The organism is Microbispora sp. ZYX-F-249 (genome assembly GCF_039649665.1).
GTDB classification, from domain to species: domain Bacteria; phylum Actinomycetota; class Actinomycetes; order Streptosporangiales; family Streptosporangiaceae; genus Microbispora; species Microbispora maris.
Genome location: NZ_JBDJAW010000015.1, coordinates 115,344 through 171,767 on the forward strand (window position 1 = coordinate 115,344; position 56,424 = coordinate 171,767).

Genomic DNA, 56,424 nt, shown 5'->3' on the forward strand with positions numbered 1-56,424 from the left:
CGTACCAAATCTAGGCGGTCACCGCCCGCGTCCACCCTGCCCGGGACGGATATGCGCATCCTCCCCGCGGATGAGTCCGCTCACAGCTCGTCGCTGGCCGACCTTCTGCTGACGCGGGCGGACAGCCCGGGCTCGCGGTCGGGCACGGGCGGCGGGGTGCCGCCGAACTCCGGGCACAGCGCCTGGTGGTCGCACCAGTCGCACAGGCGCGAGCGGCGGGCGCGCCACTCCTTGGTGCGCACGGCGCGCTCGATGGCCGCCCACAGCGCCTCGACCTTGCGCTCGGTCGCCCGCAGGTCCGCCTCGTCCGGGACGTAGCGGACGATCTCGCCGTTCCCCAGGTACATGAGCTGGAGCATCCGGGGGACCTGGCCGCTGCGCCGCCACAGCGCGAGCGCGTAGAACTTCATCTGGAACAGCGCCTTGGCCTCCCACTCGCGCCCCGGCGCCGTTCCCGTCTTGTAGTCCACGACCCGCACCTCGCCGGTCGGGGCCACGTCGAGACGGTCGATGTAGCCGCGCAGCAGCAGCCCGCTCTCGAGCACGACCTCGACGTACATCTCACGCTCGGCGGGCTCCAGCCGCTGGGGATCCTCCAGCGTGAAGTAGCGCTCGACCATGCCGCGCGCCTGCGTCAGCCAGGCGTCCCGCTCACCGTCGTCCTCGAACAGCCCCGCGTAGTCGGGCTCCTCGGAGAGCAGCCGCCGCCACTGGGGCTCGAGCAGATCCTGCGCGGCGGCGACCGTGCGCGCCTCCGCGGGCAGGTCGTAGAGCCGCTCCAGCACCGCGTGAACGAGCGTGCCCCTGACCGCGGCGGCCGAGGGCCGCTCGGGGAGCTGGTCGATCACCCTGAACCGGTAGAGCAGGGGGCAGGTCATGAAGTCACCGGCCCGGGAGGGGGAAAGCGCCCCGATGACGGCGCGCTCTTCGGCGAGGGTCATGCCCGAACTGTAGGACACCGGGCCGACAGAACGCGCCCGCTCGCCCCCGCTCGCCCCGGGTGGCCGATCGCACGGTGCGCGACGGGCGGGCGAGCTCTTAGGCTGATCTCACGCTCCGGCACGTAGCATCGAGGGGCGCGGGAGGGGAAGGCGGCCACATGAGCACACCTGTCAAGGAGTCCAGCGGACTGCGGATGGGACGGCCGTTCGGCATCCCCGTCTACGTCTCGCCCACCTGGCTCATCGTGGCGGCGTTCATCACGATCAGCTTCCAGCCGCAGTTCGCCGACATGCTGCCGGGCTTCAGCGAGACCGCGGCGTACGCCGTCGCGCTGGCCTTCGCCGTCCTGCTGTACGTCTCCGTGCTGCTGCACGAGCTGGCGCACTGCGTCGTGGCCAAGCACTACGGCCTGCCGGTGCGCCGGATCACCCTCTACATGCTCGGCGGCGTCTCGGAGATCGAGCGCGAGCCCGAGACGGCGGGCCGCGAGTTCGCCGTCGCCTTCGCCGGGCCGCTGCTGTCGCTGGGGCTGGCCGGGATCGGGGCGCTGGCGGAGGCGTTCGTCGTGCCGCCGGGCGGCCTGGCGCAGGTGCTCGTCTGGCAGCTGTGGCTGTCCAACCTGATCGTCGGCCTGTTCAACCTGCTGCCGGGGCTGCCGCTCGACGGCGGCCGGATGCTGCGGGCCGCCGTGTGGAAGGTCAGGCGCGACTCGGGCACGGGCACGCTGGTCGCCGCGTGGGTCGGCCGGGGCGTGGCGGTGGCGGTGGTCGTGGTGCCGCTCCTGATGAACCTGATGGCCGGGCAGGAGCCCGGTATCGGCAGCATGCTCTGGACCGTGGTGCTGGCGTCGTTCATCTGGTTCGGCGCGTCCCAGTCGCTGCGGGTGGCCCGCGTGCGGGCCAGGCTGCCACAGCTGCGGGCCCGGGCGCTGGCCCGCCGGGCGATCCCGGTCACCGCCGAGGTGCCGCTGTCGGAGGGCCTGCGCCGGGCCCAGGAGGCCGGGGCCGGGGCCATGGTGGTGGTCGGACACGACGGGCGTCCTGTCGGCATCGTCAACGAGGCCGCGGTCAACGCCACTCCCGAGCACCGCAGGCCGTGGGTGAACGTGGGCGCCCTGTCGCGCGCCCTGGAGCCCTCGCTCGTGCTCGGCGCCGACCTGGAGGGGGAGTCCCTGCTCGACGCCATGCGGGACACCCCGGCGCCGGAGTACCTGCTCGTCGAGAGGGGCGGGGAGATATACGGCGTGCTCGCCACCGCCGACGTCAACCGCATGTTCACCGGTGTGTGAGCGCGGCCCGGGGAACGGCCTCCCCGCCGGAGACTGGGTGCTGATCGAAGCCGGGGCCGGGCGCCGTCCGGTCGCCCGTCGCGCGCTCCCGCAGGCCGGTTCGCCGTTCTTTTTTGCTACTTTCTGGGGTGATCGATCCGGCACATGGCGTGCCGGCGATGGTGCCGGTCATCCGGTGGCGTTTCCGGAGGGAGAACTTCTGTGACGGAACAGGGCGTGGGGGTGGTCCGCCCGCTGCCGGGGGAGGGCGTGGTCGCCCATCTGAACGGTTTGCTGCTCGTGTGCGCCACCGGCGGCGACCAGCCGGTCGAGGACCTGATCGGCGCGCTGAGCGAGACCGCCACGACGGGCGGCGACGGCCGGGCGCTGGCCCGCCGGGTGGCCCAGATCCTGGCGCGCGCCATGGACAGGTCGATCGGCGGGGAGCCGGTGGCCTGCGCGGTCGCCGGACCCGCTGGGGGCGGGGTGGCCGTGCTGGTCAGCGGGGCCGCGTACGCCACCGTGTCGGGGCCCGACGGCGAGGTCCGCCTCGCCGGGCACGACGCGCTGACCTGGACCGACCGTCTCGTCAACGGCCCGGTGTCCCGGGTCGAGCTGCGCCTGCCCGGAGCGGGCCCGTCGAGCCCGTACGCCCGGCTGGACGGCGGTGTGGTGACCGGAGCCGGGCTGGAGTGCGACTTCGCCCGGCAGGGCGATCTCGCCTTCCCGCCGCTGCCCCCGCGGCCGCCGCAGCACCAGGGACAGCAGCCCGGCGTGCAGGCGCCGCCCGTCGCGGCTCCCGAGCCGATCGCCCCGCGCGGACCCGTGGTGCCGTCGTCGGTGCCGTCGTCCGTGCCGCCGCCGCCCGCGTCGCCGTTCCCGTCCGGCCCGCTGCCCGGCGGGGGGCCGTCGGCCGAGGCGCCGCCGGGAGCGTCCCAGCCGCTCGCGCCGCCGCCCGTCCAGCCGCCGTCCCACGTCTCCCAGCCGCTGCCGCCGTTGCCGCCCCCCCTCCCCGATCCCGGGCCCGCGCATCAGTCCGGGCCGCAGCCGCTGCCCCCGCTGCCCGAGCCCGCCGAGGACCGGGGCGGGCCGCACGACCTGGGAGCGTCCCACGATCCGGGCGGGCCGCACGACTTCGGCGGGCCGCATGACTTCGGCGGGCCGGACGGCGCGCCGAGCGGGCCGTTCGAGCCGGCGCCGCACGCGTCCGCCGACGAGGACCAGGGCGAGCCCACCCAGATGGACTCGACGCCCGAGCCGGAGCCGCGGCCGATGGTCTACGGCGTCGACTGCAAGAACGACCACTTCAACGACCCGCGTGCGCCGTACTGCGCGGTCTGCGGCATCCCCATCGACCAGCGGGCGGTGGTGCCGTACAAGGGGCCCCGGCCGCAGCTCGGGGTGCTGCTGCTCGACGACGGCATGGCGCTGCCGCTGGAGGCCGACTACCTGCTGGGCCGCGACCCCGAGCGCGCGCCGGAGGTGCAGTCGGGCGAGGCCAGGCCGGCCAGGGTCACCAGCCCCGACGGCTCGGTGTCGCGCCGTCACCTGCGGGTCTTCCTGGACAGCTGGGACGTCAACCTGCTCGACCTGGGCTCGGTGAACGGCACCCAGATCCAGCCGCCCGGCGACCCCAACTTCTACGACATCCCGCCGAACGAGCCGGTGCCGATCCTGCCCGGCACGACCGTGCGGGTCGGCGTCTCGCGCACGATGCGGTACGAGGCCCACCGCAACGCCTGACCCGTGCGACCCGCCGGGGGCCTGGCCGGCTCCCGGCGGAGGTCAGGCGCGCAGGCGCTCGATCTCGCCCATGATGAGCCGTTCCAGCCGCTCACCGGTGACATGCGACGGATAGAGCAGCCGGTGCACGCTCAGCCCGTCCACCAGCGCGAGCAGCCGCTCCGCGACGTCCTCCAGGTCCTCGTCCGTGCGGATCTCACCGGCCTCGGCGGCGGACCTGAGCAGGCTCGTCACCAGATAGCGGAGCTCGGCGGCCTCCCGCCGCTGGACCTCGAGCAGCGCGGGGCTGGTCAGGCTGCGCCCCCAGAAGCCCACCTCCAGGCCGGTCTCCCCGGCCCGCTCCTCGTCCAGCGGCACGTTGTCGAGCAGCAGCTCCCGCAGCGCCGCCAGGCCGGTGCGGCCCGGCAGCTTCTCCCGCAGCCGGTCGGCGATCCGGCGATGGGACGCCTCCAGGGCCGACAGCAGGATCTCGTCCTTGTCGGCGAAGTAGTGCGTGAGCACCCCGTTGGAGTAGCCGGCCTCCTTGGCGATGGCCCGCGTGGTCGCGGCCTCGATGCCCTCGCGCAGGATGATCCGGCGGGCCGCCGCGACGACCTCGCCCCTGCGCTCCTCGTGATTGACGATCTTCGGCATGGTGCACCACCTCGGTTGACATTTTAGTCGGGCGCCCGTCTATTATCCGCTCATGACGGTAGTGACGGTCGGCGTGCATATCGTCGACGTCCTGGCCCGCCCGGTCGAGTCCATCCCGGCCGGTCAGGACACCCACCTGCTGGAGCAGATCCGCATCACCGCGGCAGGCGCCGCCGCGGGCACGGCCGTGGCCCTGGCGAAGATCGGCGTGCCGGTCGCCTCCATGGGCGCCGTCGGCGACGACGAGCTCGGCGACTTCCTCCTGATGATCATGGCGCGGCACGGCGTCGACGTGGACGGCGTGGTGCGCAGGGCGGGGGAGCAGACGGCGGCCTCGATCCTGCCCATCCGGCCCGACGGCGGCCGGCCCTCGTTCCACGTGCCCGGGGCCAACCTCGGGCTGGCGACCGCCGACCTCGACGCCGATCGTCTGACCGGCGCGAAGGTGGTGCACCTCGGCGGCATGGACGTCACCTGGGGCCTGCACGACCCCGCCTTCCACGCGCTGCTCGACAAGGCCCGCGAGGGCGGCACGACCGTCACGCTGGACCTGCTGTCGAACATGCCCGACCTCATGCCCGGCGTCCGCGCGTTCCTGCCCCACGTCGACTACCTCCTGCCGAACGAGGAGCAGGCGCTCATGCTCAGCGGGGCGCCGACGCCGGAGGAGGCCGCGGCCGCGCTGCTCGCCGAGGGCCCGAAGGGCGTGATCGTCACCCTGGGGGCCGCGGGCAGCCTCGTCGCCACCGCCGGCGGAGTCACCCGCGTGCCCGCCCTGGACGTGCCGGTGGTCGACACCACGGGCTGCGGCGACGCGTACTGCGCCGGCTTCGCCGCCGGACTGCTGCGCGGCGAGGACGTCCTCGGCGCCGCCCGCCTCGGCACGGCCGTCGCCGCACGGGTCGCCGGCGGGCTCGGCTCCGACGCTGGCCTGGACGGCTTCGTCCCCGGCGACCCCGCTCCCGGCGCCTGACCCCGGCTCGACCTCTCCCGATTCCCCGATCTCAGGAGTGCCGCCCATGTCCGTCGACGCATCCCTGCGGGCCCGTGCCGCCAAGGTCATCCCCGGCGGCATGTACGGCCACCTCAACGCGGCCCTGCACGGGGACCGCTACCCCCAGTTCTTCGTCCGCGCCGAAGGCGCCCGTCAGTGGGACGCCGACGGCCGTGAGTACGTCGACCTCATGTGCAGCTGGGGCCCGATGATCGTCGGCCACCGCAACCCGAGGGTGGAGGCCGCCGCCGCGGCCCAGCAGGCGGGCGGCGACTGCCTGAACGGCCCCGGCCCGGTCATGGTGGAGCTCGCCGAGCTCCTGGTGGACCTCATCCCCTCCGCCGACTGGGCCATGTTCTCCAAGAACGGCACCGACGCCACCACCCAGGCCCTGATGGTGGCCAGGGCGGCGACGGGCAGGACCAAGGCGCTGGTCGCCCACGGCGCCTACCACGGCGCCGACCCCTGGTGCACGCCCGGCCTGTCGGGGGTCACCCCCAACCAGCGGGCGGACACGATCGAGTTCACCTACAACGACCTCGCGAGCGCCGAGGCCGCCGCGGCACAGGCGGACGGCGACGTCGCCGCCATCCTGGTCACGCCGTTCAAGCACGACTCGTTCGAGGACCAGGAGCCCGCCGACGCCGAGTTCGCCCGGGGCGTGCGGGCACTGGCCGACCGTCTCGGCGCCGCCCTGGTCATCGACGACGTACGCGCCGGGTGGCGGCTGGACCTGCGCGGCTCGTGGGAGCCGTTCGGCGTGCGCCCCGACCTGACGGCCTGGAGCAAGGCGATGGCCAACGGCTTCCCCATCGCGGCGGTCACCGGGACCGACGCGCTGCGCGGGGCGGCCCAGACGCTGTACTCGACCGGCTCCTTCTGGTTCTCCGCGACGGCCATGGCCGCCGCCAAGGCGACGATCGAGATCCTGCGTGAGATCGACGGCCCCGCGCTCATGCACCGGGCCGGGACCCGGCTGCGCGAGGGGCTCGCCGCCCAGGCGGCCGCACACGGCTTCGTGGTCCGCCAGACCGGCCCGGTGCAGGTGCCGTGGCTGTCCTTCGACGGCGACGACACGCTGGAGAAGGGCATCGCCTGGGCCGGTGCCTGCCTGGAGGAGGGGGTCTACCTCCATCCCTGGCACAACTGGTTCCTTTCGGCCGCGCACACGGACGAGGAGATCGACCGGGCCCTCCAGGGGACCGACGCCGCCTTCGCCAAGCTGAGGGCGGCGTACGGAGCCGACTGAGAGGGCGGCCGGCGCCGGCGTGGCCGGAACGCCCACCAGGGCGTGCCGTGCCGCGGACGGCCCGCGCTCGGGCACCGGGTTCCGGGCGGTGCCCGAGCGCGGCAGGTCCGTTCCGCCCAGAAACCTCAGGGGCGTGTCCTGGCCCACTGGACGTCGTCCAGGCGGGTGTCTCCCGGTCCGGGCAGCAGCCCCTTCACCAAGTGCTCCCTGGTGAATCCCGCCCGTTCGAGCACCCGGTGCGAGGCCGTGTTGCCCGGCGTGGTCCCGGCGACGATCCGGCGCAGGGGCGTGTGCGCGAACGCCCACTCCGCCAGCAGGTTCACCGCCCGCGTCACCATGCCCCTGCCGCGGTACTCCGGACGGAGGCTGTAGCCGAGCATCGCCTGGCCGAGCGGCGGGACGATGCCGGTGAGCTGGACGTCGCCGGCGAACTCGCCGGTGCGGGCGTCCCTGATGGCGATGTCGGCCCGCTGGCCGGTCAGCCACAGGTGCCCGGCGTACCGGCAGACGGCCTCGCTGCCGGCGTACGACGGCTCCACCGGCGGCACGTGCGAGTCCCGCACGTCGGGCACGCACGCCAGCGCGAAGTAGTCGGCGGCGTCGGCGGCGGTCAGCGGCGTGAGCCGGACGACCCCGTCGGTGAGCGAGCCGCCGGGGAACCCCCCTGGAAAGAACGGGAGGAAGGGCGTGATCGGGTCGCCCGGGTCGGAGGCGAGCCGCCCGAACACCGCCAGATCCGTGCGGGCCTCCCCGCGGACCGAGCCGGCCGCGCGCAGCACGCCCTCGTGGGAGAACCCGCACCGTTGGGCGACCTGCTGGCTCGGGATGTTGTCGACCTCGGCGATCAGCCCGATGCGGGGAACACCCCGGGCGAAGGCCCGCTCGGCGAGCGCCCGCACGGCGGCGGTGGCGACGCCGCGGCCCCGCGCCCACGGGGCGAGCCAGTAGCCCACCTCGGTCACGCCGAACCGGTCCGGCGGCTTCAGCCCGGCCGTCCCGAGGACCTCGCCGGTCGCGGCGTCGGCGACGAGGAAGTCGGCTCCGCCGTTCTCCCAGGCGGCCGGGACGGCCTTGGTGATCCAGGCCAGTGCGTCGTCACGGGTGTACGGCGACGGGACGAAGGGGATGAAGCGCGCGATGTCGGGGTCGGAGCAGGCACGGGCGATCTGGTCGGCGTCCCCCTCGACCGGCAGGCGCAGAACGGCCGGTCCAGCGAGGATCGCCTCTTGGGGCAACATGTCCCATTGTTAGCAGCAGCGACGCCGCGGCGGCCAGTGTTTTCCCGCCCGGCGCCCCCTCCCGGCGGGCCGAAGGCCGGTGTGATGGGCACTAGCCTTTGCGCATGGGTTTTCGCAGGCACGGCCCGTTCCAGGCCGGAGATCAGGTCCAGCTCACCGACCCCAAGAACAAGCGGCACACGGTGACGCTGAAAGAGGGCGGCGTCTTCCACACGCACAAGGGGTCGATCCCGCACGACGACCTGATCGGGCAGCCCGAGGGGTCCGTGGTGCGGTCCTCGGGCGGCACGGCGTACCTGGCGTTCCGGCACCTGCTCGCCGACTACGCGGTCTCGATGCCGCGCGGCGCCGCGGTGGTCTACCCGAAGGACGCGGCCCAGATCGTCGCCATGGCCGACATCTTCCCCGGCGCCCGGGTGGTGGAGGCCGGCGTGGGGTCCGGCGCGCTCACCTGCTTCCTGCTGCGCGCGGTCGGCACGGAGGGGAAGGTGACCTCCTACGAGCGGCGCGCGGACTTCGCCGAGGTCGCCACGAAGAACGTGGAGAAGTTCTTCGGCGGCCCCGTGGGGCAGTGGCGCCTCGTGGTCGGAGACTTCGTCGACGCGCTCGACGAGGCTGACGTGGATCGCGTCATCCTGGACATGCTCGCTCCTTGGGAGTGCGTTGACGCGGCGGCGAAGTCCCTTACTCCCGGGGGAGTTATTTGCTGCTATGTTGCGACAACGACCCAATTGTCCAGAACGGTGGAAACCCTGCGGGAGCACGGGAGTTTCACCGAGCCTCACGCGTGGGAGACCCTGGTTCGCGACTGGCATGTCGAGGGCCTCGCGGTACGGCCCGATCACCGGATGGTCGGCCACACGGGGTTCCTCGTCACGGCCCGGCGCATGGCGGACGGCGTCACGCCCCCGCCGCGGCGCAGGCGCCCCGCCAAGGGGGCGTACGGAGAGGGGATCGAACAAGGGTGACGATTCGGCCACAACCCGGCAAAGCCACGTGACACGGGAACATTTGGGTGTGTTCCTAATGGTGACCCGAACAATCGGTCCATAAGGTATCAAACGCCGAACACCCAACGTAACTACACGAACACTGCCCGGCCAGGTTACGTACAGCGCCAAGATAGGTAGGGTCTTGAGTAGTCGTTCTCGACGGGGAAGGAGGTGACGGGGCGTGGCAGCTCGCGACGACGCTGAGGCTCGGGCCGCGCAGCGCGAACGGGAGGTCGCCGATCTCACAACACAGGTCTCCTTCCTGCAGGAGGAGATAACCGCGTTGCGCCGGAAGCTGGCCGAGTCTCCCCGGCAGGCCAGGGTCATCGAGGAGCGTCTCCACGAGGCGCAGGCACAGGTGGCCGCCCTCACAGGCCAGAACGAGCGTCTGGTCGCCACCCTCAAGGAGGCCAGAGACCAGATCGTCGCCCTCAAGGAGGAGGTCGACCGGCTGGCGCAGCCGCCGTCCGGATTCGGTGTCTTCCTCGAGGCGAGGGAAGACGGCACGATCGAGGTGTTCACCGGCGGGCGCAAGCTCCGGGTCAACGTCAGTCCGGCCGTGGACGTCGACTCGCTCAAGCGTGGCCAGGAGGTCATGCTCAACGAGGCGCTCAACGTCGTCGAGGCCCTCGGCTACGAGGACGTCGGCGAGATCGTGATGCTCAAGGAGTTGCTGGAGGAGGGCGAGCGCGCCCTCGTCATCTCGCACGCGGACGAGGAGCGGGTCGTCAAGCTCGCCCACTCGCTGCTGGACCAGCCGCTGCGGGCCGGCGACTCCCTCCTGCTCGAACCCCGCTCCAACTACGTCTACGAACGCATCCCCAAGTCCGAGGTCGAGGAGCTCGTCCTCGAAGAGGTCCCCGACATCTCCTACGAGGAGATCGGCGGCCTCAGCAGGCAGATCGAGCAGATCAGGGACGCCATCGAGCTGCCCTACCTGCACGCCGACCTGTTCCGCGAGCACAAGCTGCGCCCGCCGAAGGGCGTGCTGCTGTACGGCCCGCCCGGCTGCGGCAAGACGCTGATCGCGAAGGCCGTCGCCAACTCCCTGGCCAAGCAGGTCGCGGAGAAGACCGGCCAGTCCGGCAAGAGCTTCTTCCTCAACATCAAGGGTCCCGAGCTTCTCAACAAGTACGTCGGCGAGACCGAGCGGCACATCCGCCTGGTCTTCCAGCGGGCCCGTGAGAAGGCCTCCGAGGGCACCCCGGTGATCGTCTTCTTCGACGAGATGGACTCGATCTTCCGGACCCGCGGCTCGGGCGTCTCCTCCGACGTCGAGAACACCATCGTCCCCCAGCTCCTGTCGGAGATCGACGGTGTCGAGGGCCTGGAGAACGTCATCGTCATCGGCGCCTCCAACCGCGAGGACATGATCGACCCGGCGATCCTGCGGCCCGGCCGCCTGGACGTCAAGATCAAGATCGAGCGGCCGGACGCCGAGGCGGCCAAGGACATCTTCTCGAAGTACATCGTCAACGACCTGCCGCTGCACCCGGACGACCTCACCGAGCACGGTGACAGCCGCGAGGGCACGATCGCCGCGATGATCCAGCGGGTGGTCGAGCGGATGTACGCCGAGAGCGAGGAGAACCGCTTCCTCGAGGTCACCTACGCCAACGGCGACAAGGAAGTCCTGTACTTCAAGGACTTCAACTCCGGCGCCATGATCCAGAACATCGTGGACCGCGGCAAGAAGATGGCCATCAAGGAGTTCCTCGACACCGGGCAGAAGGGCCTGCGGATCTCGCACCTGCTGGCTGCCTGCGTGGACGAGTTCTCCGAGAACGAGGACCTGCCCAACACCACCAACCCCGACGACTGGGCCCGCATCTCCGGCAAGAAGGGCGAGCGGATCGTCTACATCCGCACGCTCGTCCAGGGCAAGCAGGGCACCGAGGCCGGACGGTCGATCGACACGGTCGCCAACACCGGTCAGTACCTGTAGCACCCCGGCACCCGGCCGGGCCGGTGCCATCCGAGGAGCGGCGCGATCCGATCGCGCCGCTCCTCCGGCTTTCCGGAAAGGCCGGTCGTCTCCGGTGACGATCGTGACCCGAGGGAACCGAAGCCGGGAGTGATCACGTCAAAGATGGCATGATCTTCCTTGGCTCGCGCGGGTGACTTCCGTGAGACAGTCCGTCAGGCAGCCCGTGCGGAGCGGCGCTCCGGTCCCGGCCGCGGTCCCGGCGCCGCGAGCGGCCGCACCGGCCGGGAGCCGCCGCCTGGTCGAGCTCGACGTCCTGCGCTTCGTGGCCGCCTTCGCCGTCATGGCCTTCCACTTCATGGCGGCCAGCAGGTCGCTGTGGGACGAGTTCCCCACCAAGCTGTTCGAGCCGGTCGCCCGGCTGACCACGCTGGGCATCCTCGGCGTGGAGCTGTTCTTCCTCATCAGCGGGTTCGTCATCCTGATGAGCGTCTGGGGGCACACGGTCGGCGAGTTCGCCGTCTCCCGGGTGTCCCGGCTGTACCCGGCGTACTGGTTCGCCGTGCTCGTGATCTTCATCATGTACCGCTTCAGCGGGGTCGCCGGTTTCGACCCCAAGCTCAGCGACGGCGAGTACCTGCTCAACCTGACCATGTTCCAGGGCGCGTTCGGCGTGGGCCACGCCGGCGGCGTCTTCTGGTCGCTGTGGGTGGAACTGCGGTTCTACGTCCTCGTGGCGCTGTTCTCCCTCGTCGGGATCACGCTGCGGCGCTGCCTGGTGTTCCTGGCGGCCTGGACCGGCCTGGCGCTGCTGGCCGAGTTCACCCAGAACGAGACGCTCGTCTTCGTCTTCATGCCGCGGCAGGCGCCGTACTTCATCGCGGGCATGGCCTTCTTCCTGATCCACCGCTTCGGGGTGCGCTCGGGGGCCCTGGTCCCGTGGCTGATGGTCGCCGCCGGCTACGGGATGTCCCTGCACGCCGCCATGGAGCGCGTGGGGGAGCGGGTGCGCCTGATCGGCATCGCCCGGTACCCGGCGCCCCCCGAGGCCGTCGTCGTCGCGATCACGCTCGTCTACCTCCTGATGGCCGCGGTCGCCCTCGGCTGGCTGCGGTGGGTGCGCTGGCGCCGCCTGGTCGCCCTGGGGGCTCTGACGTATCCGCTCTATCTTCTGCACCAGACGGTCTCGGCCGTCCTGATCCCCGCGTACCGGGACGTGGTGGATCCGTGGCTGCTCACCGGGATCACGATGGCGGTCTCGATCGGGCTCGCGTACCTGATCTACCGGCTGGTCGACAAGCCCGGTCAGCGATGGCTCCGGGCCAGGCTGGGGGCCCTGCTCGGCCGCTCCCGGAGGCCCCGCCGGGGCGGCGGCGGCCGTGCCTCCGGGACCGCGGCGACCATTCCGGTGCAAAGTCCCGAGGCATCTGTGCCGTAACTGTTCGGTAGCAGGGCATAGAGAAAGGGCTAGGCTCGGATATGACTACGACGGCCTGAAGCAGGCGGGGTGCGAATGACGGTTCGGCGGGTGATGGGCATCGAGACCGAGTACGGCATCGCCGTGCCCGGTCAACCGGGAGCGAACGCGATGGTGACCTCCTCACAGGTCGTCAACGCGTACCTGGCGGCGTCGGCCGCCCGGGCTCGCCGGGCCCGGTGGGACTTCGAGGAGGAGAACCCGCTCCGCGACGCCCGGGGGTTCGACCTGGCCCGTGAGGTGGCCGACCAGAGCCAGCTCACCGACGAGGACCTCGGGCTCGCCAACGTGATCCTCACCAACGGCGCGCGCCTGTACGTGGACCACGCCCACCCGGAGTACTCGACGCCCGAGTGCACCAACCCCCGGGCCGCGGTGATCTGGGACAAGGCGGGCGAGCGGGTGATGTACGACGCCGCCGTACGGGCGTCCTCCATGCCCGGCAACGCCCCCATCCAGCTGTACAAGAACAACACCGACGCCAAGGGCGCGTCGTACGGCTGCCACGAGAACTACCTCATGCGCCGGGCGACGCCGTTCGCCGACATCGTCAGGCACCTGACGCCGTTCTTCGTGTCGCGGCAGGTGGTGTGCGGCGCGGGCAAGGTCGGCATCGGCCAGGACTCGCGCACCGAGGGCTTCCAGATCAGCCAGCGGGCCGACTTCTTCGAGGTCGAGGTCGGGCTGGAGACCACGCTCAAGCGGCCCATCATCAACACCCGCGACGAGCCGCACGCCGACCCGGAGAAGTACCGGCGGCTGCACGTGATCATCGGCGACGCCAACATGTCGGAAATTTCGACATATTTGAAGCTCGGCACGACGGCTCTGGTGCTGGCGATGATCGAGGAGGGGTTCCTCACCATCGACCTGACCCCCGAGTCGCCGGTCGCGGCGCTGCGCGCGGTGTCCCACGACCCGACCTGCAAGTACGAGATCGCGCTGCGCAACGGGCGGAAGATGACCGCCGTGCAGCTGCAGATGGAATACCTGGAGCAGGCCCGCAAGTACGTCGAGGACCGCTTCGGCTCGGGCGTGGACGAGCTCACCAAGGACGTGCTCAACCGCTGGGAGTCGGTGCTCACCCGGCTCGCCGAGGACCCGATGCAGCTGTCCCGGGAGCTCGACTGGGTCGCCAAGCTGGAGATCCTGGAGGGCTACCGCACGCGCGACAACCTGCCCTGGAACCACCCCCGGCTGCAGCTGGTCGACCTGCAGTACTCCGACATCCGCCCCGACCGCGGCCTGTACAACCGGCTCGTCGCCAGGGGCCGGATGCAGCGCCTGGTGACCGACGAGGACATCGACCGCGCGGTGGAGACGCCGCCCACCGACACCCGGGCCTACTTCCGGGGCCGATGCCTGCGGCAGTACAGCGAGTCGGTCGCGGCCGCCTCCTGGGACTCGGTGATCTTCGACATCCCGGGCCGGGAGTCGCTCCAGCGCGTGCCGACCCTGGAGCCGCTGCGCGGCACCAAGGCGCACGTGGGCGACCTGCTCGACCGCTGCCGCACGGCCGCCGACCTCGTCGCCGCGCTCACCGGCGAGGGCTGACCGCCGCGTCAGTCGTGGCGGTCGATCCGGGGGACGGGGACGTCGCCGGCGCAGCGCACCTCGATCTCGACCCTGCCCTCGTCGCCCTCGTCCGACTCGAACCGCACCCGGGCGTGGTCGTCCGGCCCCGGATTGACGTCGTGGACCTCGTACCCCTGACCGGGCGTCCACGACTGGAGCCGCGCCAGGCCGCCGTCGCACCGGGCGATCACGCTGCCCGCGCCGGTCCTGATCAGCTTCCGGCCGGTGACGGGCGTGGCGCGCGGCGCGGGGGACTGCGCCCGTACGGGGGACCGGTCGGGTACGGCGGATGAGGCGGGGCCGGAGGACGGCGCCGCCGGGGTGTCCCGGGCGAGGGCGACGCGGATCTCCTCGGCCGTCATGGGCCGCCCGGCGGGTCCGGCGAGCGGCCGGCCGAGCAGGCCGAGCACCGCGACGCCCGCCCCGGTGGCGAGCGCGGCGGCCAGCAGCCATCCGGCGACGGCGAGGACGAGGCGGGAGTTCACGCGCCCACTCTCCCACCGCGAACGCTAAGGGATCGCTAAGGCCCGGATAACGGACTTATGCCGCGGGACCGCGGAGAGCTAACGTAGCGGCCAAATGCCAAGCGTGCTCCTCATCGAAGACGACGCCCCGATCCGCGGCTCCCTCACCCGGAGCCTGCGCGAGCGCGGCCACGCCGTCTCCTCCGCCCCCACCGCCCTCGACGGCCTGCGGTCGGTGGTGGAGGACCGGCCGGACCTCATCGTGCTCGACCTCGGCCTGCCCGACATGGACGGCGCGGACCTGCTGCGCATGCTCCGCGCCGTGAGCCGGGTCCCGGTCATCGTGGCCACCGCCAGGGACGGGGAGGCCGAGATGATCTGCCTGCTCGACGCGGGCGCCGACGACTACGTGGTCAAGCCGTACAGCGCGGCGCAGCTCGACGCCCGCATCCGGGCCGTGCTGCGCCGCGTGGACACGCCCCCCGAGGACAGCTCGCTGACCGTCGGTGCGCTGCGCGTGGACCCGCGGACCCGGGAGGCGGCGCTCGGCGGCGCCCCGCTGGACCTGACGCCGCGCGAGTTCGACCTGCTGCACTACCTGGCGGCGCGGGCCGGGCAGGTGGTCACCAAGCGCGAGCTGCTCACCGAGGTCTGGCAGATCCCCTACGGCGGCACCGACAAGACGGTCGACGTCCACCTCTCCTGGCTGCGCCGCAAGCTCGGCGAGACCGCCCAGCAGCCGCGCTACCTCCAGACCGTCCGGGGCGTCGGCGTCCGCCTCACCGCGCCCTCGTGACCGGTACGGCGACCCGCGCCGGCGCGGGCCCGGGGGAGCGCCGGTGAGGCGCTGGCTCGCGGCCCTCGTCGCGGCGACGACGTCACTCGTGCTCGTGTCGCTGCTCGTGCCGCTGGCGCTGCTGGTCCGTTCGGTGGCGCGGAGCGAGGCCGTCGACTCGGCGACCCGGGCCGCCGAGTCGGTCGCGGTGGCGGTGGGCACCGTGGACGAGGAGACGCTGCGGCTGACCGCGGAGCAGGCGAGCGCGTCGAGCGGCCACCCGGTGACGGTCTTCCTCGCCGGCGGCCGGGTGCTCGGAGCCGCCGCGGCCCGCACCGCCGCGGTGGACCTCGCGGCGCGGGGCCGCAGCCTGTCGGCGGCGGCGCCGGGCGGCCGGGAGATCCTGGTGGCGGTCGAGGGGGCGCCGGGCGGCACCGCCGTCGTCCGCGTCTTCCTCGGCGACGACGACCTGATGCGCGGCGTACGTCAGACGTGGCTCGCGCTGCTGATCCTCGGGGTCGCCCTGGTGGGGGTCGGCATCCTCGTCGCCGACAGGCTCGCCCGCGCGGTCGTCCGGCCCACCAAAGCGCTTGCCGAGGTCTCCCACCGCCTCGCCACCGGCGACCTGACCGCCAGGGCGACGCCACTCGGCCCGCCCGAGGTGCGTACGGCCGGCCTGGCCCTCAACCACCTGGCGGGACGCATCTCGGACCTGCTCGCCGAGGAGCGGGAGACCGTGGCGGACGTCTCCCACCGGCTGCGAACCCCCCTGACCGGCCTCAGGCTGGAGGCGGAGTCGCTGTCGGACCCCGAGGAGGCGGCGAGGATCGAGACGCGCGTGGACGCGCTGGAGCGCGCGGTCACCGCGGTGATCAACGACGTCCGGCGGCGCTCGCGGGAACGGGCCTCGTGCGACGCCGTCCCGGTCGTGCGCGACAGGGTCGCGTTCTGGTCGGTGCTCGCCGAAGACCAGTCCAGGGCGGTCGTGCTCGACCTGGCCCCCGGCCCGCTGCCGGTGGCGGTCTCCGCCGAGGACCTCGCCGCCTGCGTCGACGCCCTCCTGGGCAACGTCTTCGCGCACACCCCCGACGGCGCGTCGTTCCGCGTCCGCCTCGCCACCGGTGACCTCGCCCCGGGCGGGGCCGGCGGGGAGGCCGGGCGGGTGGTCCTCACGGTGTCGGACGCGGGTCCGGGCTTCGGCCCGGGCGACCCGCCGAGGCGGGGGGACAGCGGTGCCGGGTCGACCGGCCTCGGCCTCGACATCGCCCGTCGCGTGGCCCAGGAGTCGGGCGGCTTCCTGGCTCTCGGCGAGTCCGATCCGGGCGGTGCGGAGGTACGCCTGGTTTTAGGGATCGCTTAGCGCGGCCCTAGCATGATCGCTGCGACGGTTGGGGCATGAGAAAGACAACGAAGATCGCTCTCGCGGCCGCCACGACCCTCGCCGCCCTCACCGCCGGCGGAACCGCCTCCGCCTCCGTCGCGGCGCCGGCCTCCTCCGCCTCCACCGTTTCGACCGCCGGCGCCTCCGCCTCCGCCCCGACCACCGTGAGCCGGAGCCGGGCGATCGCGATCGCCGGGAAGCGGGTGCCCGGCGCCCGGGTCACCAAGGTGGAGCGCGAGTGGGAGCACGGCCGCCGCGTGTGGAAGGTCGAGCTCCGCAAGGGCCACCGGGAGTATCGCGTGTACGTCTCCGTCGCGAGCGGGAGGATCGTCAAGTTCCGGGCCGGGGACGACGACCGGGGGCACGACGACCGCGGTCACCACGGCCGCGGTCACGACGACCGCGGTCACCACGGCCGCGGTCACGACGACTGACCCGTACGACGGGACGACGGGGACGGCGGAGGACGGCTCTGCCGCGAGGGACGCGGGAGAGCCGTCACCCGGCGGGCGCGGTCAGGGCGCCGGGGGGCCGTTGCGGTGCCGGCGGGGGCGGGTCGTGGGGGCCGGCCAGTAGGGCGAGTCCTCCTGCGGCTGATCTACGTCGTAAAGGCGCCCGGCCGTGAGCTCTCCGGGGGCCCGCGGCGATCCGTGCGCGGGGGCCCGGCCGTAGGGGTGCTCCCTGCTCTGCCTGGGCGCGGCCCGGCTCGGCAGCTCGCCCGCCGTCCGGCCCGGCGTCGCGGCCGGGATGCCCTGCCGCCGCAACACCTCCACCAGCACGTGCATCGCCTGGTCGACGGTGAGCCGTTCGTCCGGGTCGTGCCGCAGTAGGCCCTCCAGCAGCGGACGCAACGGGCCCGCCCGGCGCGGGGGCTCGGGGCTGCGGCCGAGCAGCACCTCGGCCGGCAGCGGGCTCATGGCCGGGTACGGCGGCCGTCCCTCGACCCCGCAGTAGAGCGTGGCGCCGAACGACCACAGGTCGGCGGAGGGAGCCAGGGAGTTCCCGCGCAGCCGCTCGGGGGCGAGGTAGGCGCCGGACCGCGCCACCGGCACGGTCGACGACCCGGCCGGGTCCCGGTCGAAGGCGGCGATGCCGAAGTCGGTCAGCACCACCCGGTCCTCGGTCAGCATCACGTTGGCCGGCCGGATGTCCCCGTGGACGACGCCCAGCGAGTGCGCGTGCCGCACGCCCGACAGGAGCTGGAAACCCACCCAGGCGGCCCAGTGGACCGGAAGCCGCCCGAGGTGGCGCACGGTGTCGGCCAGCGTGAGGCCCTGCAGGAGCTCGGTGACGATCCAGAGCCGGCCCTTGTCCTCCAGCAGGTCGTGCACCGTGATGACGGCCGGGTGACTGAGCCGTGCCGCGGAGCGGGCTTCCCGCAGCGCCTGCCGGCGGGCGGCGGCCAGGTCGGCCACGTCCACGCGGTACGGCGGCTGCACTTCCTTGATCGCGACATCGCGCTTGAGGCGGAGATCATGGGCCTGCCACATGATCCCCCCGGAGTCCCGCCGGAAGGGTGTCAGCAGCTTGTACCGATCCGCCAGCAGTTGCCGTGCGTGCGATGCCATCGACCACCCGTGCGCTAGCCCCAGATCCGTGATCCATCAATTGTCGTCCCGGATATGGTCGCACCGCGCCGAAAGGCGGCCACGGGGAGTGTGACGTCGATAACGATCCGGTCTAAGGGCGCGCGGAATCCTCCGTGTTCGCCGTGCCTGCGGGCATCGGGTGGGCCGGCCTCGCGGCCGCGCCGAAGATCGCACGCCCTTTCGCGCGCATTGTCGGTCGGTTCGGGGAAGATATGGGGAGAGGCGTCCCCCCGAGCAGCGGAGGTGTCAGGGATGGCGACCAAGGAGACCGGCGGCCAGAAGCAGACTGGGCGTCAGGAGCACGAAGTCGAGGAGACCGAGGCGCAGGCGTCCCCGGACGTCCAGGAGCGCCAGGAGAAGCTCACCGACGACGTCGACGCGATCCTGGACGAGATCGACGAGGTCCTCGAGGAGAACGCGGAGGAGTTCGTCCGTTCCTACGTGCAGAAGGGCGGACAGTAACCCGACGGAGGCGTCCGGCCCGGTGGCGGCGCTCCGGGGGGCCGACCCCTCCGGCGGCGCCGCCGCCGGGCGCCGTCACGGACCGGCGAGATGAACGGTCGCGATCTCGAAGGGCCTGAGCGGGACGCGCACCGTCCGCCATGAGGCCCCCTCGTCGCGGGACACCTCCAGAGGGCTCAGGGGAGAGCCCAGCACGCCGGCCGTCCAGGCCGCGGTGAAATCTCCCCGTACGACCGCCTCGGTGGCCCTGGGATGCTCGGCCACCAGGCGGACCTCCAGCCGTCCGTCCCGCTCGCGCAGGGCGGTCATCACGACGCCGTCCCCGCCGACCGACAGACGGCCGTCCCAGCCCGTCCCGGCCGCACCGCGCGCGCCGCCCGCGCCGGCGCCCGGTACGGCGAGCAGGTCGTGACGGAACTCCTCCGCGAGCCGCGGCAGCCCCGCGTCGTGCCACTCGCCCGCGTACGGCAGGACGGCGAAGCGCACGGTCAGCGGCCCCTGGCACTGGGCCGCCGGGGCCGGCACCTCGGGCCCCGCGGGCTCGTCGCGGCAGGGGTTGCGGTTCCTGGACAGATACCCGACGGACCGCACGAGCGTGAGCGCCATCCCGGTCCCACTCTCGGTGATCTCGTACTCGGTGACGTGGTCGAGCAGCACGGCCAGGCCGCCGGCCGCGGCGAAGGACTCGGCGGGGAAGGTCGGGATCGGCCGCTCCCCGCCCCCGCCCTCGGCGGTCAGGCCGCGCCGCACCACGGCGAGCTGTCCCTCCGCGTACGACTCGGCCGCCGCCCGGGGCAGCGGCGCGTGCCAGCGGATCCGGTGGTCGCGGCAGCGCACGTCCATGGTGATCTCGCACCGCGCGAACGGCTCGCCCGCCCTGAGCTCCACCCGGGTCGTGACGTCCGCCGGCACGGTCGCGGCGTCGCCGTCATCGTCGCCCGCGCCGGCCGGCCAGTCGTACCCCCGGGTGATCTCGTACACGCCAATCAGCGGTCCCGAGCAGATCTCCTCGACGGTGACGCGGGAGGGCCGGTCGAGGAGCCGGTCGCCGGGCGGCGGCGCGTAATTGTAGGTGTCCCCGGCGTCCCCGCCGTGGACGATCCGCCCGGCGCCGTGGACCTCCACGCCGTCCGCCCCGCGCAGGGACAGCGTCCCGTCGTCCGCCACGCGCACCCGCAGCAGACCGTTGTCCAGCACCGGCTCGAACCCGTACGGGTCGGTCCGCAGGGCGCCCGCGACGGGGGAGGGCTCGCGGGGCTCGACCGGACGTGTCGTGAGGACCACGCGGCCCAGCGGCGGCACGGTGACCAGCGCGGCCACGGTGACCACGGGCTCGGCCACCGTGCGGACGACCCACGGCCCCGGGCCGGCCTCCAGGACGGCCCGGCGCAGGTCCTCGTACGCGTACGCGCCGGACGCGTGGCGGCTCACGGTGACGGTGAACTCGCCGTCCGCGGCGGCCCAGGAGACGATCTCGTGGCCGTACAGCTCCCGCTCGTGGACGCGCCCGAGCAGCAGGGAGAGGTCGTCCATGACGGTCTCGTCGAGCAGGGTCGCGGCGTGTTCGAGCCGCTGCACGGGAACGTCGGCGGGGACGGGACGCCCGCGGCCGTCCGCCAGCGACGCGCGGTCCTCCGGCAGGTCGGCGAGCACCAGGCCGGTCCGCTCGAACGGGGACGGGTTGACGACGACGAGCGCGCCCTTCGGCGCGGCCCCGGCGAGGGACGCCGCGACCAGGTCCACCACCGCCTGGGCCGTCTGCCCGGCCTCGGCCATCCTCGCGGCCACCTGCTGGGCGGTCTCGTCGGAGCCGCACCCGGTGACCGAGTCGTGCCCGCCGCAGGCGATGACCGACCGCCAGGCCATGTCGATCAGGCGCTCGCACGCCCGACGGTCGGTGAGCCACAGCGCGGACAGCGGCTCGGCGTAGCGGGTGAGGACCCGCTCGGCCCGCGCCATGGCCTGCTTCAGCGGCACCCGGGCCGAGATCACGCCGGGCAGGAGGTTGGCCCGCGCGTGCGAGCGCAGCTCGCCCGTCACACGCGGCAGCCCGTCGCCCGGCGGGTGAAGGCCGTCCAGGGCTTCGGCGAGAGTGGCGACCCGGAGTCCGGACGCGGTGATCTCACGGGCGGGCGCCGAGTGGTCCGCGCCGCACATCGCCAGCAGCGTCCCGTCCGCCGCCCAGTCCTGCGCGTCCGAGACGAAGGCCGCCACACGGTCCGGCATCCCCTCGGCCGGGCCGGTGAACAGGCCGAAGCCGTTGCCGTACCCGCCGGGCAGGTACCTGGTCGTGATCGTCGTGCCGTCGGCGCCGGTCCAGTCGAAGGTGTCGCGGTCCACGTGCGCGGGCACGCCCCGCCACAGGCACGCCGCGCGCAGCCCCGCCAGCGACAGGATCTGCGGCATCTGGGCGCAGTGGCCGAACTGGTCGGGCAGGTACCCGACCGGCATGGCGCCGCCGAGCGCGGCCGCCCCCCGCATGCCGTACTCCAGGTTGCGCAGCAGGGTCTCGCCCGAGCACAGGAACTCGTCGGCGAGGATCAGCCAGGGCCCGACGGCGAGCCGCCCCTCGGCGACGAAGCGGGCGACGTCGCCGCGGCGTTCCGGGCGGATCTCCAGGTAGTCCTCGACCGCGGCGAGCTGGCCGTCCATCGTGAAGCGGTAGGCGGGGTCGGCGGCCATGGCGTCCAGGACCTCGTCGAGCACCCGCACCAGGCCGACGCGGAACCGCTGGAAGGGCAGATACCACTCGCGGTCCCAGTGCGTGTGCGGGACCACCACGATCTCGCCGCTATCCGCGGACGCTCTGCTCGGCGTGACCGACGGCTCCACTCGCGCCCTCCTCGGCGTAGCTGCTGACGCCGGCCCCGGCGGTCGCCTCCCGGGGGGCGCCGGTGACCTCCTGGGCGCACTCCCCGCCGATGGGGACGCCGGCCCAGCGCGCGTACCGGTGCACGATCCGCTGCGCCGTGACGATATCCTCCAGGGCCCCGTCGAGTCCGGTGAGCGGCGGTTCGTCCTGGGTGACGAAGCGGTGGAAGGCGCGCAGCTGCCGCTCGAACGCCTCGGCCACGTCCTCGCTGACGACCGTCCGCTCGGTGGTGCCGACGCGGCAGGTGACCGTCAGCCGGGTGGGCGTGTTCAGCATGTACGGCGAGGGGAAGCGCAGCTCCAGCGAGCCGTGCTCGTGATGCAGGGTCATGACCTCGTGGTAGGCCGGGTAGCTCGGCAGGTAGTGCCACCGCAGGCCGTACCTGCCGGAGCCCTCGACGGGCAGTGTCCCGCTCACCTCCAGCGACGGCGGGAAGGCCTCCACCGGCCACACGGCCACGTGGTCGACCGTGTCCGGAGATCCGATGAACAGCCGTATCAGCGACAGCTCGTGGCAGAGGCTGCCCAGCAGGACCTCGGCGTACAGCCGCCGCAGCCGCTCCGACGAGGTGCCGAGCGCGGCGGTGAGCGCCCGGTCGTCGGCCTCCGCGTAGGGGGCCGTCCGCTCGGGGGAGGGGTGCCCGGGCCGCGTGCGGGCGAACAGCAGCTGGGACTCCTGCGACGGGTGCAGCACGGTGGCGTCCAGGTGCCGGACGACGCCCGGCCCGCCGGCCTCGTGCAGCGCCTCCAGCAGCCGCTGGGAGGCCGGGTCGTACTGCTTCATGTAGCCGGTCATCAGCCGTTCGCCGGACAGGCCGCTCAGCTCGGCCCGGCTGTAGGCGAGGGGCTTCTCGCACAGCACCCACAGGCCGCGTTCGAGCGCGGCCCGCACCAGCGGCCCGTGGGAGCCCGGGGTGAGCACGATCAGCGCGTCGAACCCGCCCTCGTCCAGCATCGCCCACGGGTCGTCGTACGCCGGGACGCACGCCTCGCGGCCCACCGTCTCCGCGTGCCCGCGATCGAGGTCGCACACGGCGGTGACCCGGAACAGGTCGCGCCGCCGCGCCAGCAGCGGCAGGTAGACGACCTGCGCGACCACGCCGAGCCCGGCGATCCCCACCTTCACCGTCTCCACGTCCTCACCCTCCTCCGCTCGGCGGCCTGCCCTGCACCTCCCCACCGGCGGCGGGCCGCAACCGCGTCAGCTGCACACGGCCATGAGCTCGTTGACGGGCGTCTCCAGCCGGTGCACCCCCGGCCCCGCGGGCAGGAGCGCGAGGTCCCCGCGGACCACCCGGCGGGTCCGCGGCCCCCACAGCACCAGCCCGTCGGCGTCCACGGCCAGGAACTCGTCCTCCAGACGCAGCAGCAGCGGGCCGTTCAGCGAGGCCGACACCGCGGTCCGCCCCTCGGCGACGGCGCGTACGACGGCCACCGCGGCCTCGGGGCCCCGGCCGTCGCCCTCGGCGAGCACCCACGTCGCCGGCGCGCCGGGCGGGTGGCCCTCCTCCGGCCGGTGGTAGTCGCCGCCGCCCACCACGACCAGGCCGCCGGTCAGGTCCGCGGCCCAGGCCTGCGCCCAGGCCAGCGGCGCGCCCCAGGTGCGGTCGTGCCAGCTCCGGTGCCACAGCTCCACGGTCCGCGGCCGGTCGGCCATCGGGTGCCGCCACGCGCAGTCGGCCGCCACCGGATGGTTGACCGACAGCACCCCGCCCCGGTCCCGTACGGCCTTCGCCCACTCGTCCGGGGGCCGCCGGAAGTCGATCCAGCCGACGTCCCCGAGGGCCCCCGCGTGCCCGAGGTCGGTGGTCACCTCCTGCCCCGGCACGAGCACGATCCCGGCCGGCGCGGCGGCCGCGGCCAGCTCCGCGTGGTGGCTGACGGTGTTGTGGTCGGTCACCGCGAGGAAGTCCAGCCCGGACGCGGCGGCCACGCAGGCCAGTTCGCGGACGCTCAGCGTCCCGTCGGAGTGGTCGGTGTGCGCGTGCAGGTCACCGGCGAGCCAGCGGTGCCCGGGCGGTGAGGGCAGGCGGCGGCGGACGGCGGCGGGGTCGGGCGGGACCGGCCCGGGCACGCGGGACAAGCGGGTGCGGCGCCGCCGCGGCCGGACGGGCGGCCGCACGTGCCTGATCACCCTGATCTCGTACGGCAGCCCTGCGAGGGGCACGCGGTGCAGCCCGACCAGCACCCGCCACACGCCCGGCTCGATCTCGCCGGGCAGGTAGCCGGGGGTGGCCCAGGAGGGGGCGATGGTGTACCCGGAGCGCGCGCCGCCCGACCAGCCGCGGAACCCGGCGGGCCCGGCGCAGCCGAGGTCGAGCACGCCGGCCGACCGGTCGTAGGACAGGCGCACCGTCAGGGCGGCCGTGCCGGGCCGCACCTCCACCGGCACCTCCGCCACCGGCCCGGCCAGCCGGTCGTCCAGCGTCCACGTCCCGCCGACCACGGCCCTGGTGGTCATCGTCTCGCCGCCATCGTCACCCACCGAGACCCGCACGACCTGAGGAATCGGGCTCCAGCCTCGACCCTCGCACGCGATTGCCGGCACGTAAAGAAGCGGCTCGGCGGAGAGTGAGGGATGAGTGCCCGGCGTCTTATGGGATGTCTGGTTCGCGCTGAGCTGATCGGGAAGAGTGCAACCAGTGCTGAGACCTGAGTATGGTCGGGCGTAACAACGCACGCTTGGAGGGAGTCGCGTGGCATCTCAGCCAGCCTGGATGAACAGCCTCTTCACATATACGGGATCGTCGTCGTTCTCGGAGTTCCTCGGCGTGCACGCGCCGAGCCTGCTGCCCGCCCGCAACGAGTCGCTGGCGGCGCCGGTGGGCGACGAGATCCCGCACGCGACCACCATCGTCGCGGCGACCTGCGCCGGCGGCGTGGTGATGGCGGGCGACAGGCGTGCGACCTCCGGGAACATAATCTCGCAGCGGGACATCGAGAAGGTGTTCCGCACCGACGACTACTCCTGCATGGGCATCGCGGGCACCGCGAGCACCGGCCTGGAGCTGGCCCGGCTGTACCGGGTCGAGCTGGAGCACTACGAGAAGACCGAAGGCCGCTCCCTGTCCACCGAGGGCAAGGCGCACCGCCTGGCCACGATGATCCGCGGCAACCTGCCCATGGCCATGCAGGGCCTCGTGGTCGTGCCGCTGTTCGCGGCCTACGACCCGGCCCGCGACGCCGGGCGGATCTTCAGCTACGACGTGGGCGGCGGGCCGTACGAGCAGAAGGAGTTCCACTCCATCGGCTCGGGTTCGATCTTCGCCCGGGGGTCGCTGAAGAAGCTGTACCGGGAGAACGCAAGCCCGCAGGACACCGTCCTGACCTGCCTGCACGCCCTGTACGACGCCGCCGACGACGACTCGGCCACCGGCGGGCCCGACGTGATGCGGAAGATCTGGCCGGTCGTGGCCGTCATCACCGCGGACGGCTTCCGGCGCCTCCCCGACGACGAGGTCGCCGAATTCGTGGAGTCCATGCTGGAGAGGCGGATGACCGCCCCCGAAGGCCCGACCGCGCCGCTGCGCTAACCCAAGAGAGGATCACCCCCGGTGTCCATCCCCTTCGGAGGATATGCCTCGCCCGAGCAGATCATGCGGGACAGGGCGGAGTATGCCCGCAAGGGCATCGCTCGCGGTCGCAGCGTGGTCGTGATGCAGTACGCCGACGGCATCCTGTTCGTGGCGCCCAACCCGTCCAAGGCGCTGCACAAGATCAGTGAGATCTACGACCGCATCGGCTTCGCCGCGGTCGGGCGCTACAACGAGTTCGAGTCGCTCCGCCTGGCCGGCATCCGCTACGCGGACATCAACGGCTACACGTTCAACCGCAACGACGTCACCGGCCGCGGCCTGGCGAACCTGTACGCCCAGCACCTCGGCATGATCTTCACCGAGTCGATCAAGTCGTTCGAGGTGGAGATCGTCGTCGCGGAGGTCGGCGACGCCCCCGAGGACGACCAGATCTACCGGATCACCTTCGACGGCTCCGTCTTCGACGAGCAGGGCATGGCCGTGATCGGCGGCCAGGCCGAGGCCGTCGGCGGACGCCTGAAGGAGCGCTACAGCGAGGGGCTGCCGCTGCCGCAGGCCCTCGACGCCGCGCTCGCCGCCCTGACCGAGCCGGGCGGCGAGCGTCCCCCGGCGACCCAGCTCGAGGTCGCCGTGCTCGACCGCGGCAGGGAGCACCGCAAGTTCCTGCGCCTGACCGGGCCCCGCCTGGACAAGCTCCTGGAGACCGCCAGGGACGGCCAGGAGGGCGCGGGGCAGCCCGCCGCCGGGCAGGCCTCGTCCGAGGAGGCAGGGGCCGAGCAGGCTCCCGGAGCCACCCCGCCGATCGCCCCGGAGGGCGAGATCGACACGGGCTCCGGCGAGTAGCCCGGCCTTCCGTCCGAACCCTCGCGGCGCCGCGCCCCTGTCCGGGGCGCGGCGCCGTCCCTGTGGGGGCCGGATCAGGGATTACGGCTCAACCAAACCGCTATTTCGCTACTCTCATCCTGTTGTGATGACTTTTGATCTTTTCCGGCGAGCGGGCGTTCCGGCCGCCGCTGTCGCCCTCCTGTCGCTGACCGCCTGCTCCGGGGCCTCCGGCAGCTCGGCTTCGCCCACCGTGACGGCCACCGTGACCGTGACCGCCCCCGCGTCGCCCGCGGAGCCGTCCCCCGCCCCGGAGGCCTCCGACACCCCGGCGGCGGCCGACACTCCCACCGCCTCGGCCACGACCGCGGCCCCGCGCAAGCCCGCCGGGCCGCCGATCACGGACAAGACGCCGGCCCCCTTCGGCGGGACCCTCCAGTCGGACCCCGGGCACGACTTCACCAAGGGGCTCAGCCCCAGCAGGGACGGTGTCGTGCGCGGGCAACTGGTCGCCATGCACGACGAGAACGTCGCGGAGTACCGGCCGATCAAGTTCGTCAAGGAGTACGGCGGCAGCACGACCGGTCACTTCGAGGGGCCGCCGGAGGGCGACGCGACGGCCTTCGCCGCGCCCCTCGCGAAGAACGTCGTGTTCCTCAGCGCCGTCGGCTGCGACGGCAAGGACCAGACCATCGACGGCCGGTACCTCGGCACTCAGCGCTGCTCCAGGGACAAGCTGGTCCTGCGCGCCGACAAGGGCGACCTGCGGGCGCTCATCACCGTCGACGGCGGGCAGATCGTCAAGGTGACGGAGATTTACGTCGCCTGACGGCTCCTTCTCTTCATTCCACCGCCTGATCACTGTTCGGCCGCCGGTTTCGGGGAATAGGGTGAGGTGATGGATCGACGCATATTCGGGCTGGAGAACGAGTACGGCGTCACCTGCACGTTCCGCGGGCAGCGGAGGCTGTCGCCGGACGAGGTGGCGCGGTACCTGTTCCGGCGAGTGGTGTCCTGGGGCCGATCGAGCAACGTATTCCTGCGCAACGGCGCACGTCTGTACCTGGACGTGGGCAGCCATCCCGAGTACGCCACCCCTGAGTGCGACAACGTCGTGGAGCTGGTCACCCACGACAAGGCGGGGGAGCGGATCCTGGAGGGTCTCCTCGTGGACGCCGAGAAGCGGCTCCGCGAGGAGGGCATCGCGGGAGACATCTACCTGTTCAAGAACAACACCGACTCGGCCGGCAACTCCTACGGCTGTCACGAGAACTACCTCGTGGGCCGGCACGGGGAGTTCGGGCGGCTGGCCGACGTCCTGATCCCCTACCTGGTGACGCGGCAGATCATCTGCGGCGCGGGCAAGGTGCTGCAGACCCCGCGCGGAGCCGTCTACTGCGTCTCTCAGCGGGCCGAGCACATCTGGGAGGGCGTGTCCTCCGCGACCACCCGCTCCCGGCCGATCATCAACACCCGCGACGAGCCGCACGCGGACGCCGAGCGGTTCCGCCGGCTGCACGTCATCGTGGGCGACTCGAACATGAGCGAGACCACGATGCTGCTCAAGGTCGGCGCCACCGACCTGGTGCTGCGCATGATCGAGGCGGGCGTGGTGATGCGCGACCTGTCCCTGGAGAACCCGATCAGGGCGATCCGGGAGGTGTCGCACGACATGACGGGCCGCCGCAGGGTGCGCCTGGCCAACGGCCGCGAGGCATCGTCGCTGGAGATCCAGCAGGAGTACCTGACCAAGGCGCAGGACTTCGTCGAGCGGCGGGGCGGGGACGCCACCGCCAAGCGGGTGCTGGAGCTGTGGGAGCGCACGCTGCGCGCGGTCGAGACGGGCGACCTCGACCTCGTCTCGCGGGAGATCGACTGGGTCACCAAGTACCAGATGATTGAACGTTACAGACAGAAGTACGACCTGCCGCTGTCGTCGCCGCGCGTCGCGCAGCTCGACCTGGCCTACCACGACGTCCACCGCAAGCGGGGCCTGTTCTACCTCCTGCAGAAGCGGGGGGCCGTCGAGAGGGTGGCCGACGACGTCAAGATCTTCGAGGCCAAGTCGGTTCCGCCGCAGACCACACGGGCCAAGCTGCGCGGGGAGTTCATCCGCAGGGCCCAGGAGAAGCGGCGCGACTTCACCGTCGACTGGGTCCATCTGAAGCTCAACGACCAGGCCCAGCGGACGGTGCTGTGCAAGGACCCGTTCCGCAGCGTGGACGAGAGGGTCGACAAGCTGATCGCCGGTATGTGATCTCTTACACCGCTCTGACGGCGGGTTCGGGTAGCCTGGCCCGGACCCGCTGTCTGTTTGAGGATTACCTACATGCGCCGTCGTACGGCACTCGTCGCCGCCCTGCCCCTGTTGCTCGCCGTCGCCTGCGGAACCGCGCAGAAGACCGCCTCCGGCGCGAGCCCCGCCGCCTCCGGAGGGGCCCGGGCCGCGGCCACGGCCATCAAGGTGACGGGAGAGGTCGGCAAGAAGCCCACCCTGACCTTCCCGTCGGGCCAGCCCTCGCTCACGTCCGCCTCCATCAAGGTCGTCGAGGGCCAGGGCACCCCCGCCAAGGACGGCGACGTCCTCACCGCCAACGTCACCGTCTACAACTGGGACGGCAAGGAGAACAAGGCGGCGGGCTCCGACTACGACCAGGGCAAGTCGGAGTTCGTCTCGGTCAGCCCGCAGCTGCCCAAGGCGCTGCACGAGGCGCTCGTCGGCGCCAAGCCCGGCGGCCGGGTGATGGCCGTCGTGGCCAAGGACAACCTGAGCGCCGAGCAGCTCGACCAGGCCAAGCAGCAGGGCCAGGACTTCAACAGCACGTCCCAGGTGCTGGTCATCGACGTCATGTCGGCCACGCTGAAGTCGATCGAGGGCGCCGCCGTCGACCCGGGCGTCGACGGGGTGAAGGTCGGCAATCCCGGCGGTGCCAAGGCCCCGGAGCTGACCACCAAGACCAGCGAGAAGGCGCCGAAGAAGCTCGTCGTCAAGACCGTGATCAAGGGCGCCGGCCCGCAGGTGAAGGCCGACCAGACGGTCCTCGCCCACTACGTCGGCAAGATCTGGGGCACCGACAAGCAGTTCGACTCCAGCTGGGAGCGCGGCCAGCCCGCGACGTTCGCCCTCAACCAGGTCGTGAAGGGCTGGTCGCAGGGGCTCACCGGGGTGCCCGTCGGCAGCCGCGTCCTCATCACGATCCCGCCGGACCTCGGCTACGGCAAGGAGGGCAACGCCCAGGGCGGCATCAAGGGCACCGACACGCTCGTCTTCGTCGTGGACGTCCTCGGCGCGGCCTGACACCCGCATACGACAAGGGCCCCTCCCGCCGTCCGGCGGGAGGGGCCCCTTCGTCGTGCGGGCGTCAGCTCGGGATCTCGTAGGGGTCGCCGTAGACCTTCCAGCGCAGCGGCGGATCGAGGTCGAGGTTGCCGTTCCGCAGGAACACCCGCTGGGCCGTGTCGACCCGGCTGGTGTCACTGTGCGCCTCCTCCGTCTTCATCGCCGCCTTGCGGGCGTCGAGGAACGCGTTGAGGTAGGCGATCTCGTCCCCGCCCTGTGCCGGGGTCCTCGCCTTCTTCATGGCCGCCTTGCGGATGCCGCCGAAGCTGACCGCGTCGTCACCCGGGCCGTGCATGACGATGGCGTCGTAATAGACGAACTGCCCGAGTGCGCGCAGGCCGTCGGCCTTGGCCCGGGCCACGGCCGGGTCGAAGTAGACCCGGTCGCGCTCGTCGTCCTGCGCCTGCCGGAACACCGGATCCGCGGCGGCGGCGCGCCAGTCGCCGGGGAAACCCGGGTCGAGCCCCCGGTGCGAGTCGGTGCCGTTCACCTTCCGCAGCGCGGGCAGATACGTGGCCAGCACGTTGCCGGGCTTGCGCCTGGTGTAGAGCTCGACCAGGTCGAGCATGTCGCCGGTGCCCGAGCAGAAGCCGATGATGCCGGCGGTGTAGCCGCGCCCGTCGTCGATGTCCTCGATGTACTTGTACTGGGCCTTCCAGTCGAGGGAGGAGTTCTCCGCGCTGGAGACGAGCTCCATCGCGATCTCCTTCTTCTCCGGGTCGGTGAGGTCGGCCGGGGCGGCCGTGACCGTGACCTTCAGGGGGTCCCCGCCGGTGGCGGCTCCGGCCGCAACTGCGGGGAGTACGGCCGCGGTGGCGGCCAGAAGCAGCAGAGCCGCGCGCCGGGGAGTGCGCCTGATCAGCGGATCTTTCACGTGCGTCGCTCCGTTCTCCGCCCGCGACCGGCCTGCGGCGGGGGAGGCGGGCGGGATGAGCCCTCCGTGAGGGGGATTAGTTAGGAAGGTTTCCTAATGAAAGCAGCATGCTCGCGACGGTGTCAACGGGCCAGTGGGCGGCACGACCTAGACTCCCGGCTGTGACGAGCGACGACCTGGAGTCGATGAGCGTGCTCGGCGATCCCGTGCGGCGGGCGCTGTACCGGTTCGTGGCCGAGCAGGGGCGGGACGTGGGCCGCAACGAGGCGGCCGAGGCGGCCGGCGTCCAGCGCACGCTGGCGGCCCACCATTTGGACAAACTGGTGGAGGCGGGGCTGCTGGAGTCGGGGTTCAAGCGGCTCAGCGGCAGGGCGGGTCCCGGCGGCGGCCGCCCCGCGAAGGTCTACCGGCGGGTGCGTGAGGAGCGGTCCGTGAGCCTGCCGCCCCGGGACTACCGCACGCTGGCGCTCGTGCTGGCGGAGACCGTCGACCTGCTGGGCGGCGAGGAGAAGGCCGAGGAGGCCGCCCGGAGGGCGGGGAAGCGCCTTGCGGGCTCCTCCGGCGCCGGCGAGGCCGCCGATCTCGTGGAGGTGCTGCGTGGGCGCGGCTACGAGCCGTACGAGGAGGACGGGCGGGTGCGGTTGCGCAACTGCCCCTTCCATGTGCTGGCCGAAAGTCACCCGCTGCTCGTGTGCTCGATGAACCTCGCGCTGTGCGAGGGGATGCTGGCCGGTCTGGGGGAGACCGGGGTCGCCGCGACGCTCGATCCGAGACCGGGGGAGTGTTGCGTGGCCTTCACGCCTTCTAAAACCAACGTAGATTGACATAGAATCCGAATATGCATCTCGCCCAGCTCAACGTCGCCCATCTAAGGGAACCCCTCGACTCCCCCACGCTGACCGACTTCCTCGCCGCCCTGGCGCCGATCTACCAGGTGTCGGACGCCGCGCCCGGCTTCGTCTGGCGCATGAAGGAGGGCGATGAGCCCACGGACCTGATCCAGCACGACTACGGACCGATGCTGGTCGTGAACCTCTCGGTCTGGGAGTCTCGCGAGACGTTGTGGAACTTCGTCTACCGCAGCGCTCACCTGGAGGTGATGCGGCGCCGCCGGGAGTGGTTCCATCGAATCGCCGAGCCGTACACGGTGATGTGGTGGGTGCCCGAGGGCCATCTGCCGCCGCTCGACGAGGCCACGGCCCGTCTGGACCTGCTCCGGGCGCAGGGACCGGGCCCGGAGGCGTTCACGTTCAAGGAGTTCTACGACAGCAGCGACGCCGCGTACCTCCCGGCGGCGGCGGAGGTCAGGAAGTAGGCCAGGTCCCCCTCCAGGCCGCGGCCCATGGTCGACAGCCGCACGGGTGACGCCTTCAGCGCCTCGTGCAGGCCGTCCACCGGCACGCTCACGATCTCGTGGCGCGTGGCCAGGGGCGCGGCCTGCTCGCGTATCGCCGCCCCGAACGCGCCGGGCAGATCCGGCACGACGACCCGGGCCGGGGCCAGCGCGACCCGGCCGTACGCGGTGAGCGAGTGGTGCGACACCCCGACGTGCCGCTCGCGGCTGTCGCCCTCGCTGACCCGCAGCGCGGCCACGGGCCGCCCGCCCAGCACGGCGGCGGCGTTGACCGCCTCGCCGGCGGCGACGCCGGAGAACCCCCAGCGGGTGCCGGTGCCGAGGTTGCCCGGCCCCTGCGCGACCACGGCGACGTCGGCGCCGAGCACGTGCCGGGCGGCCAGCAGACCGGTGTGGAGCGTGACGGCCTCGACGTCCCCGCCGAAGGACTGGCCGGTCGTCACCACCCCGCACAGCCAGTCGCGCTCCCGCAGCGCCGCGCACGACATCGAGAACCAGGCCGGCAGTGCCCCGCCGTCCTGCATCACGTACGCCACTCTGGTCTCCGGGGCGTCCGCGTAGAGGCCGCACAGGATCGCGGGCAGGGCGGAGTGCAGGTCCGCGACGACCACGGGCATCCCGCCGACCGAGTCCGCCTCCCGCAGCGCCTCGTGGTGCGGCGACCCCTGCTCGTCCGCGCCGAGCACGGTGGCCTGCAAGGGGGTGTAGCGTGCCTTCACCAGGTGACCGGGGCCGGAAGGATCTTGCGGCAAACGGTCCGGGACGGCCACCACCATGGCGTACCCTCCCGTACCGAGACCCATGGCGAGGGCGGTCGTGTTGAGCAGCACGGTGTCGCCCACTTCAGGGCGTCCCACCAGCGGGGGATAGGCGAGGGCCCGGCACTCGCCCTCGGCGACGGCGACGTCGAGTTCCACCGCCCCCGGCCACTCGCGCCGGAGCCGCACCACTTCGCCCTTGCGCCATCTGATCACGCCGAAAAGGGTAGCGTTCTCGACTGGAAGGGAGGCCCGGATGTCGCGGCGGAAGACCGAGCGGCTGCTCAACCTGGTTATCTGCCTGCTGGCGACGCGGCGGCCGTTGAGCGCGGAGCAGATCCGGCAGGCCGTCCCCGGGTACGACCCGGACAACGACGAGGCCTTCCAGCGCATGTTCGAGCGCGACAAGAACGAGCTGCGCGAGATCGGCATCCCCATCGAGGTCCACAAGGACCCCTGGGAGGACGACCCCGGCTACCGGATCGTGCGCGAGGCCTACGAGCTGCCCGAGATCACCCTGGAGCCGGACGAGGCCGCGGTCATCGGCCTGGCCGCGCAGGTGTGGCAGCGGGCGAGCCTCGCGGAGGCGGCCGGCGGGGCGCTGCTGAAGCTGACCGCGGGCGGCGTGCACGCCGACCTCGCGGAGAGCCCCCTCGAGCTGCGGGTGGACACCCGCGACCCCGCGTTCCCCGCGCTGTGGGAGGCGGTGCGGGACCGGCGCGTGGTCGCCTTCGACTACCGCTCCGCCGGCAGCGAGTCGGTGCTGCGGCGCACCGTCGAGCCCTGGGGGGTCGTCAGCCGGCGCGGCCGGTGGTACCTGGCCGGGCACGACCGCGACCGCGGCGCCGCCCGGGTCTTCCGGCTCAGCCGGATCACCGGGGCCGTGTCCACGCTCGGGCGGCCGGGGGCGTTCACCGTGCCCGAGGGACTGGACCTGCGCGCCATGGTGGGCTACCAGGAGCTGCCGAACGAGCGGGTCGCCCTGGTGCGCGTGCGCAAGGGCACCTGCCTCGGCCTGCGGCACGCCGCCCAGGCCGTACGGACGGGTGAGGGCGAGTGGGACGAGGCCGAGGTGACCTTCGCCGACCCCGAACGGCTGGCCGGGTGGCTGGCCAGCCTCGGCCACGACGCCGTCGTGGTGGACCCGCCGGACGCGCGTGAGGCCGTGATCCGCCGTCTGAAGGGGGCGTTGCAGTGAGCTCGGACCGGCTGCCGCGGCTGCTCGCGCTGGTGCCGTACCTCATGTCGCACCCGGGCGCGCAGGTGCCCGAGGTCGCGCGGTTGTTCGGCCTGTCGGAGAAGCAGCTCGTCGACGACCTCCAGCTCGTCTGGATGTGCGGGCTTCCCGGGCACACTCCCGGCGACCTCATCGACGTCTCCTGGGACGGCGGCGAGATCCTCATCGACAACGCCGAGGCGATCGCCCGGCCGCTCAAGCTCGGCGTGGACGAGGCGAGCGCGCTGCTGGTCGCGCTTCGCATGCTCGACGAGCTGCCCGAGTTCCAGGGCCGCGACGTGCTCGGCCGGGTCATCGCCAAGCTGGAGCAGGCGGCGGGCGAGGGCGCGGCCACCGTGAGCAGCCAGGTGCAGGTGGAGATCGGCGCGGCCCCGGACGCCCACGCGGTGATCACCGACGCCGCCCGGAGGGGCCGCAGGCTGTCGCTGCGCTACTACGTCCCCGGTCGCGACGAGATCACCCCCAGGGAGGTCGACCCGCTGCGGGTCGTGCTGGTGGACGGCCGCCATTACCTGGAGGGCTGGTGCTACCGCGCGGAAGCGATGCGGATGTTCCGCGTCGACCGGATCCTGGACGTCGAGGTCCTCGACGTGCCCGTGGACCCGCCCGCCGGGGCCGAGCCGATGGACGTGACCCAGGGCGTGTTCCGGCCGTCGGACAGCGACGAGCTGGTCGAGCTGGAGCTGACCCCGGCGGGTCGCTGGGTGGCCGAGTACTACCCCTGTGAGGAGGTCGCCGAGCTGGGCGAGGGGCGTCTGCGCGTCTCGCTGCGGGCCCGCGACCAGTCCTGGCTGGTACGGCTCGCGCTCCGGCTGGGCGACAGCGGCCGTGTGCTGTCCCCCTCGTCGCTCGCCGAGCGGGTGACGGCCACCGCCAGGCAGGCGCTGGCCAACTACGAGACGGTGTGACGCCCGGATGGACGCTATGACGTGGATCTTCGTCCTGGTCGGGGTCGCGGTGGCGGGCATCGCCGCCCTCGCGTGGCCCGCGGCCCGGGTGCTGACCGCGGCGCGGGAGCTGCGCGCCGAGGTCGACCGTGCCAAGGGACGGTTCGGAATGTCCGAATAGCGGGATTTTGCCCACGAATGATGTGATTTTGAAGCTCCCGGACAGGTGAACTTAGGCGCGTGGTGCGCGTACGATCGAGGAGTAGTACCCACGGCCCTCGCGGTAAGGACACGACATGCCCAACCTCGGACCCATGGAATGGATCCTGATCCTCCTGGTTCTGATCCTTCTTTTCGGCGCCAAGAAGCTCCCGGACACCGCGAAGGCCCTGGGGCAGTCGCTGCGCATGTTCAAGAAGGAGACCAGCAAGATGAGCGAGGAGGACGAGGCGCGGCAGACCGTCAAGGCGCAGGCCGAGCCCGTCGCCCCGCCGGCGGCGCAGATCCCGCCCGCCACCCCGTCCGTCGAGGAGCGGCTGCGTACGCTTGAGGAGGAGAACCGGAAGCTGCGCGAGAGCCAGCAGCCGGTGAGCTCGCAGAACGAGCAGCGCCCCAACTAGGGCGCCCCCGCCGCCTCACACCCCACCGAGCCCAGGACGAGCTAGATGGCCCTGTTGAAACGGTCGACTCCCGCCACGCCGCCCGTCTCGCCGGAGGACGGGCGGATGACGCTCATGGAGCACATCCGCGAGCTGCGCAACCGGCTGATCAAGGCCATTCTGGCGGTGGTCGTAGGGACCGCCGTCGGGTTCGTCTACTTCGAGCCCATCTGGAACTTCCTGAAGCAGCCGTACTGCCGGCTGCCCCAGGCCCACCAGCTCAACAAGGACCAGTGCACGCTCGTCGTGAACGGAGTCTTCGACTCCTTCTTCGTGAACCTCAAGGTCGCCGTGATCTTCGGCGTGGTGGTCTCGGCCATCTTCTGGATCTATCAGCTCTGGGCGTTCGTGACGCCGGGCCTGTACCAGAACGAGCGCCGTTACACCGTCGCGTTCCTCGGGCTCTCCGTCCCGCTGTTCGCCGCCGGCTCGGGCCTCGCCTACGTCACGATGGACAAGGGCCTGTCGCTGCTGCTGAGCTTCGCCCCCGAGGGCACGCTGACGCTGGTGAGCATCAACGAGTACCTCAGCTTCGCGCTCGCGATGCTGATCATCTTCGGCATCTCCTTCCTGATGCCGTTGCTGTTGGTGTTCCTCAACGTCATCGGGGTGCTCCGGTTCAAGACGGTGTCCAAGCACACCCGCATGGTCGTGTTCCTGATGTTCGTCTTCGCGGCCGTCGCGACGCCGAGCCAGGACCCCGTGACCATGCTGGCCCTGGCGCTCCCCATGGTCGCGCTGTTCTTCGTCGCGATGGCGTTCATGTACTTCCACGACAAGAAGCGCGACATCGCCGACGCGGAGCACGCGCGGGCCATCGAGGAGGAGCTCGACGGGCCGTCGGCCGCGGAGGGCACCGCGGACTCGGTCGACGCCAGAGACTGACAGAACATCCCTCTGGTGCCGCTGGCCGGGCGGCGGTAGGTTCCGCTCATGGCCGATGAGATCGTCGTCCTGGTCAATCCCGCCGCCCGCGGCGGTCGTACGCTGCGCCTGCTCGACCCGGTGCTGCGGCGGCTGCGGGCCGGCGGCCGCCCGGTGTCGGTGATCGTCGGGACCTCGGCCGCCGACGCGCTCGCCCGGGCCCACGCGGCCGTCGCCGGGGAGCCGGCGGCGCTCGTCGCCTACGGCGGTGACGGCCTGGTCCATCTGGCCGTGCAGGCCGTGGCGGGGACCGCGGTGCCGCTCGGGATCGTGCCCGCCGGGACCGGCAACGACATCGCCGACGCCCTCGGCATCCCTCGCAGGGATCCCCTCGCCGCCGCGGACATCGTGACCGCGGGCGCCTGCCGGACGGTCGACGCCGCGAGGCTGGGCACCGGCGAGTGGTTCGCCGGCGTCCTCGCCTGCGGGTTCGACTCCCGGGTCAACGAGCGGGCCAACGCCATGACCCGGCCGCCCGGAATGGCGAAATACCTGGTCGCGCTCGTGCGCGAGTTGCGGTCGTTCACGCCGATCCCGTTCCGGATCACTCTCGACGGGGAGACCGCCGAGCACGAGGCGATGCTGGTGGCGGTGGCCAACACCCGCTCGTACGGCGCCGGAATGCGCGTCTGCCCGGACGCCCGGCCCGACGACGGCCTGCTCGACGTGCTCGTGCTGGGCGCGGTGCCCAAGGGCGAGTTCCTGCGCACGTTCCCCCGCGTCTACCGGGGCAGCCACACCGGTCACCCCGCCGTGACCCTGCGGCGGGCCCGGCGGGTCGAGATCGAGGCCCTGCACGGGGATGGGGCCGGGGATGTGGTCGCGTACGCCGACGGCGAGCGGGCCGGGCCGGCCCCGCTGACCTGCGTCGTCGAGCCGGGGGCGCTGCGCGTCCTGGTCCCGGGATCCGCGGCGTGAGGCGGCCCGGGTAAAAGGATCACCGATGGCGGACACCCGGAATCCCGTTATCGGTAGGGTTGACGGTATGAGTACGCCAGCGGAACGCTATGCCGCCTTCCGTGAGGGGCAGTCCGGAACCGGACCCGCGCTCGCCTCGTTCCGCGAACTATACGACTTCGAGCTCGACGAGTTCCAGATCGACGCCTGTCAGGCGCTGGAGGCCGGGGACGGCGTGCTGGTGGCCGCGCCGACCGGGTCGGGCAAGACGGTGGTGGGGGAGTTCGCCGTCCACCTGGCCCTGCAGCAGGGCCGCAAATGCTTCTACACGACGCCGATCAAGGCGTTGTCGAACCAGAAGTACAACGACCTGGTCAGGCGGTACGGCGCGCGCAACGTCGGCCTGCTGACCGGCGACAACAGCGTCAACGGCGAGGCCCCGATCGTCATCATGACGACCGAGGTCCTGCGCAACATGCTGTACGCCGGCTCCGGCACGCTGACCGGCCTCGCGTACGTGGTGATGGACGAGGTCCACTACCTGGCCGACCGGTTCCGCGGTGCGGTCTGGGAAGAGGTCATCATCCACCTGCCGGAGTCGGTGCGGGTGGTGGCCCTGTCGGCCACGGTCAGCAACGCCGAGGAGTTCGGCGAGTGGCTGGGGGAGGTGCGCGGCGACACCACGGTGATCGTGGACGAGCACCGCCCGGTCCCGCTGTGGCAGCACATGCTGGTCGGCAACAAGATGTTCGACCTGTTCGTCGACGAGGGCGACGGCACCCTGCGGGTCAACCCGTCGCTCATGCGGATCGCCCGCGACGAGATGCGGCTGGCCCAGGCCAGGGGCAGGCGGGGCTACTCGCGGCCGGGCCGGGGGACGACGCCGAGCCGCTCCGACGTGATCGAGAAGCTCGACGCCGAGGGCCTGCTGCCGGCGATCACCTTCATCTTCTCCAGGAACGGCTGCGACGCCGCCGTCATGCAGTGCCTCTACTCGGGGCTGCGCCTCACCACGGAGGCCGAGAGCCACGAGATCCGCCAGATCGTCGACGAGCGGACCGCGCACCTGCCCGACGAGGACCTCGCGGTGCTCGGCTACCTCGAATGGCGCGACTGCCTGGAGCGCGGGCTGGCCGCCCACCACGCGGGCATGCTCCCCGCGTTCAAGGAGGTGGTGGAGGAGCTGTTCACCAAGGGCCTGGTGAAGGCGGTCTTCGCGACCGAGACGCTGGCGCTCGGCATCAACATGCCGGCGAGGTCCGTGGTCATCGAGAAGCTCGACAAATGGAACGGCGAGACCCACGCCGACCTGACCCCGGGGGAGTACACCCAGCTCACCGGCCGGGCCGGGCGGCGCGGCATCGACATCGAGGGCCACGCGGTGGTGGTCTGGCAGCCGGGGATGGACCCTCTCGCGGTCGCCGGTCTCGCCAGCACCCGCACCTATCCGCTGCGCTCCAGCTTCCAGCCGTCGTACAACATGGCGGTCAACCTCGTCGGGCAGGTCGGCAGGGAGCGGGCGCGCACGCTGCTGGAGGACTCCTTCGCCCAGTTCCAGGCCGACCGCGCCGTGGTCGGCCTGGCCCGTCAGCTCCGCAAGGCGGAGCAGGCGCTGGAGGGCTACGCCGAGGCCATGACCTGCCACCTCGGCGACTTCGAGGAGTACGCCGCGATGCGCAGGCGGCTGTCGGACCGCGAGGCCGAGCTGTCGCGCCAGCGGGGGGCGGCCCGCCGGGCCCAGGCCGTGCAGTCCCTGGAGGTCCTCAAGCCCGGCGACGTCATCCGGGTGCCGGGCGGGCGGCGCGCGGGCATCGCCGTCGTGCTCGACCCGGGCGTCAACGGCCGGGGACACGACGGCCCGGCGCCGCTCGTGCTGACGATCGGCAAGCAGGTCAAGCGCCTGTCGGCGGCCGACTTCCCGGTCCCGGTCGAGCCGGTCGACAAGATCAGGATTCCGAAGGGCTTCAACCCGCGCTCGCCGAAGGAACGGGCCAACCTGGTCTCGACCGTGCACGCGAAGCTGGGCGACCGCGACCTCGGCAAGCCGCCGCGGGCGCGCGACCACGCCCAGGAGGACGAGGAGATCACGCGCCTGCGGCGGGAGCTGCGCCAGCACCCGTGCCACGGCTGCGACGAGCGCGAGGACCACGCCCGCTGGGCCGAGCGCTACCACAAGCTGCTCCGGGAGACCGAGGGGCTGCGCCGCCGGGTCGAGGGGCGCTCCCACGTCATCGCCCGCACCTTCGACCGGGTCTGCGGCGTGCTGGACCAGCTCGGCTACCTCGACGGCGAGACCGTCACCGAGCAGGGCCGCAGGCTCGCCTCGCTCTACACCGAGCTGGACCTGCTCACCGCCGAGTGCCTGCGCGCCGGGATCTGGAACCGCCTCGACCCCGCCGAGCTGGCCGCGTGCGTGTCCTCGCTGGTGTACGAGTCGCGGCAGGCCGACGACGTCCGCAGCCCCAAGATCCCGGCGGGCGCCACCCGCGACGCCCTCGGGGAGATGGTGCGGCTGTGGGGCGAGCTGGAGGGCATCGAGGAGGACCACGGCCTGTCGTTCGTGCGCGAGCCCGACGTCGGCTTCGCCTGGGCGGCATTCCGCTGGGCCAAGGGCCACAGCCTGGACGCCGTGCTGACCGACTGCGATCTCGCGGCGGGCGACTTCGTCCGCTGGGTCAAGCAGCTGCTCGACCTGCTGGGCCAGCTGCGGGACGCCGCGCCCAAGGGGAGCAAGGTCGCCGACAACGCCGCCAAGGCCATCGACGCCATGCGCCGCGGCGTGGTGGCCTACTCCTCCGTCAGCTGACCCGCGGCTCAGACGGCCGCGAAGCGGACCTCGCGGGTCTGCGGGTCGGCGCGCGTGAGCCGTACGGGGACGCGCTCGCCGAGCGGCAGCCGGTCGCCGTCGCAACGGGCGATCACGGCGGGCTCGGCGATCTGCACCTGCCCGCCCGGTTTGCCGTCGGTGACGTCGATGACGACGGCTTCGAAGGCCTGTCCGATCCGGGGCCGCAGCACGGCCGCCTCGACCAGGTCCACGCAGGCCCGCTCCACCCCGCCGGCCCGCCTGCCGCCCGCGGCCATCTGCTCCGGGAGCTCGGGCAGCGCCCTCGTGACCTCCTCGGGGACCGGGCCGCCCGCGGCCACGGCCAGGCAGACCTCGGTGGCGTACCGGTCGACCAGCCGCCGCAGCGGCGCGGTGACGTGCGCGTACGGCGCGCCCACGGCGGCGTGCAGCGCCCGCGCCGGAGGGGCGCCGTCGAAGGAGACGTAGGCCGCGCCGCGCAGCAGCACCGTCGACTCGTGCAGGAAGGCGGCATGGCCTGGGATCTTGGGATCGATCCCGTGCACGACCTCGGCGTACGACACGCCGTCGGGCCAGGGCACGCCGAGCGCGGCGGCGACCCTGCGGACCTTGCCGACGTCCTCCGGGCCCGCCTCGGGCAGGACCCGCAGCACGCCGGCGCCCGCGTCCAGCATCACCCGGGCGGCCGCCATGCCGGTGAGCAGCGAGATCTGGGCGTTCCACGCCTCGCAGGGATGGTTGGTGCGGAACTCCACCCGGTAGCCGCCGTCCCCGTCGGGGACCACCTGCTGCTCCGGGGTCGGCAGCGACAGGCCGCCCCTGGCCCGCTCCCGCTCCAGCCGCAGCGGCCCCACCTCGGCGAGCAGCGCGAGCGTCCCCTCCGCCCGGCCGGTGTCCACGGCCGCCTGGACGGTGTCGTAGTCGAGCCGCTCACGGCTGCGCACCAGGGCCCGGCGCAGGTCCACCGCCTCGATCTCACCGTCGGAGCCGAGATCGAGCCGCCACAGCGCCGCCGGGCGGACCTGTCCGGGCAGCAGGCTGGCCGCGCCCTCCGACAGGAGCGGCGGATGCAGCGGCACCCGCTCGTCGGCCATGTAGACCGTCTGCGCGCGCACCCTCGCCTCACCGTCGATCGCCCCGCCCGGCCGGACGAACGCCCCGACGTCGGCGATGGCGTACCAGACGCGGTAGCCCGCCCCGCGCCGCTCGATGCACAGCGCCTGGTCGAGGTCCATCGAGCCGGGCGGATCGATGGTCACCAGAGGCAGGTCGGTCCGGTCCTCCCGGGCCGTGACGGGGGACGCGGCGGCCCGCTCTGCCTCCTCCAGCACCGGGGCGGGGAATCCATCCGGCAGGTCGAAATCGCTGCGAATGCGGGCAAATCCGTCGCGGAGCCCGTTCGCTGTGTCGTCAAAGCGGATCATCGTGCGCGGCACGCGATCAACCTACCCGAGTGCGGATATTTCAGGCTGTCGGCCGATGAAGTCGCGGACAAGCCGCACGAACTCCTCCGGCCGCTCGGCCGTCACGATGTGCCCGCTGTCCAGTTCCTCGTAGGAGGCGCCGGGGATGGCGGCGGCCAGCTCGCGGGTGTTCTCCACGGGGACCAGCGCGTCGCGGGCGCATCCGATCACCAGGGTCGGCGCCTGGACCCGCGGCAGCAGGCCGCGGACGTCCATCCGCAGGGCGAGGTCGATCTGCCGGAGCCTGTCGGCATTGGCCCGATAGGCGGTCGCGAGCTCCTCCACGGCCGCCCGGCCGATGGAGTTCAGATGCTCAGGGCTGAAGGCGATCAGCATCGTGTACCGCGCGAAAGCGGCGGCGTCACCGGCGAGATCCCGCCAGAGGGTCAGCGCGTTGCGGAAGTACTCGTCACCCGGTCCGGCCAGGCCCGCGACCAGCACGAGGTGGCGGACCAGGTCGGGCCGGACGGCGGCGAGCGCGGCGGACACCAAGGCGCCCATTGAGTGCCCGGCCACGTCGGCGGGCCCCTCTCCGAGATCATCGATCACCGCGGCGAGCTGTTCGGCGAGCAGCTCGATCGTGAGCTCGCCCCCGTCGTCCCGCGCCGCGTCGCTGCCCGAAAGATCCGGCAGCACCACCGTGCCGGTGTCCGCGAACGCCCCGGCCACACCGTCCCAGGATCTCGAGCCCGGGTTGCCCCCGTGCACCAGTACGAGCGGGCGGCCCTCGCCCATCACCCGGTACGGCACGCGCGCCGTGCCCACCGTGATCTCTTTCATGTCCGTCTCCCGTCCTCGTGTCGCCGGATGCCGGAGACACTGCCAGGGGCGTGGGGCGATGAGGAGGGGAGAGGGTCGCCTAGGACCGGCTCTCCTAGCGTTCGCGGGACAGAAAGGGAGCCGGGGCGCTCAGGATGGATGACATGAAGATGGACCGGACCAGGCTGGCCGACTTCCTCCGCCGTTCCCGCGAGCGGCTCCGGCCGCAGGAGGTCGGCCTGGCCGCCGGGCCCAGGCGCCGCACGCCCGGCCTGCGCCGTGAAGAGGTGGCCCAGCTGGCCGGGGTGTCGGCCGACTACGTGATGCGGCTCGAGCAGGCGCGCGGCTCCCAGCCGTCGGCTCAGCTGCTGACCGCGCTCGCCCGGGCTCTGCGGCTGACCGACGACGAAAGGGATCACCTCTACCTGCTGGCCGGCCACCGCCCGCCCGAAGGGGCGCGCGCCGGAGAACAAGTCCGTCCCGGCCTGCTCTATCTCCTCGACCGGCTGGGCGAGACGCCGGCCCAGCTCCTCACCGACCTCGGGGATCTGCTCGCGCAGAACGCCCTCGCCGAGGCCCTGTTCGGATGCGTGTGCACCGTCACGGGACCGGACCGGAACATCGTGTGGCGCTGGTTCACCGACCCGTCGGTGCGCGAGCCGTACCCCGCCGAGGAGCACGACCGCCTCAGCCGCCTGCACGTCGCGGACCTGCGCGCCGCGGCGACCCGTCGTGGCTACGATCGCCCTTCGAGCTCCCTGGTCGACCGGCTCGGGGCGGCGAGCGAGGAGTTCGCAGCGCTCTGGCAGCGGCACGAGGTCGCCGTGCGCCGCGTCAGCCGGATGCGCGTCGTGCATCCGTCCGTCGGGCCCATCGAGTTCGACTACGAGATGTTGCAGACGCAGGCCGCGGACCAGCGCCTCCGCCTGTTCACGCCGCCGCCCGGTTCCCGGAGCGTCGAGGCTCTGGAGCTCCTCCGTGTCGTGGGCCCGGAGACCGCCCACCGCACGCACCGATGAGGGGCTCCCGCGCGGCGGGGCTCAGGCCAGCGCGGCGAGCAGGCGGTTGAGCGGGCTGTCCAGGCCGTACTTCTCCGACAGGGCGACCAGCCGCTCGGGATCGCGCGGCGCGGCGGGCAGGGTGACGTCGACGTCCGGGATGGGGACGTCGCGGGCCACCCGGACGACGAGGGGGGCGACCTCCAGGTAGTCGCGGGCGGCGGCGAGCTTGTTGCGGGCCCCCGCCGGGAAGCCGTCGGCGCCGCCGTCGTCCAGGGCGGCGAGCAGCGCGGACAGCGACCCGAAGCGCGTGACGAGGGCCGCCGCCGTCTTCTCGCCGATTCCGGCGACGCCGGGCAGGCCGTCGCTCGGGTCGCCGCGCAGCGTCGCGAAGTCGGCGTACGCCCGGCCCGGGATGCCGTACTTCTCGCGGACGAACGCCTCGTCGATGATCTGAAGGTTACGAATACCCCGTACTGTGTAAAGGGCCCGGCACGGCTTCTCGTCGTCCACGAGCTGGAACAGATCACGGTCGCCGGTCACGATGTCCACGGCGGAGGTCGCGGCGGTCGCGTAGGTGCCGATCACGTCGTCGGCCTCGTAGCCCGCGACGCCGACGCGGGCGATGCCGAGCGCGTCCAGGACCTCCTCGATCACCGGGACCTGCGGGGCCAGCGTGTCCGGCACCTCCTCCTCGTCGCCGGTCGCGACCCGGTGGGCCTTGTACGACGGGATCGCGGCCACCCGGAACGCCGGCCGCCAGTCGGCGTCCATGCAGGCCACGATCTGGCCGGGGGAGTGCTGCCGCACCAGGGTGGCGATCATGTCCAGGAGCCCGCGCACCGCGTTGACCGGCATGCCGTCCGGCGAGGTCACCGACTCCGGGACCCCGTAGAAGGCGCGGAAGTACAGCGACGGGGTGTCGAGAAGCATCAGCACCCTGCCATTGTCACGCCTGTCAGGGGTGCGATGGGCCCTCTCCGGTCACCGCGACTGCCAGCAGGCAGGTGTCGTCCTCGGGATTGGGGCCGCCGATCGCCTCCAGCAGGCCGTCGAGGCCCGCGTCGAGATCCGCGCCTGCCGCGCCGAGTCCGGTCGCCACGGCCGCCTCCACGATGAGGGACACCCCCGCGCCGATGTCGCGCGAGCGGCGCTCGGCCAGGCCGTCGGTGAACATCAGCAGCAGGTCGCCGGGCTCGAGGCGGACGTCGGCCACCCCGTACGGCTGGCTCGACGTCGCCCCGAGCACGACTCCCCGGGGCGCCCCGAGCTGGCGCGCGCCCCCGCGGCGCACCAGTATCGGGGCGGGGTGACCCGCCTGTGCCCACGTGAAAAGGCGGGTCTCCGGGTCGAAGTGGCCGCACACCGCGGTCGCGGTGGTGTCGTCCAGCCGGGTGAGCACCATGGTGTTCAGCCACGTCAGCAGCATGCCGGGGCAGGCGCCGGTCATGCTCAGGCCGAGCAGCGCGTGCCGCAGCTGCGCCATCTCGGCGATCGCCGGCAGGCCGTGCCCGGACACGTCGCCCACCGCGAGGAACATGCGGCCGTCGGGCAGCGGGGCGGCGTCGTACCAATCGCCCCCGAGGCTCGACGCGCGGCCCGCCGGGACGTACCGCACGGCGATCCGGGCGTAGGGCAGGTCGATCGACGCGCCGGGCTCGGGCAGGATCGCCTCCCGCAGTGCCAGCGTGACGCGGCGCTCCTCGACGGCTCGTTCCCGCCGCTCCGCCCACCGCCGTCCGCCGATGTTCTTGCCCGGAAGGGTGCCGACGGGGGCGGCGCCGGGCGTCGCGCCCGGGTCGCGGTCGTCCGCGGGGGGAAGGGCCGGCCTTGTGCCGCCCACTACGCCGACCATTTGTCTCGCTCTCGATGGTGCTCGTGCGTTGCCGTTCGGACGTTCTGTGACCGTCCTGACGCGGAGCGTAGCAGTCCTGCATTAGCACGAGGGTTGGTTTTCTTCTATGCCGTGGAATAAGCCAGAGCCCCGCGAAGCTCGCCCGCGTGGCGGCTGTGGTACAAGCACCTGCGTGTGTCGCGGGAGCCCACCCTCGTTAGATTAGGTCGCGTGACGACGATGTCCCAGGAACCTTCCGACCTGTATCCCACGACCCGTCCGGCAGCCGTACGGGAGGCCGTCGGCCGCGCCGGTCTCGACGCGCTGCTGCTGACGCCCGGCCCGGACCTGCGTTACGTGACCGGCTACGACGCCCTGCCGCTGGAACGTCTGACCTGCCTCGTCGTGCCCGCGTCCGGCGAGCCGTTCCTCATGGTGCCGCGCCTGGAACTGCCGGCCGCCGAGCACTCGCCGGCCTCCCGGCTCGGCGTCGAGTTCGTGGCGTGGGACGAGACCGACGACCCGTTCGCCGAGGTGGCCCGCCGCCTGGGCCGGGTCGCCCGGGTCGGGCTCGCCGACCGGATGTGGGCGATGCAGTCGCTGCGGTTCCGGGCGGCCATGCCCGGGGCCGAGCAGCTGCTGGCCGGGAGCGTGCTGCGCGAGCTGCGCATGCGCAAGTCGCCGGCCGAGGCCGCGGCGCTGGCGGAAGCGGGGGCGGCCATCGACGCCGTGCACAACCTGGTGCCCCGGTTCCTCAAGGCCGGCCGCACCGAGCGCGAGGTCGGCAAGGACATCGCGGAGGCGATCGTCGACGCGGGCCACGCGCGGGTCGACTTCGTGATCGTGGGCTCGGGACCGAACGGCGCCAGCCCGCACGCCGAGCTGAGCGACCGCGTCATCCGGCCCGGCGAGCCCGTCGTGGTGGACATCGGCGGCACGATGCCGAGCGGCTACTGCTCCGACTCCACCCGGGTCTACTGCGTGGGCGAGCCCCCGGCGGAGTTCGCGGCGTACTACGAGGTGCTCAAGCGTGCCCAGGAGGCCGCCTGTGCCCACGTGCGGCCGGGTGTGAGCTGCGAGTCGGTGGACGCCGCCGCCCGCGAGGTGATCGCGGAGGCGGGGTACGGCGAGTACTTCATCCACCGCACCGGCCACGGCATCGGCCTGGAGACGCACGAGGAACCGTACATCGTCGCCGGCAACACCGAGGAGATGCGGCCGGGGTTCGCGTTCTCCGTGGAGCCGGGAATCTATCTACCGGGACGGCACGGCGCCCGGATCGAGGACATCGTCGTCTGCGGCGAGACCGCCGGCGAGCGGATGAACCACACCACCAGGGACCTGGTCGTCGTGGACTGATACGGCCGTCCCTTGGTAAGGGTCGTCTCTCGCCGCCCTGTCGCTCCGATCGCCGGAGTGGCGATTCGAGCTATAGTCGCTTCGTCCTCGGCGGTCTAGGCTGCGCGTGGGGGCAGTGCAGTGCCAGGCGGGCCCGTCCGTTGTGGAGGCTTGAGTTGACGCAGGTGGTCACTGCTGCCGACGGCCGTGCCCTGGCGGTGGACTCCATCGGGGCGCCCGACGGCAAACCGGTCTTCCTGCTGCACGGCACACCGGGCAGCCGTCACGGTCCCCGCCCCCGAGGAGTCGTCCTGCAACGACTGGGCGTCCGGCTGATCTGTTACGACAGGCCGGGATACGGAGGATCCAGCCGGCGACCGGGACGCACGGTGTCCGACAGTGCCGACGACGTCAGCGCCATCGCGGACGAGCTGGGCCTCGGAGCCTTCGGCGTCGTCGGCCGGTCCGGGGGCGGGCCGCACGCTCTGGCCTGCGCCGCCCTGCTGCCCGGCCGGGTGGAGCGGGCCGCCGTGCTCGTCGGACTGGCGCCGGCGGACGCGCCGGATCTCGACTGGTTCGCCGGGATGACCAGGTCGAACGTCGAGGAGTACACCTCGGCGGACGTGGACGCCTCGGCGGTCGAGGCCGACCTGGCCGAGCGCACGGACCACATACTGCACGATCCGGAGTATCTGCTCAGGTTCCTGCTGCCCGAGCTGACCAGCTCCGACCGCCGGGTCATCGAGGATGTGGCCATCCGGCGGTTGCTGATCGACACCTACGCGGAGGCGTTGCGGCGCGGGCCCGACGGCTGGATCGACGACGTGCTGGGCGCGCGCCGGCCCTGGAAGTTCGAGCTGTCCGACATTGCCGTTCCGGTCCTGCTCTGGCATGGGGCGGACGACAAGTTCTCTCCGGTCGAGCACACGCGGTGGCTGGCCGGCCAGATCGCGCACGCCACGCTCAGAGTCGAGCCGGGGGTGGCGCACTTCGGCGCCGTGGAGGTGCTTCCGCAGGTCCTCAAGTGGATGGTGGACCCGGCCGCGCGATCGCGGTTCGCGTCGGCCGGGACGGGTTTCGCGCGCTGATCAGAATGGCTGCGGGTCCAGTGTGCGGCTCACCAGCCGCCCTGCCCGCAGCGTCGTCACGGTCGGATGGTCGTCGCCCAGCACCGCGGCGAGCTGGCCGAGGAGCGTCTCGCGCTCGGCGGCGCCGTCCGTCGACCCCAGGCGTTCGCGCACCAGCAGCAGGTTGGCCTGGCACCGCATCGTGTCCGGGTGCCGCGGGCCCAGAGATCCGCTCATCCGGTCCAGGGTGTCCTCCATTATCGCGGCGGCGTGCTCCAGCCGGCCGGCGTCGGCCAGCATCGCCGCCTCGGCCGCCTTCGCGGCCAGGTGATAGGGGTGGCCGGGGCCGAGCTTGGCCGAGAAGCCGGCGGCCGCGGCTCCGGCCTCCGCCAGCGCCTTGTCCTGGTCGCCCCTCTGGTGGAGTGCGTTCGCGAGGTTGAGCCTGCAGACGAGCGTGTGGGGATGGTCCTCGCCGAGCCGGCTCCGGTATATCTCCAGGACCTCCTCGATCTCCCTCTCCGCGTCGTCGGCCCGGTCGAGGCCCAGCAAGGTCAACGCCCGGCCGAGGCGGCAGGTGAGGGTGTCGAGGTTGTCGTCTCCGAAGCGCCGGCGCAGCAGCGCCCATGCCTCCCGGAACCTCTCCTCCGAAGTTTCCAGGGCTCCCGTGGCCCGCAGCGCCATCGCGTACACCACCTGGGCGTTCATGCTGACGGGCGAGCCGCTGCCCAGATGCTCGTTGCACTCGGCGACGGTCTTCGCCATGCGCGCGGCGGCATCGTCGTAGTCGCCGGCCTCCAGCAGGTCGCGGCACAGGTTGACCGCGCTGAACAAGGTGAAGGGATGGGCCGTGCCGAGCACCGAGCGGCGCTGTGCCAGGGTCTCCTCGTCGAGCTGCAGCGCCTCACGGAACCTGCCGTTGACCCGGTGGGAGGCGGCGAGGTTGTTCCCGGAGGACAGGGTGCCCGGCTCGTCGACGCCATGGGTCGCGCGCCAGACCCGGTAGGTCTCCTCCTCGATCGCCAGCGAGCCGGCGTAGTCGCCCAGGGCCCGCAGGTCCGCCGCGAGGCTGCCGGCGGTCAGCAGGGTATGGCGATGGTTGCCCAGAACACGCCGCTGGTCGGCGAGGGTGCTCTCGTTCATCGCCCGGGCCTCCTCGAAACGGCCCAGGCCGCGGATGATGTTCCCGAGATTGAACCTGAGGTGCAGCAACTGCCGCTCGAGCCGGATCGCGGCGTCCCGGTCGCTCTCGGCCGCCAACATGTCCTCCCACACCGCGGCGGTGCTCCTGCCGAACTCCTCGGCCTGCTGCAGGTCGCCGCGCAGCCACACGTAGCGGAGGCGGTCGATGAGCAGCGTGCGGACCGACTCCTGAGCGGAGTGGGCGGCGCGTACGGGTTCCAGGTGCGGCCAGATCATCCGGTACCTGGGCCAGTTCGCCGGGTCGTCGACGTCCTTCTCCGGCCGGGCGGCCGCCAGCACCCCCTGCACGTCCCGGCGGGCCGCCGCGCGTTCCTCCTCCGTCATCCGCTCCTGCGCGACCGCCTGGAGCATGAGGTGGACATGGATGCGCCGCGCGCGGGTGTCGTTCTTGATCAGGGCCAGCCGGTTGAGCTCCCGCACCAGCCTGGTGATGTCCTGCGACTCCGCGAGCGTCGGGTCAAGGGGCCGCAGCAGCTCCACCATGGCCCGGGAGTAGAGCAGGTCGACGGCGATGTTGGGAGCCATCACCGAACAGAGCTCGAACAGCCGGGCGGCGGCGGCGGACCTGTCCCGCAGTTTGTCCAGGGAGAGGTCCCATGCCTTGGACAGTGATTCGGGATAGTCGGCGAGCCTGCTCTGCGAAATCGCCCGGAGGGGCTGTGCCCTGAGCTGGTCCAAGTAGGCGTCCACGGAGATGTTGGTCTCCGCGAGCCAGGCGCCGGCGGCGGCGACCGCCAGGGGAAGGTCGCCGAGAGCCTCCGCGACGTTGCCCGCCTCGGCCGCGCTGACAGGGGTCTCGCCGACCCGGCGGAGCAGATGCGAGACGCTCTCCTCACGGCTGAACACGTCGACCTGGACCGGGTGGGACTGGTGTTCCCACTCCCGGTTGCGTGAGGTGATCAGCACGTGACCACTGCCCCCGGGCAGGAACGGGGTGATGCTCTCCACGTCGTCGGCGTTGTCGAACACCAGCAGCCACCGCCGGGCGAACTCACCCTGGCCCAGCGCCTGCCTGACCGCGGGAACGACCTCGGCGGTGGTCGGCGCGAGACCGTCCGCGGCGGGGCCGCGCATCCGGGCGACCAGGTCGGCCAGCGACGCGTCGACGAACTGGGGCTGCTCACAGTCCACCCACCACACCAGGTCGTACGCCCCGGCGAAGCGGTGGGCGTACTCCATCGCGATCTGGGTCTTGCCCATGCCGCCGCTGCCCAGGATCGTGAGCGGGCGCATCACGGCGGTGCCGTTCTCGCGGAGTTCGTCGCGGATGTGGCGGAGGATGTCCTCCCGCCCGGTGAACAGCTTGTTCTTGGCGGGGGCCTCGAAGATTCGCGGTGCGGTGCCGGGGTAGCGGGCGCCGAGCGTCCGGGCGGGTGGCGGGGCGCCCATGTCGACCATCTCGAGAAGCTGTGCGACCGCCTCGCTCTCCGGCAGGTCGGCGAGGAAGGCCGCGGTGGCGGACGACAGCGGGGCCACGGGCCGTGCGCTCGCGGTGTACACGGCGTACGCCGGCTGCCGGGGGGACAGGATGCCGCGGACCTTCTTGATGTACGCCGGAGTGACGACGGCGAGGACGGATGCCAGGCTTTCGCTCCACTGGTCGTTGTCGGCCTCGTCCAGCGGGTCGCGGACCGTGAGGCCGGCCGCGGTGAGGACACCGCCGATCCACTCCGCCCACGCCTGGTCCTCGGGGAGGTAGTCCAGCAGGATCTCGTTGGGAGGCTTGCGGATGAACCGCTGCCGGGTGCGCAGGCGCACCGCCTCGTCCAGGTAGGGCATCGCGGACACCGCGCCGTCGGTGAGCCTGGCCGTGAGCCGCTCGTACGCCGAGCGCAGGGATCCGGGTTTGCCCGGAGGGTCGCCGAAGACGGCCAGGATCTCCTCGTAGGCGTAGAACGCCTGGTAGGGCACCTCGACGGCGGACCAGTACTCCTGCCGGCCGGCGTCGGTCAGACCGGCGGGCAGGCCGCGGAAGGCGTGGAAGGCGAACGCGCGGCCGACCTCCATCTTGTCCATCTCCGCCTGGTCCACCCGCATGGGGACGGGCAGGATCCGGATGTCCCTGGACAGCATGCGCTCCTGGACGGTCCTGGCGACCTGGGCGCCTCCCAGGATGCCCTGGTTGCTCAGCGTGAAGCAGTCGACGAGCACGTCCGGCAGGTGCATGGTGCAGATGTCGGCGACGTCGCTCAGCCCCGTGCGGCTGTCGATGAGGACGTAGTCGTAGTCGCGCCTCATGTCCGCGCGGAGCTCGTCGAAGAAGTCGGCGCCGTGCAGCACGTCGAAGAACAGGTCCCAGTCCATGGCGCTGACCGTGCGGGTGTAGTCCAGGTTCTGCCGGCCGCGGGGCAGGTAGTCCAGGACGCCGCCCTCCGGGAAGGACCAGTCGAGGGAGAAGACGTACGGCCGCACCCGGGCCTGCTCCTGGATCACCCTGCGGAGGCGGGCCCGGGCGTCGGCCGGCTTCCCCTCGGCCGGCAGGGCGCGCCGCGCCGCCCACTCGTAGCTGCGGATCAGGTCCACGATGCCGGGCTCGCCCGCGACGGAGATGTCGATGAACGGCTGGTAGAACCGGTAGAGGCCGGGGGAGTCGAGGTCCCAGTCGGCGACGAGGACGCGCTTTCCGTTGGACGCGAGGATCCACGCGACGTTGGCCAGGGCCATCGTGCGCCCGGTGCCGCCCTTGTACGAATAGAAAGTGACGATCTGGCCGTCGCGGGTGCGCGGCTGCCTGCTGTCGTCCATGTCAGCCATGTGTCTCCTCGCCGAGAATGTCCGGTGGCGGAGTGAGGGTGCCGGGCCCGGGCCCGCCCGCGAGCCGGTGCCGCGGCGACGCGACATCGTCCGGGCCGGGCTTGGGACCGTGCCGGAAGTACTGCCGCTCGGCCTCCACCACCAGGCGCGGCATGATCGAGGCGAAATGTTTCAGGGAGCGGACGCCGGCGACGGCCTCGCGGGCCGACTCCGTACGGAGCGCTCCGGCCTGTTCGAGAAGCCCCCTGGTCCGCTCCGCGAGCCGGTTCGCACGCTCACCCCCACGGGGATCGGGCACCAGGAGAGGAACCACCCAGGGTGGTAGATTCCGGACGAATGCCTCCAGTCGTCCCGCGGCGTGTTCGTCCGCGACGAACCAGGGATCGATGAGCGCCACGCCGGGCAGCCGGTCAGCTTCGGGCTTCAGGACGTCCTTGACCACGGCCGCGAACTCCAGCCGCTCGGCGACGCCGGCCGCGTACTCGGCCAGGGAGAGCTCCTGCTCGTCCGGGAACGGCCGCCAGAGCCACGGGCTGGTCCCGTACCGGCGGGGGTCGGCGCCCGCCGGCAGGGCGGCGAGGGCCGGCGCGGCCACGGTCACCTCGAAGACCGGGTGGGCCTCGGCGGAGGGAAACGGGCTGTCGGCCGCCATGATGTCCGCGATCTCCGAGGGTCCGACGGGGGATTTCTCGGCGAGCTCGACGATCCGCCGGGCCAGCCGGTCGAGCACCGCGTGGTAGGAGCCGCGCATCGGAGCGATCTTGAGTAGTGCGCGCAGGCCGTGCTCCGCGTAGCCGGGCACGGGGTCGGCGTCGATCTGGAGCAGCTCCGGCCGGTCCGCGCCGTCGGGCAGCGGCGCCCACAGCACGGGGACGATCCGGGTGAGCGGGTCCGCCACCCCGGCGTCGACCATCCGCTGCCGGTAGCAGGCCCATTCACGCCCCGGCCAGGACCTGGCGAAGTACCCGGGGGAGTACAGCGCGACGAAGACCTCCGCGGAGCCGAGGGCGCGGGACAGCCACGCCTTCCAGTCCGTGCCGGCGCGGACGTCCTGGTCGAAGGAGCCCGGGGAGATGCCGAGGTCGCGGCGGGCGAGTGCCCGTACGGCCCTGTTGAGGTCGCGGAAGAACGGCCGGACCCACTGGTCGGGATCGGCGCCGGAACTGCCCGGCAGGGGAGGCGAGTGGGCGTAGCTGAGGAAGAAGTAGCCGCCATGCCGTTCCCAGGGGGCGTTCCGGGTGGTGTCGGTCATCGCGGCTCCTCGAAGCTGGTGCCGAGTGTGCTCACGTCGAGCGCGAGCGGTTCGACGCGGTGGTGCATGAGGATCTTCTGGATGCGCTGCGCCAGGAGCCAGACCACGGTGTGGTACTCGTTCGACCTGCCGAGCCGGTGCAGTCCGAATATGCCGTGCGCCTCGTACAGGGCGATCTCCTCGGCGAAGATGTGCAGGTTCTCCCCCGCGAACCGCTCGACCGACCCGACGATCTCGGGAAAGCCGTCCGGCGCAGGCGCCCAGATGACCGGCAGGATGCAGGTCTGGTGAACCGAGGCGGAGGGGTTCAGCCGCACGACGCGCCGGCGGGAGAAGCCGTGCCACTCCATCGCGCACCACTTGCTCCGCATGTACGGCGCCATCAGCAGGGGGATGAACACCTGGCAGGTTCCGAGCGCGTCGAGCAGCTCGCCCTCCCAGCGTTCGCCGCCGCCCATGGACCTGTCGATGAAGCCGTACGGCGCGCCCGGGATGCGGGGCACCAATACCGCCAGGTCCACGCACAAATCATTGAAGAATCGCATGGCGAGCTCGTTGGGGCCCGGCGGCGTGTTCTTCTCCGTGTGCGCGTAACTCATAAAGAACAGCGGCGCCCGCGGATCAAGATCGGCGAAAGCCCGATCGCCCAACCCGCACACCCCGCTTTCTTATATCGCTTTGATGGTAACCATTTCTCCCGGAGAACTTCCGGGGGTTCGCGAGGTCAGTTTCCGGCCCAGGCGCCGGCGGTCGCGCGCATGCCCGCGACGAACCGGGCGCCGTGCGGTGTCAGGGTTCCGGAGGCGGTCAGGGCGTCGATCGCCTCGTGGATCCGCGCGCTGAGCCTGCCGAACCTGGTGCGGGCGTCGGCGCCGGGCGTGACACGCCACAGCTCCGCCTGTGCCAGCCGGGCGTAGGTCTCCCGGAGAGTCCGGGCGGGGGCCTCGGAGGTGACCTCGACGAGGCCGTGCAGCGTCGTCAGCGCGTCCAGTTTGGCGAACTGGAACTCGCGGAGCAGCGCGGCCTCGAGGCCGCCGGTGCCCGGCGGCGCCAGCCCGACCGCGCCCAGCGGATGCCGGGGGCCGCCGGCGCGGTGCCCGCGGGGCGGCCCGGGGCGCAGCGGCACCACGGCCCGCAGTCCCGCCCCGAGCGCACGGGCGTAGGCGGGGGTGTCCTGCTCCAGGCGCTTGCCCGCGGCCTCCAGACAGGTCCTCCAGCCTTCCCAGCGGTTCTCGCTGAGACGCCCCGCCGGACGCCAGCCGGGGCGTCCGCGGAAGGCGTCGAGGTCGTCCACGAGGACCGTGCGAGCGCCGAACCCGGCCGACCGCACGGGCAGCCAGCGCGGGTCCTGTCCGGTGACCCGCCGTCCGGCCGCGAACAGCCCCCGGGAGGAGACCGAGACGCGGACGGTACGGCCCGCCTGCGGCCCCAGCCGGAGCACCCCCAGCGCCGGCAGGTGCAGGGAGCCGTCGCGTACGGGGAGCGGCACCTCGGCCTCCATCCCGGCGTGCAGGGCGGCCGAGGCGGCGATCCCCGCCAGGTGGGCGAGGTCCAGCGTGGCACGGGCCGCGCGCGGCGGACGCAGGCAGCGCGACGCCCACACGGCCGTGCAGGGATGCGCGAGGACCTCCGCCACGGCCGCCGGCCGTTCGAGGTCCACCCGGGCGAGCAGGGCCAGGCCCTCCCGGGCCGCCTCCTCCAGTTCACCCGCTCCGTCCGGCAGCCCGGAGCCGACGCGGGCGACCAGCGCCCTGGTCAGCGACAGCCCGGCCTGCGCGAGCGCCGCCACCGCCGCGGGATCCCCCGGGCCCCGCGCGAGCGAGTCGAAGTCGGCAGGGGACAGCGTGTGGGCGGCTCTCCCGGCGGCGCCGGCTCCCGGGGCGGGGGCCGCTTCCGCGGCCGGGACGACGCGACCGGCGAGCGCCTTGAGGTCCGGGCAGTAGACGGAGGGATTGGCGAAGCCGCTCCCCGTCCGGAAACGGTGCGCGTACAGGCCGCCGCCGCACACGCGGACCACCTCGCAGGACCGGCATGTCTCGCACAGCGCCGCCAGGCCGCCGCGCCGGGCCGCCGGGCCGGGAAGGGCCGCCACCGCGTCGACCGCGTGCGTGCGCACGTTCAGCCCGGTCTCGGGCGCTCCGTCGAAGGCCGTCTTCAGCGAGTCGGCCTGCTCCCAGCCGCCGTCGGTCTCGATCACCAGCAGGTTCACCGGATCGAGGCCCACGGACTCGCCCAGGCTGGGCCCTCCGGCCGCGGCGGACAGCATCGAGTCGAACAGGCGGATGGCGACCGGACGGCCGTCGGAGGCCCACCGGGCGTGGACGCGGCCCAGCCAGTCCGCGTACGGCGTGCCCCCGCCGGGCCGGGGCGGCGGGTGGTCCCAGGTCGCGTGGGGGAGGAGCAGGTCGAGGCTGGGCGGCGACTCCGCGAGCAGCGCCTCATAGACCGCGATCGGGTCGTTGGCCGGATCGACCGTGCACAGCAGCCCGGCGTAGAGGTGCCGGTACTCCCGCCGCCTCAGCAGTTCGAGGGCGCGGCGGACGTGGGGATGGCTGCTCCGCCCGTCCGCAAACCGGCGGTGCCGGTCGTTGGCCGCGCGGTCGCCGTCGAGGGACACCCCCACACGCACCGCGTACTCGTCGAAGAGCGCGCACAGCGTCTCGTCGAGCAGCACGCCGTTGGTGTGCACGCGCAGATCGAGCCGGCACACGGGATCGACGCGGGAGCGGAGCACGGCCAGGACCTCACGCAGCCCCGCGGCCCCGAGCAGCAGGGGCTCGCCGCCGTGCAGCACCACGCGTATCTCGCCGAGGCCGTGCGCGGCCGCGTGCTCGGCGATCCGCCGGGCCGCCCACCGTACCGTCGCCCCGCCGATCGCCCGCGGCTTGCGGCGCCAGCTCTGGTCCGCGTGCTCGTAGACGTAGCAGTGGTCACAGGCCAGATCGCAGCGATTGTGGACCTTGAGGACGTACTCGGTGACCAGAGGCGGCGCGGCGCCGTCAGATGGCCGAATTGAACACCGCCGTCCGGGTCTTTTCCGTCTCCCCCAGCACATGCGTCACCAGGCGGTTCACGGCGCCGTCCGCGTCGGCGGTCAATTCCGCGAGCGACACGTCCCGCAAATCGGGGATTCCAATTCGACCGTCATTCACGACCGTTTCCTCCTGGGTATCGGGGCAGACGCCGGAGGGTGGCGGAGAGGGCTTTTTCAGCGTAGATCACGGTAACGGTGTTGTCATCAGTGTGCGCGGGCGCGGGACACTCACCGAGGCGGCCGTCCGGTGACGATTCCCCGGGAAGGTCCCGCCGCCGCTACCGTTGCTCGGGTGGAGGAGATCGATCGCCGAATCGTCACCCTGCTGGCGACTGACGGCCGGATGAGCTTCACCGATCTGGCCAAGGAGACCGGACTGTCGGTCTCCGCGGTTCACCAGCGGGTACGCAGGCTGGAGAAGCGCGGTGTCATCCGCGGATACGCCGCTCTCGTGGACTACGACGAGATCGGCCTTCCGCTGACCGCGTTCGTCTCGATCAAGCCGATCGACCCTTCCGCGCCGGACGACGCGCCGGAACGGCTGAGCCATCTGACCGCCATCGAGGCGTGCCACAGCGTCGCGGGCGATGAAAGTTACATCCTCAAGGTCCGCGTCGCCTCTCCGCTCGCCCTGGAGGAACTGCTCCAGCAGATCCGCGCGTCGGCCAACGTGAGCACGCGCACGACCGTCGTCCTCAGCACGCCGTACGACTACCGGTCCCCGGTGATCGAGAAGGAGCTGGGCGGCGACGTGACCGGCTGAGCGCCGTCTCCCTCCCGCGGGAAGTGCGCCCGCAGCCGGGCGTACGCCCCGGGGGGCGCGCCGAGGCGGTCGAGGCCGAGCAACGCGGCGCCCACGATCGGCGGCACGCCGGTCACGACGAGCCTGGCGAGCGGCGCGCGCTCGGCGTAGTGCCGCTCGACCAGCGACGTCAGCAGGGGGTGGCGGGCGGTCAGCACACCGCCGCCGAGCACGACCTCGCAGGGCACGGCGAGCAGGCCGAGCCGCCGCATGGCGACGACGCCGAGCAGCGCGATCTCCTCGGCCTGCCGCT

Annotated in this window: 52 protein-coding genes (2 of these 52 running past the window's edge); 31 read left to right on the forward strand and 21 right to left on the reverse strand. The window is 72.5% G+C overall.

Annotation, left to right across the window (positions count from 1 at the left end):
* A protein-coding gene (locus tag AAH991_RS19580) for a sensor histidine kinase (protein WP_346227302.1) crosses the window boundary here: on the reverse strand, position 1 shows a 1-nt sliver of it. Its footprint begins 1,289 nt before the window's first position; just 1 of its 1,290 coding nucleotides falls inside the window; only part of the start codon is in view: it crosses the left edge, with 1 base visible at position 1; its stop codon lies off the left edge, out of view.
* 79 nt (positions 2-80) lie between these two features.
* Positions 81-941 (reverse strand): RecB family exonuclease, encoded by an 861-nt coding sequence (locus AAH991_RS19585; protein WP_346227303.1) that lies wholly within the window; start codon positions 939-941, stop codon positions 81-83.
* Between the two features lie 158 nt (positions 942-1,099).
* Between AAH991_RS19585 and AAH991_RS19590 the strand changes: the two genes are divergently transcribed.
* Genes AAH991_RS19590 through AAH991_RS19600 form a run of 3 tightly spaced genes read left to right on the forward strand, consistent with a single transcriptional unit; the run spans position 1,100 to position 3,952 of the window.
* On the forward strand, positions 1,100-2,230 hold the full coding sequence (locus AAH991_RS19590; RefSeq protein ID WP_346227304.1) for a site-2 protease family protein: 1,131 nt from the start codon (positions 1,100-1,102) through the stop codon (positions 2,228-2,230).
* Between the two features lie 37 nt (positions 2,231-2,267).
* Positions 2,268-2,435 (forward strand): hypothetical protein, encoded by a 168-nt coding sequence (locus tag AAH991_RS19595; protein ID WP_346227305.1) that lies wholly within the window; start codon positions 2,268-2,270, stop codon positions 2,433-2,435.
* The gene (locus AAH991_RS19600; RefSeq protein ID WP_346227306.1) at positions 2,432-3,952 is read left to right on the forward strand and encodes an FHA domain-containing protein; all 1,521 of its coding nucleotides are present in this window, start codon (positions 2,432-2,434) and stop codon (positions 3,950-3,952) included. Before AAH991_RS19595 ends, AAH991_RS19600 begins: the two co-directional genes overlap by 4 nt.
* Positions 3,953-3,994: 42 nt before the next feature.
* Here AAH991_RS19600 and AAH991_RS19605 read toward each other — a convergent pair whose 3' ends face one another.
* Entirely contained in the window at positions 3,995-4,585 is a 591-nt protein-coding gene (locus tag AAH991_RS19605) for a TetR/AcrR family transcriptional regulator (protein WP_346227307.1), read from the reverse strand.
* Between the two features lie 52 nt (positions 4,586-4,637).
* On the opposite strand from AAH991_RS19605, the gene AAH991_RS19610 reads away from it, so the two are divergent.
* Together AAH991_RS19610 and AAH991_RS19615 are read left to right on the forward strand one after the other, a co-directional pair.
* The gene (locus AAH991_RS19610; protein WP_346227308.1) at positions 4,638-5,558 is read left to right on the forward strand and encodes a carbohydrate kinase family protein; all 921 of its coding nucleotides are present in this window, start codon (positions 4,638-4,640) and stop codon (positions 5,556-5,558) included.
* A 46-nt stretch (positions 5,559-5,604) separates the two neighbouring features.
* Positions 5,605-6,828 carry an aminotransferase class III-fold pyridoxal phosphate-dependent enzyme gene (locus AAH991_RS19615; protein WP_346227309.1) on the forward strand — a complete coding sequence of 408 codons (1,224 nt, stop codon included), beginning with the start codon at positions 5,605-5,607 and terminating at the stop codon, positions 6,826-6,828.
* A 125-nt stretch (positions 6,829-6,953) separates the two neighbouring features.
* On the opposite strand, the gene AAH991_RS19620 is transcribed toward AAH991_RS19615, so the two are convergent.
* Positions 6,954-8,066 (reverse strand): GNAT family N-acetyltransferase, encoded by a 1,113-nt coding sequence (locus AAH991_RS19620; protein ID WP_346227310.1) that lies wholly within the window; start codon positions 8,064-8,066, stop codon positions 6,954-6,956.
* Between the two features lie 104 nt (positions 8,067-8,170).
* On the opposite strand from AAH991_RS19620, the gene AAH991_RS19625 reads away from it, so the two are divergent.
* The 4 genes from AAH991_RS19625 (at position 8,171) to dop (ending at position 14,013) form a co-directional block, all read left to right on the forward strand.
* Complete coding sequence (locus tag AAH991_RS19625) at positions 8,171-9,034, forward strand: tRNA (adenine-N1)-methyltransferase (RefSeq protein ID WP_346227311.1); 864 nt, start codon at positions 8,171-8,173, stop codon at positions 9,032-9,034.
* Between the two features lie 205 nt (positions 9,035-9,239).
* Positions 9,240-11,003, forward strand: coding sequence for a proteasome ATPase (gene arc, locus AAH991_RS19630; protein ID WP_346227312.1), 1,764 nt, complete (start codon positions 9,240-9,242; stop codon positions 11,001-11,003).
* 181 nt (positions 11,004-11,184) lie between these two features.
* Positions 11,185-12,420, forward strand: a complete 1,236-nt coding sequence (locus AAH991_RS19635; RefSeq protein ID WP_346227313.1) for an acyltransferase family protein — start codon at positions 11,185-11,187, stop codon at positions 12,418-12,420.
* Between the two features lie 75 nt (positions 12,421-12,495).
* Positions 12,496-14,013, forward strand: a complete 1,518-nt coding sequence (gene dop, locus AAH991_RS19640; protein ID WP_346227361.1) for a depupylase/deamidase Dop — start codon at positions 12,496-12,498, stop codon at positions 14,011-14,013.
* Positions 14,014-14,021: 8 nt separating this feature from the next.
* Here the strand turns inward: dop and AAH991_RS19645 are convergent, their stop codons facing one another.
* The gene (locus AAH991_RS19645) at positions 14,022-14,519 is read right to left on the reverse strand and encodes a hypothetical protein (protein WP_346227314.1); all 498 of its coding nucleotides are present in this window, start codon (positions 14,517-14,519) and stop codon (positions 14,022-14,024) included.
* A 94-nt stretch (positions 14,520-14,613) separates the two neighbouring features.
* Between AAH991_RS19645 and AAH991_RS19650 the strand changes: the two genes are divergently transcribed.
* Genes AAH991_RS19650 through AAH991_RS19660 form a run of 3 tightly spaced genes read left to right on the forward strand, consistent with a single transcriptional unit; the run spans position 14,614 to position 17,088 of the window.
* Positions 14,614-15,294: a response regulator transcription factor gene (locus AAH991_RS19650; RefSeq protein WP_346227315.1), complete on the forward strand. Its 681-nt coding sequence runs from the start codon at positions 14,614-14,616 to the stop codon at positions 15,292-15,294.
* A 43-nt stretch (positions 15,295-15,337) separates the two neighbouring features.
* Complete coding sequence (locus AAH991_RS19655; RefSeq protein WP_346227316.1) at positions 15,338-16,633, forward strand: sensor histidine kinase; 1,296 nt, start codon at positions 15,338-15,340, stop codon at positions 16,631-16,633.
* Between the two features lie 35 nt (positions 16,634-16,668).
* Positions 16,669-17,088 carry a PepSY domain-containing protein gene (locus AAH991_RS19660; protein WP_346227317.1) on the forward strand — a complete coding sequence of 140 codons (420 nt, stop codon included), beginning with the start codon at positions 16,669-16,671 and terminating at the stop codon, positions 17,086-17,088.
* A gap of 81 nt (positions 17,089-17,169) precedes the next feature.
* On the opposite strand, the gene AAH991_RS19665 is transcribed toward AAH991_RS19660, so the two are convergent.
* On the reverse strand, positions 17,170-18,222 hold the full coding sequence (locus AAH991_RS19665) for a serine/threonine-protein kinase (protein ID WP_346227318.1): 1,053 nt from the start codon (positions 18,220-18,222) through the stop codon (positions 17,170-17,172).
* 273 nt (positions 18,223-18,495) lie between these two features.
* Between AAH991_RS19665 and AAH991_RS19670 the strand changes: the two genes are divergently transcribed.
* Positions 18,496-18,705: a ubiquitin-like protein Pup gene (locus AAH991_RS19670; protein WP_142572552.1), complete on the forward strand. Its 210-nt coding sequence runs from the start codon at positions 18,496-18,498 to the stop codon at positions 18,703-18,705.
* A gap of 75 nt (positions 18,706-18,780) precedes the next feature.
* Here the strand turns inward: AAH991_RS19670 and AAH991_RS19675 are convergent, their stop codons facing one another.
* The 3 genes from AAH991_RS19675 to AAH991_RS19685 form a co-directional block, all read right to left on the reverse strand.
* Positions 18,781-21,537, reverse strand: a complete 2,757-nt coding sequence (locus tag AAH991_RS19675) for a glycoside hydrolase family 38 N-terminal domain-containing protein (RefSeq protein WP_346227319.1) — start codon at positions 21,535-21,537, stop codon at positions 18,781-18,783.
* The gene (locus AAH991_RS19680) at positions 21,497-22,711 is read right to left on the reverse strand and encodes a Gfo/Idh/MocA family protein (protein ID WP_346227320.1); all 1,215 of its coding nucleotides are present in this window, start codon (positions 22,709-22,711) and stop codon (positions 21,497-21,499) included. The genes AAH991_RS19675 and AAH991_RS19680 overlap by 41 nt, the downstream gene beginning before the upstream one ends.
* Positions 22,712-22,777: 66 nt before the next feature.
* Complete coding sequence (locus AAH991_RS19685) at positions 22,778-24,037, reverse strand: CehA/McbA family metallohydrolase (RefSeq protein WP_346227321.1); 1,260 nt, start codon at positions 24,035-24,037, stop codon at positions 22,778-22,780.
* Between the two features lie 256 nt (positions 24,038-24,293).
* On the opposite strand from AAH991_RS19685, the gene prcB reads away from it, so the two are divergent.
* The 5 genes from prcB (at position 24,294) to AAH991_RS19710 (ending at position 29,232) form a co-directional block, all read left to right on the forward strand.
* Entirely contained in the window at positions 24,294-25,109 is an 816-nt protein-coding gene (gene prcB / locus AAH991_RS19690) for a proteasome subunit beta (protein WP_346227362.1), read from the forward strand.
* A 21-nt stretch (positions 25,110-25,130) separates the two neighbouring features.
* Complete coding sequence (gene prcA / locus AAH991_RS19695; protein ID WP_346227322.1) at positions 25,131-25,955, forward strand: proteasome subunit alpha; 825 nt, start codon at positions 25,131-25,133, stop codon at positions 25,953-25,955.
* Positions 25,956-26,082: 127 nt separating this feature from the next.
* Positions 26,083-26,763: a hypothetical protein gene (locus AAH991_RS19700; protein WP_346227323.1), complete on the forward strand. Its 681-nt coding sequence runs from the start codon at positions 26,083-26,085 to the stop codon at positions 26,761-26,763.
* A gap of 69 nt (positions 26,764-26,832) precedes the next feature.
* Complete coding sequence (pafA, locus tag AAH991_RS19705) at positions 26,833-28,191, forward strand: Pup--protein ligase (RefSeq protein WP_346227324.1); 1,359 nt, start codon at positions 26,833-26,835, stop codon at positions 28,189-28,191.
* A gap of 72 nt (positions 28,192-28,263) precedes the next feature.
* Positions 28,264-29,232 (forward strand): FKBP-type peptidyl-prolyl cis-trans isomerase, encoded by a 969-nt coding sequence (locus tag AAH991_RS19710; protein WP_346227325.1) that lies wholly within the window; start codon positions 28,264-28,266, stop codon positions 29,230-29,232.
* A 64-nt stretch (positions 29,233-29,296) separates the two neighbouring features.
* Here AAH991_RS19710 and AAH991_RS19715 read toward each other — a convergent pair whose 3' ends face one another.
* Positions 29,297-30,148, reverse strand: a complete 852-nt coding sequence (locus tag AAH991_RS19715) for a chitosanase (protein WP_346227326.1) — start codon at positions 30,146-30,148, stop codon at positions 29,297-29,299.
* A gap of 161 nt (positions 30,149-30,309) precedes the next feature.
* On the opposite strand from AAH991_RS19715, the gene AAH991_RS19720 reads away from it, so the two are divergent.
* Entirely contained in the window at positions 30,310-30,972 is a 663-nt protein-coding gene (locus AAH991_RS19720) for a helix-turn-helix transcriptional regulator (RefSeq protein ID WP_346227327.1), read from the forward strand.
* 14 nt (positions 30,973-30,986) lie between these two features.
* Positions 30,987-31,463 (forward strand): DUF3291 domain-containing protein, encoded by a 477-nt coding sequence (locus AAH991_RS19725; RefSeq protein ID WP_346227328.1) that lies wholly within the window; start codon positions 30,987-30,989, stop codon positions 31,461-31,463.
* Here AAH991_RS19725 and AAH991_RS19730 read toward each other — a convergent pair.
* Positions 31,409-32,476: a DUF3866 family protein gene (locus tag AAH991_RS19730; protein ID WP_346227329.1), complete on the reverse strand. Its 1,068-nt coding sequence runs from the start codon at positions 32,474-32,476 to the stop codon at positions 31,409-31,411. The two genes, AAH991_RS19725 and AAH991_RS19730, sit on opposite strands and share 55 nt — an antisense overlap.
* Before the next feature lie 40 nt (positions 32,477-32,516).
* Between AAH991_RS19730 and AAH991_RS19735 the strand changes: the two genes are divergently transcribed.
* The 7 genes from AAH991_RS19735 (at position 32,517) to AAH991_RS19765 (ending at position 39,670) form a co-directional block, all read left to right on the forward strand.
* Positions 32,517-33,458, forward strand: coding sequence for a helix-turn-helix transcriptional regulator (locus tag AAH991_RS19735; protein WP_346227330.1), 942 nt, complete (start codon positions 32,517-32,519; stop codon positions 33,456-33,458).
* Positions 33,455-34,405, forward strand: a complete 951-nt coding sequence (locus AAH991_RS19740; RefSeq protein ID WP_346227332.1) for a helix-turn-helix transcriptional regulator — start codon at positions 33,455-33,457, stop codon at positions 34,403-34,405. The genes AAH991_RS19735 and AAH991_RS19740 overlap by 4 nt, the downstream gene beginning before the upstream one ends.
* 7 nt (positions 34,406-34,412) lie before the next feature.
* Positions 34,413-34,565: a hypothetical protein gene (locus tag AAH991_RS19745; RefSeq protein WP_346227333.1), complete on the forward strand. Its 153-nt coding sequence runs from the start codon at positions 34,413-34,415 to the stop codon at positions 34,563-34,565.
* A 115-nt stretch (positions 34,566-34,680) separates the two neighbouring features.
* A complete protein-coding gene (gene tatA, locus AAH991_RS19750; protein ID WP_346227334.1) occupies positions 34,681-35,004 on the forward strand; it encodes a Sec-independent protein translocase subunit TatA in 324 nt (107 codons plus the stop codon).
* Positions 35,005-35,049: 45 nt separating this feature from the next.
* The gene (tatC, locus tag AAH991_RS19755) at positions 35,050-35,928 is read left to right on the forward strand and encodes a twin-arginine translocase subunit TatC (protein ID WP_346227335.1); all 879 of its coding nucleotides are present in this window, start codon (positions 35,050-35,052) and stop codon (positions 35,926-35,928) included.
* Positions 35,929-35,976: 48 nt separating this feature from the next.
* A complete protein-coding gene (locus tag AAH991_RS19760; protein WP_346227336.1) occupies positions 35,977-36,885 on the forward strand; it encodes a diacylglycerol/lipid kinase family protein in 909 nt (302 codons plus the stop codon).
* Between the two features lie 67 nt (positions 36,886-36,952).
* Positions 36,953-39,670 carry a DEAD/DEAH box helicase gene (locus AAH991_RS19765; RefSeq protein WP_346227337.1) on the forward strand — a complete coding sequence of 906 codons (2,718 nt, stop codon included), beginning with the start codon at positions 36,953-36,955 and terminating at the stop codon, positions 39,668-39,670.
* A gap of 8 nt (positions 39,671-39,678) precedes the next feature.
* On the opposite strand, the gene AAH991_RS19770 is transcribed toward AAH991_RS19765, so the two are convergent.
* Both AAH991_RS19770 and AAH991_RS19775 read right to left on the reverse strand, forming a co-directional pair.
* The gene (locus AAH991_RS19770; RefSeq protein ID WP_346227338.1) at positions 39,679-41,001 is read right to left on the reverse strand and encodes an RNB domain-containing ribonuclease; all 1,323 of its coding nucleotides are present in this window, start codon (positions 40,999-41,001) and stop codon (positions 39,679-39,681) included.
* 114 nt (positions 41,002-41,115) lie between these two features.
* Positions 41,116-41,913, reverse strand: a complete 798-nt coding sequence (locus AAH991_RS19775) for an alpha/beta fold hydrolase (RefSeq protein WP_346227339.1) — start codon at positions 41,911-41,913, stop codon at positions 41,116-41,118.
* Positions 41,914-42,056: 143 nt separating this feature from the next.
* On the opposite strand from AAH991_RS19775, the gene AAH991_RS19780 reads away from it, so the two are divergent.
* On the forward strand, positions 42,057-42,911 hold the full coding sequence (locus tag AAH991_RS19780; protein ID WP_346227340.1) for a helix-turn-helix transcriptional regulator: 855 nt from the start codon (positions 42,057-42,059) through the stop codon (positions 42,909-42,911).
* Between the two features lie 21 nt (positions 42,912-42,932).
* On the opposite strand, the gene AAH991_RS19785 is transcribed toward AAH991_RS19780, so the two are convergent.
* Positions 42,933-43,823, reverse strand: coding sequence for a 5'-3' exonuclease (locus AAH991_RS19785; RefSeq protein WP_346227363.1), 891 nt, complete (start codon positions 43,821-43,823; stop codon positions 42,933-42,935).
* Between the two features lie 25 nt (positions 43,824-43,848).
* Positions 43,849-44,733, reverse strand: a complete 885-nt coding sequence (locus tag AAH991_RS19790) for a PP2C family protein-serine/threonine phosphatase (protein WP_346227341.1) — start codon at positions 44,731-44,733, stop codon at positions 43,849-43,851.
* Positions 44,734-44,964: 231 nt separating this feature from the next.
* Here AAH991_RS19790 and AAH991_RS19795 point away from each other — a divergent pair, with 231 nt between their 5' ends.
* Positions 44,965-46,083, forward strand: a complete 1,119-nt coding sequence (locus AAH991_RS19795) for a M24 family metallopeptidase (RefSeq protein WP_346227364.1) — start codon at positions 44,965-44,967, stop codon at positions 46,081-46,083.
* Between the two features lie 164 nt (positions 46,084-46,247).
* Complete coding sequence (locus AAH991_RS19800; RefSeq protein ID WP_346227365.1) at positions 46,248-47,150, forward strand: alpha/beta fold hydrolase; 903 nt, start codon at positions 46,248-46,250, stop codon at positions 47,148-47,150.
* Here AAH991_RS19800 and fxsT read toward each other — a convergent pair whose 3' ends face one another.
* The 5 genes from fxsT to AAH991_RS19825 all read right to left on the reverse strand — a co-directional run bounded on the left by fxsT (position 47,151) and on the right by AAH991_RS19825 (position 55,487).
* Positions 47,151-51,083 (reverse strand): FxSxx-COOH system tetratricopeptide repeat protein, encoded by a 3,933-nt coding sequence (gene fxsT, locus AAH991_RS19805; RefSeq protein WP_346227342.1) that lies wholly within the window; start codon positions 51,081-51,083, stop codon positions 47,151-47,153.
* Positions 51,076-52,335: a TIR-like protein FxsC gene (locus tag AAH991_RS19810; RefSeq protein WP_346227343.1), complete on the reverse strand. Its 1,260-nt coding sequence runs from the start codon at positions 52,333-52,335 to the stop codon at positions 51,076-51,078. The genes fxsT and AAH991_RS19810 overlap by 8 nt, the downstream gene beginning before the upstream one ends.
* Positions 52,332-52,934, reverse strand: a complete 603-nt coding sequence (locus tag AAH991_RS19815) for a hypothetical protein (protein ID WP_346227344.1) — start codon at positions 52,932-52,934, stop codon at positions 52,332-52,334. The genes AAH991_RS19810 and AAH991_RS19815 overlap by 4 nt, the downstream gene beginning before the upstream one ends.
* 125 nt (positions 52,935-53,059) lie before the next feature.
* Positions 53,060-55,390: an FxsB family cyclophane-forming radical SAM/SPASM peptide maturase gene (locus tag AAH991_RS19820; RefSeq protein ID WP_346227345.1), complete on the reverse strand. Its 2,331-nt coding sequence runs from the start codon at positions 55,388-55,390 to the stop codon at positions 53,060-53,062.
* Positions 55,335-55,487: an FxSxx-COOH-like cyclophane-containing RiPP peptide gene (locus tag AAH991_RS19825; RefSeq protein ID WP_346227346.1), complete on the reverse strand. Its 153-nt coding sequence runs from the start codon at positions 55,485-55,487 to the stop codon at positions 55,335-55,337. Before AAH991_RS19825 ends, AAH991_RS19820 begins: the two co-directional genes overlap by 56 nt.
* A gap of 174 nt (positions 55,488-55,661) precedes the next feature.
* Here AAH991_RS19825 and AAH991_RS19830 point away from each other — a divergent pair, with 174 nt between their 5' ends.
* Positions 55,662-56,132, forward strand: a complete 471-nt coding sequence (locus tag AAH991_RS19830) for an Lrp/AsnC family transcriptional regulator (RefSeq protein ID WP_346227347.1) — start codon at positions 55,662-55,664, stop codon at positions 56,130-56,132.
* Here the strand turns inward: AAH991_RS19830 and AAH991_RS19835 are convergent.
* On the reverse strand, positions 56,081-56,424 hold the 3' end of the coding sequence (locus AAH991_RS19835; RefSeq protein ID WP_346227348.1) for an N-acetylglucosamine kinase. The gene runs 697 nt beyond the window's last position; the window shows 344 of its 1,041 coding nt (coding positions 698-1,041); its start codon lies beyond the right edge, outside the window; the stop codon is at positions 56,081-56,083. The two genes, AAH991_RS19830 and AAH991_RS19835, sit on opposite strands and share 52 nt — an antisense overlap.

Excerpts from the sequence above, each read along its gene's own strand:
- AAH991_RS19585 (WP_346227303.1), bottom strand. The coding sequence starts at position 941 with ATGACCCTCGCCGAAGAGCGCGCCGTCATCGGGGCGCTTTCCCCCTCC.
- AAH991_RS19590 (WP_346227304.1), top strand. The coding sequence starts at position 1,100 with ATGAGCACACCTGTCAAGGAGTCCAGCGGACTGCGGATGGGACGGCCG.
- AAH991_RS19605 (WP_346227307.1), bottom strand. The coding sequence starts at position 4,585 with ATGCCGAAGATCGTCAATCACGAGGAGCGCAGGGGCGAGGTCGTCGCG.
- AAH991_RS19610 (WP_346227308.1), top strand. The coding sequence starts at position 4,638 with ATGACGGTAGTGACGGTCGGCGTGCATATCGTCGACGTCCTGGCCCGC.
- AAH991_RS19615 (WP_346227309.1), top strand. The coding sequence starts at position 5,605 with ATGTCCGTCGACGCATCCCTGCGGGCCCGTGCCGCCAAGGTCATCCCC.
- AAH991_RS19620 (WP_346227310.1), bottom strand. The coding sequence starts at position 8,066 with ATGTTGCCCCAAGAGGCGATCCTCGCTGGACCGGCCGTTCTGCGCCTG.
- AAH991_RS19625 (WP_346227311.1), top strand. The coding sequence starts at position 8,171 with ATGGGTTTTCGCAGGCACGGCCCGTTCCAGGCCGGAGATCAGGTCCAG.
- dop (WP_346227361.1), top strand. The coding sequence starts at position 12,496 with ATGACGGTTCGGCGGGTGATGGGCATCGAGACCGAGTACGGCATCGCC.
- AAH991_RS19650 (WP_346227315.1), top strand. The coding sequence starts at position 14,614 with ATGCCAAGCGTGCTCCTCATCGAAGACGACGCCCCGATCCGCGGCTCC.
- AAH991_RS19660 (WP_346227317.1), top strand. The coding sequence starts at position 16,669 with ATGAGAAAGACAACGAAGATCGCTCTCGCGGCCGCCACGACCCTCGCC.
- AAH991_RS19665 (WP_346227318.1), bottom strand. The coding sequence starts at position 18,222 with ATGGCATCGCACGCACGGCAACTGCTGGCGGATCGGTACAAGCTGCTG.
- AAH991_RS19670 (WP_142572552.1), top strand. The coding sequence starts at position 18,496 with ATGGCGACCAAGGAGACCGGCGGCCAGAAGCAGACTGGGCGTCAGGAG.
- AAH991_RS19685 (WP_346227321.1), bottom strand. The coding sequence starts at position 24,037 with ATGACCACCAGGGCCGTGGTCGGCGGGACGTGGACGCTGGACGACCGG.
- prcB (WP_346227362.1), top strand. The coding sequence starts at position 24,294 with ATGAACAGCCTCTTCACATATACGGGATCGTCGTCGTTCTCGGAGTTC.
- AAH991_RS19700 (WP_346227323.1), top strand. The coding sequence starts at position 26,083 with ATGACTTTTGATCTTTTCCGGCGAGCGGGCGTTCCGGCCGCCGCTGTC.
- pafA (WP_346227324.1), top strand. The coding sequence starts at position 26,833 with ATGGATCGACGCATATTCGGGCTGGAGAACGAGTACGGCGTCACCTGC.
- AAH991_RS19710 (WP_346227325.1), top strand. The coding sequence starts at position 28,264 with ATGCGCCGTCGTACGGCACTCGTCGCCGCCCTGCCCCTGTTGCTCGCC.
- AAH991_RS19725 (WP_346227328.1), top strand. The coding sequence starts at position 30,987 with ATGCATCTCGCCCAGCTCAACGTCGCCCATCTAAGGGAACCCCTCGAC.
- AAH991_RS19735 (WP_346227330.1), top strand. The coding sequence starts at position 32,517 with ATGTCGCGGCGGAAGACCGAGCGGCTGCTCAACCTGGTTATCTGCCTG.
- AAH991_RS19745 (WP_346227333.1), top strand. The coding sequence starts at position 34,413 with ATGGACGCTATGACGTGGATCTTCGTCCTGGTCGGGGTCGCGGTGGCG.
- tatA (WP_346227334.1), top strand. The coding sequence starts at position 34,681 with ATGCCCAACCTCGGACCCATGGAATGGATCCTGATCCTCCTGGTTCTG.
- tatC (WP_346227335.1), top strand. The coding sequence starts at position 35,050 with ATGGCCCTGTTGAAACGGTCGACTCCCGCCACGCCGCCCGTCTCGCCG.
- AAH991_RS19760 (WP_346227336.1), top strand. The coding sequence starts at position 35,977 with ATGGCCGATGAGATCGTCGTCCTGGTCAATCCCGCCGCCCGCGGCGGT.
- AAH991_RS19765 (WP_346227337.1), top strand. The coding sequence starts at position 36,953 with ATGAGTACGCCAGCGGAACGCTATGCCGCCTTCCGTGAGGGGCAGTCC.
- AAH991_RS19775 (WP_346227339.1), bottom strand. The coding sequence starts at position 41,913 with ATGAAAGAGATCACGGTGGGCACGGCGCGCGTGCCGTACCGGGTGATG.
- AAH991_RS19780 (WP_346227340.1), top strand. The coding sequence starts at position 42,057 with ATGAAGATGGACCGGACCAGGCTGGCCGACTTCCTCCGCCGTTCCCGC.
- AAH991_RS19785 (WP_346227363.1), bottom strand. The coding sequence starts at position 43,823 with ATGCTTCTCGACACCCCGTCGCTGTACTTCCGCGCCTTCTACGGGGTC.
- AAH991_RS19795 (WP_346227364.1), top strand. The coding sequence starts at position 44,965 with ATGTCCCAGGAACCTTCCGACCTGTATCCCACGACCCGTCCGGCAGCC.
- fxsT (WP_346227342.1), bottom strand. The coding sequence starts at position 51,083 with ATGGCTGACATGGACGACAGCAGGCAGCCGCGCACCCGCGACGGCCAG.
- AAH991_RS19810 (WP_346227343.1), bottom strand. The coding sequence starts at position 52,335 with ATGACCGACACCACCCGGAACGCCCCCTGGGAACGGCATGGCGGCTAC.
- AAH991_RS19815 (WP_346227344.1), bottom strand. The coding sequence starts at position 52,934 with ATGAGTTACGCGCACACGGAGAAGAACACGCCGCCGGGCCCCAACGAG.
- AAH991_RS19820 (WP_346227345.1), bottom strand. The coding sequence starts at position 55,390 with ATGTGCTGGGGGAGACGGAAAAGACCCGGACGGCGGTGTTCAATTCGG.